Raw genomic sequence first — 42,256 nt, 5'->3', positions numbered from 1 at the left:
GCCATAGCGGCAGGGAAACGCCCGGTCCCATTCCGAACCCGGAAGCTAAGCCTGCCAGCGCCGATGGTACTGCACTCGCGAGGGTGTGGGAGAGTAGGACACCGCCGAACACAACTTCACACAGCCGGAACCCCGAACCCCACGGTTCGGGGTTCCCGCCATTTACACCCCCACACCGCCGCTGCGGTGCGAGAGCCGGCGCCCAACGTCACGTGACATCCCCGCGGTTGCGGTTCGGGGTCGGTGGGCATCGGCGCCGAGTGTGCGACACCGGCCGTACGGGGGAGGCGTCCAGATGGGCAGCCGTTGCTCAGGCACCCCGACTCATCTGGCTCGGCCGCGTCCATGAGCAGCGCCATCGGTTCCCTCGAACTGCTGATCGGCACGATCGGCGCGACCCGGCCATCGTCCACCGGCCCGCGTCCGACCACCTCGTCGTCGTCGCCCATAGCACGTCCCCCGCGCGGCGTGGCGACTCTTCCCACTCAGAATCCCGCCAAAGTTCTGACAACCGTCAACACCGGCGTATTCTCACTGACGTGACTACCCGCACCTCTTTCCCCCGTCTCACCTCGCCGGGCCGGATCGGCCCCATGGAGACCCCCAACCGCATCGTCCTGCCGGCCATGGACATGAACGTCTCCGAGGACGGTGAGATCGAGCAGTCGGAGATCGACCACTACGTCGCCCGCGCCAAGGGCGGCGCCGGGCTCATCATCACCGGCGCGTGCGCGATCGCGTTCCCCGTCGGCGCCGCCTCGCTCAAGGAGCCGGGTCTGTCCGACGACAAGTACATCCCCGGCCTCAAGGCCCTCGCCGACGCCGTGCACGCCGCCGGCTCGAAGCTCTGCGTGCAGTCCACCCACCACGGCAAGGTCGCGCGCGTGGACGTGGCCAACGACCGCCCGGTGATCGCCCCTAACGAGCCGGACTACAGCTACGACATGTCCGCTCTCGCCGACAGCACCCCCGAGGAGCTCGGCAAGATGGGCGCCGCCACCGGCGGCAAGCAGATGGTCTACAAGGAGATGGACTCCGAGGACATCGCCTGGCTCATCAGCACCTGGGCCGACGCGGCCGAGCGCATCGCCAAGGCCGGCGCCGACGCGATCGAGATCCACGTCGCGCACGGCTACATCCTCGGCGTGTTCCTCAACAAGCGCGACAACCAGCGCACCGACTCCTACGGCGGATCGCTGATCAACCGGGCGCGGCTGGCGTGTGAGGTCATCACCGCCGTCAAGGAGCGCGTGGGGGAGACGCTCGCGGTGATCGTGCGCGTCTCCGGCGAGGAGTACGGCCAGGAGGGCGGGCTCGAGCTGGACGAGGCGATCCTGGCCTCGCAGCTGTTCGAGAAGGCCGGCGCCGACGCCATCCACGTCACCGGCTGGGGCCGCAACCCCTTCGACAACTTCACCGACGGACCCCTGCCGGATCGCGTCGGCGCGTACCTGGACAACGCCGCGGCCATAAAGAACGCCGTGTCGGTGCCGGTGATCGCCGTGGGCCGCATGCTGCCCGAGGTGGCGGAGAAGGCGCTCGACGACGACAAGATCGACTTCGCCGCCATGGGCCGCCAGCTGCTCGCCGATCCGAACCTGCCCAACAAGCTGGCCACCGGACGCCGGGCCGAGGTCCGGCCCTGCATCAACTGCTACCTCTGCGTGGCCGAGAACTTCTTCGACGACACCCCCTTCTGTGCCGTGAACCCGGCGCTGGGCAACGAGACGCTCCTGCCGCTCACGCCCGCGCCCACGCGCGAGCACGTCGTGGTGGTGGGCGCCGGACCCGCCGGGCTCGAGTCGGCGCTCGTGCTCACCGAGCGCGGACACCGCGTCACCGTGCTGGACAAGGCAGACCGGCTGGGCGGCACCATGTGGTTCTCCACCCTCACCACCCCCGACAACGAGCCGCTGATCCGGTTCTTCGATCACGAGACCACGCGGCTCGGAATCGACGTGCGGCTAAATACCGAGGCGACGGTCGAGACCATCCGGTCGCTCGGCGCCGACCGGGTGATCGTGGCGACCGGCGCCAAGCGTCCCGCCCCGACCATCCCCGGCGGCGACCTGCCGCACGTGCACACCGGCGACTCGCTACGCAACACCATGCTCGGCACCGCCACCGCCGACGAGGCCGGGTTCTTCCTGCGGCTGGCCGGACGACTCGGCAAGCTGTCGACCATCACCAAGCGGCCGGCGTGGATCCGCAACCTCACCAAGATCGCGCTGCCGATGGGCAAGAACGTCGTGGTGATCGGCGGATCCCTGGTGGGCCTGGAGCTGGCCGAGTTCCTCGCCGAGCGCGGGCGACGCGTGACCCTGCTGCACGAGTCGCAGCAGCTCGGCCTGCCGCTGGCCATGCCGCGCCGCTGGACCGCCGTGCGGCACGCCAAGGAGCACGGGGTGGACATCCAGCGCCGCGTGTCCGTCACCCGCATCACCGAGCAGGGCGTGGAGTGGACCGACGCCAAGGGCAACGCCAGGTTTGCTGCGGCCGACATGGTGATCTACGCCGACGGCACCATGGCCGCCGCGCCGCTGGCCGACGAGCTGCGCGCCGCGGGCATCGACTGCGAGGTCGTGGGCGACGCCGGCGAGGTGGGCTACATCCACGGCGCCATCCACTCGGCGTGGAAGGTCGCGGCGGTCGGCTGATCGATGCCGGGGCGCGGACTGCGCCGCGAGAGAGGTCGGCTCGGGTCGATACCGGTCCGCCAGCGAGGTCGTAAAGGCCGGCCTACGACTACTCGAAGACCAACAGACGCGGATGGCCTCACTGTGGAGCGCACTCGCTAACGGAGAAGCAAGCGGAACTCCGGAGCCCTTCGACTTCGACACGTTCGTCGCAGCAAAGGGGCGATGACCGGCCCTGAACGACCGAAGACCGCCCGGCGAACCGGGCGGTCTTCGTGGTTACGGCGGGTCAGGCCAAAACCGCTTGGCCCCTTTGGCGATCCGCAGGCCTGCTCATCGTGCAACGGTCCTTGAATCCGAGCAGGCACACCGCCGCGGTCGAGGCCAGGACCACGACGACGCCGAGGATGATCGGCCCGGCGGGGAACGGCAGCTCCTGCGACAGGACGAACGCGCCCATGAGCAGGACGAAGGCCCCGAAGCCCTTGCGCAGCGCCCGCTCCGGCACGACGGAGGTGAGCCGGATGCCGACGAAGGAGCCGGCGATGGCGGCGAGGGTGACGGCGGCGACGAGCGGCCAGTCGAGGCTGACCGACGTGAGGTAGCCGCCGAGTCCCGCGAAGGACTTCATCGCGATGACGAGCAGAGACGTGCCCACCGCGGCCGTCATGGGCAGTCCCGCCAGGAGGACGAGGGCCGGCACGACGAGGAAGCCGCCGCCCGCGCCGACGAGGCCGGTCGCGGCGCCCACGACGAGTCCGTCCAGGAGGATCCGCCAGAGCGGGTGGTGGTGTGTCTGGCTCTGCCCGTCACGGTCCTTGCGTCCCTTGATCATCGCGCCCGCGGTGGCGATCATCATGAGCGCGAAGGCGATCATGAGGAGGGTGCCGGGGATGTAGCCACCGGCCAGACCGCCGAGGAACGCGCCGACCATCCCGGCCGCGCCGAAGATCAGGCCCGTGCGCCACTGGACGTTGCCCTTGCGGGCGTGGCCGATGAGGCTGACCAGCGAGGTGGCGCCAACGACGAACAGTGAGGTCGCGATGGCCTCGCGGGGGTCGAGCCCACCGATGTAGGTGAGCAGGGGGACCACGAGGATGGATCCGCCCCCGCCGAGAAGTCCCAGGGACAGGCCGACCAGGACGGCCAGGGCCACGACGACGATCGTGGTGATCTCCATGGAGGGTGCCTTTCTCCGGCGTGGGCGCCGGGGTCGCGGGTGGGGTGGCGGGTCAGGAACGGGTCGGCAGCGAGTTCAGGACGGTGCCGAGCTCGGGCTCGTCGGCGGAACGGTTCCACGGCATCTTGGACAGCGCGGCGGCCATGGCGCACGAGTTGCTCGCGGCGGAGTAGGTCAGCCCCGCACCGATCGCGCCGGCGAGGTAGGCGAACTTCGGGGACATGAGCTTCGAGGCGGTGACGCCGACCAGGACCAGCGAGCCGGCGGCCATGCGGACCTGCCGATCCATCGCCCAGACGCCCTTGCCGCGGACGACCTCGCCGCCGGCGGACTCGTAGCCGGCGATCCCGCCGTCGAGCACGGTCACCGAGTCGCGGTCGACGCCCGCGGCGCTGAGCCGCTCGCATGCCCGGCGGGCGCGGTTGCCGGACTGGCAGATGAGGACGACCTGGCCGGGGAGCCGCGAGGCGAACTCCTCGCCGTGCTCGGCGAGCAGCGGCAGCGGAACGTTGTAGGAGCCGCGGATGTGGACCGAGGCGTACTCGGCGCCGGAACGTACGTCGACCACGGTGGGCGGGGTGTCACTGCTCATCGCGTCGCGGAGGTCGGCGGGAGTCATGGTCGGGTTGCTGGCGGGAGTGGAGGACACGGGTGGTTCAGACCTTTCGGATGAGGTGAGTGGGTGTGGTCAGACGGCGGCGAGGTTGCGCTCGGACCAGGCGCTGTAGCTGCCCTCGAGTTCGACGACCCGGTAGCCAGCTCGCCGCAGGGCGCTGGCCGTCACCGAGTTGCGGACTCCGCTCTGGCAGTAGGTGACGATCGGCCCGTCGGTCGGGAGCCGGTCGAGGTTCCACAGGACGCGGCCGCCGCTGAGCTGCTCGGAGCCCGGGATGTGGCCGTCCGCGTGCTCGGTCTTGTTGCGCACGTCCAGCACCATCGCCGCGTCGAATGTGGCGAGGTCGTCGGGCCCGATCATCTCGGGGGTCGTCATCGGCAGCCCGTCGAAGCTGGTGGTGTAGCCGGTGACGGTGTCGATGCCGACCCGGATCATGTGGTCGCGGTACCGCTCGGCGGTCTCCTCGTCCTCGGCGAGGACGACCAGGGGGGTGTCCTCGCGCTCGGGGTCGTAGACCCACGCGCCGTACGACGCGGCCTTGTCGACGCCCGGGATGTTGAGCGCCCCGGGGACGGTGCCGGCGTGGACCTCGTCCTGGTCGCGGGTGTCGACGACGACGAGGTCGTTCTTCTCGAGCGCCTCGGCCAGTTCTCCGGTGCCGAACCGGCGGAGGGGTGCCAGTGTTCCGAGGATCGCCGGGCCCTCCTTGTTCTGCCGCTTCATGCGGCCGAAGTAGGCGTGCGCGTCAGGTTGTCCGTCGAGCATCTCGTCGATGAAGCCCTGCTCGTCGTCGCGCTCGACGTAGTCGGCCCACCAGGCGAACCGGCGCTCGTAGCCGACGCTGGTCGAGGGGAGCGCGCCGAGGGCCTTGCCGCACGCGCTGCCCGAACCGTGACCCGGGAACACCTGGACGTGGTCCGGCAGCGAGACGAAGGACTCCTTGAGGCTGCGGAAGATCTGTGAGGCGCCCTCGAATCGGGTGTCGACTCCACCGGCGGCCTCGTCGAGCAGGTCCGGTCGGCCGAGGTCGCCGGCGAAGACGAAGTCGCCGGTGAGCATGTAACCGGGGGAGTCGGCGAACGCTCCGTCGGTGACGAGGAACGACAGGTGCTCGGGAGTGTGGCCCGGGGTGTGGACGGCCTCGACGGTGATGTTGCCCAGCGTGAGCTGGTCACCGTGGTGCAGGCGCTCGGCCTCGAAGCCGTACTGCCAGTCGTCGCCGCCCTCGCCGGACACGTAGATGGTCGCCCCGGTCGCCTCCGCCAGCTCGCGGGTGCCGGACAGGTAGTCGGCGTGGATGTGGGTCTCGGTGACGGTGGTGATCGTCATGCCGTGGCGGTCGGCCAGTTCCAGGTACTCGCGGATGTCGCGGCGGGCGTCCACCACCATCGCCTCGTTCTTCGCCTGGCAGCCGATGACGTACCCGGCCTGGGCGAGGTCCTCGTCGTAGATGCGCTCGAGAAGCACGGTGCTCTCCTTGTCGATCGGGGTCCCGGTCTCGGGGTGTTCCCCGAACATATATACCCCGGGGGGTATGCGCAACATGCCCCGGGGGGTATGCGTCGAGCAGGAGGCAGGGGGGTGGCGAGCTACGTGCAGGGACTGGAGCGGGACACCCCAGGGGGTATAGACTGTGGTGACTTCTCGCCGATTACAGGGGGCCCGATGCAACTCGACACAGTCGAACTGACGCCGACACTCAACCGCCTCAAGCGCGCCCAGGGCCAGCTCGCCGCCGTCGTGCGCATGATCGAGGACGGTCGCGATTGCAAGGACGTCGTCACCCAGCTCTCGGCGGTGTCCAAGGCTCTGGATCGGGCGGGGTTCGCGATCATCGCCAGCGGCCTCGAGCAGTGCTTGACGAACCCCGACGAGGCCCTGGACAAGAAGGAGCTGGAGAAGCTGTTCCTCTCCTTGGCCTGACCCGCCGCAGCCCTGCGCACAGGCCGGGGACACCTCAACGCCGTCGAAGAGATATCGAAGGAGTCGGTCATGACCTACACCCGCACCGTTACTGTCGACATGCCCTACGAGCAGGCCATGGAGCGCACGCGCGCCGCTCTGGCGGAGCAGGGCTTCGGCATTCTCACCGAGATCGACGTCAACGCGACGTTCGCCGCCAAGCTGGGTGACGAGGCCGCGGACGCGGTGGGCGCCTACACGATCCTCGGAGCGTGCAATCCCGGCCTGGCCAGCAAGGCGTTGGCCGCCGAACCGGAGCTCGGCGCCCTGCTGCCGTGCAACGTCGTGGTGCGCCGCGGAAAGGACGCCGAGCAGACGACCATCGAGGCCATCGACCCGCAGACCATGGTCCAGCTCAGCGGCAGTCCGCAGGTGCGGGAAGTCGCCGACGATGCCGACGTGCGGCTGCGTGCTGCGCTGTCGGCGATCAGCGACGCCGCTTCCGGGAGCTAGCCGGACAGCGGCGGAACCTCGCCCTGGAGCGTCACGTCAGGTTGACCGGGGTGAGCGCGCCTCCACGACCCAGGTCTTCGCGCCCATCCGGACCTCGCCGTCCGTGACGTGGTCGCCGAGCGCCGCGGCCGCGGCGGCGACCGCGTCCTCGCGGGCCCCGGGGTTCGCCGTCATCGCCATCATGGCCTGAGGGTTCTGCTCGAGGGCCTGGCGCGCGATGTCGTCGAGGTCCTCGACGGGGCCCAGGATCACCTCGTCAGGCCCGGGGCTCACCGAGACGGATTCGAACCCGGCCGACTCCAGCAGGCTGTGCACGTACCCGGGGTCGGCCAGGGCGAACGGCCCCGGCCCGCCGGGAGGCGGTGGCGGTGGCCCGCCGAGCCGGGCGAGCGCTGCGCCCGTGGGGACCGTGATGAAGGGGTTCGCGGCCGGTGCGGCGTAGCAGACGAACGCGAACCGCCCACCGGTCCTCAGCGCGGACGCGATGGCGGAGAACCCCGCCACGGGGCCCTCGAAGAACATCACGCCCATGCGGGAGAACGCCGCGTCGAACGGGCCGGGGAGTGGATCGCTCTCCACGTCGAGCCGGGCGAACTCGACGTTGTCGGCGTCCGCCTCGTCCGCCGCCCTGGCCTGTGCGAACTCGATCATCGGGCGGGACACGTCCACGCCGACCACCGTTCCGCCGGGGCGCACCCGACGCCCGATCTCCAGCGTCGTGGCGCCGGTTCCGCAGCCGATGTCCAGCACGCGGTGACCCGGGGACGGTTCGAGGCGGTCGAGCGCGGCCCGGCCCAGCGGTTCGAGGATCGTGTCGTACATGCGCGCGTTGCGCACCCAGGACCGTCCGACGGGACCGCTCCAGAGTTCGGCCTGCGTTGCACTCATGGTGAGCTCCAATGACTCGGTTCCATCGTAGAACCGGGGGAACGCGACCGGAACCCTCGCGGAGGTCTTCAGATGTGCAGCTCCTCGCCCAGGACCACCGTCCGCTGCGGCGGGAGGTGGAACGCCTCGGTCCTGTTGGCCTGGTTCCTCTCCATCGCGAGGAACAGCCGCGCACGCCAGTGTCGGAACCGGGGGGCCCTCGACGGCCGCAGGGTCAGCACCGAGAGGAAGTACGTCGCCTCGTCGGGGTCGAGGTCCAGATCGTCGAGCCGTTCCGCCGCCCGCCGGAGGTTCCCGGGGATGTCCTGGTCGTCGGCGAACCCCACGAGGATCGTGACGCGGCGCAGCACGCCGAGCGACGAGTCGAGGTCCTCGCACCGGTACTTCCGCTCCGGGCGGACGCGTGGGACGTTGCAGTGTTCCAGCCGGACCACCACGACCACATCGGGGAAGATCCGCAGATCCGTGACGCAACTGACCAGGGCCAGCGGGGTGGTGAGCGGATCGGCGTGCGGGAACACGGCCACCCCGGGGCCGTGGCGCACGGGCGTGTCGCCGAGCGTGTTGAGGAAGTCCTCGAGTGGCCCCTCCCGCTCGCGGCGCGCCGCCGCGACCGTCGAGCTGCCGCGCCGCCAGGTCACCATCACCAGCACCACGGCGGCGGCGAGCAGGACCGGCAGCCAGCCGCCGTCGAGGATCTTGGTGGCATTGGCCGCGAGCAGCAGCATCTCGAGCGTCCCGATGGTCGCCGCGTAGCCCACCACCGCCGGCCAGCCCCAGTGCCACACGGCGACGGCGAACAGCAGGAACAGGACCGACTCCAGGACCAGCGTGCCGGTCACCGCGAATCCGTACGCGCTGGCCAGGGACTCGGAGGAACCGAACATCACGACCAGCGCCAGCACGGTGACGAACAGCAGCCAGTTCAGCGCCGGGACGTAGACCTGCCCCTCCTGGTCGCGTGAGGTGTACCGCACGGTCAGCCGTGGCAGCAGCGAGAGGCGCATCGCCTGGCGGGCGAGGGAGAACGCCCCGGAGATCACGGCCTGCGAGGCGATGATCGTCGCGGCCGTGGCGAGCACGACCAGGGGCACCTGCAGCGCGTCCGGAGCGAGATGGAACATGGGATTGCCGACGGTGTCCGGGCGGGAGATGACGAGCGCCCCCTGGCCGAGGTACACCAGCGCGAGGGCCGGCAGGACCACCCAGAACCAGGCCCGGCGGATGGCCGACGCGGAGAAGTGCCCGAGATCGGCGTAGAGGGCCTCGGCGCCGGTGACCGTGAGCACCACGGCACCGAGCAGCACGAACGCCTGGAACGGGTGGCGGATCAGCAGTTCGAGTGCCCACGTCGGCGACAGGCTCACCAGGATCGTCGGGTGCGCGAGGATCTGGGGGACGCCGAGCACGGCGAGCACCGCGAACCACACCAGCATGACGGGGCCGAACAACCACGAGACCCGGACGGTGCCGACGGGCTGGACGAGGAACAGCAGGGCCAGCATCGCCACCGCCACCGGGACGATGATCCCGGCCAGCCCCGGGTTGACCACTGTCAGGCCCTCCACCGCACTGAGAACGGAGATCGCCGGGGTGATCACGGCGTCGCCGAAGAACAAGGCGGCCCCGAGGATGCCCAGGACGGTGACGACCCAGGTCGTGCGCCGGCCGTCCAGGCGGCGGTGCAGCAACGCGACCAGTGCGAGGATGCCTCCCTGGCCGTCGTTGTCCGCCCGGATCACGAAGACCACGTACTTGACCGTGACGATCGCGGTGAGGGTCCACAGGACCATGGAGATGATCCCGTACACGTTGTCCGGCGTCACCGCCACGGCGTTGTGGCGCATGCTGAACGCGGTGTGCAGCGCGTACAGCGGGCTCGTGCCGATGTCCCCGGACACCACGCCCAGGGCCCCCAGGGTCATGAGTCCCGCGCCGCGGCCGCCCGCGCGACCGGGCGGGGCGCGGCGGGGGGTCGGCGGCCGGACCCGGGCTTCGGGACGCTTCATCGCCCCAGTGTGCTCCCGATGTGCGGGGTGGGCCAGTGCTCGGACGGGGCGATCGGACGAGCCGACCGCGCCGCTCCCGGTGACCAGGGCCACAGGGAAAAATAGACATCTGTCGAGAGTGGGCGGTCAGTACGGGATAGATTTTTTCTCGACTCGCCGGCGCCGTGCCGGCCCCGGGACTCTCTGGAGAACATCGTGACTTCTGCTCGCCGACGACTGGGCGGGGCCGCCGCTGCGGTGTGTATGGGACTGGCGCTCGGTGCGTGCGCGTCCGGCCAGGACGCGGAGGCCGAGGCGCTCGGCTCGACCGGGTCCCTCGCCGAGGGTTCCTCGACCACCTCGCCCGCGGACCCGGGCGGCCCCGGCGGACCGGGGGAGGGACGCGAGGTCCCCGCCTCGTGCGCGGCACTGACGTTGGCGCCCGGCTCCGTCCTCGACGGCACCGGATTGGGCGACTGCGTTTCGCAGGCCCTGGCGAGTTTCGGTTCCGGGACGATGCAGGCGATCGGCGATCCTTACGGCGAGGTCGACTTCACCTACGATCCCGACTACAGCTTCCGCGGCGAGTTCACGGGGCCCGACGGCCCGATCTCGCTGACCTTCGTCGACGGGGTCATGTGGGTCGACACCGGATCCGGCCCCGTCAAGGGCGACACGGAGTCCGCGGACCCCGAGGAACAGATGGCCGGCGTGGCGGCGGCCCTGTATCGCGTCTTCTCCGATCCCGCCCAGACGGCCTCCCTGGTGGCGGCCCAGCCGAATTGGACGGTGCAGCAGGCCCGCGATCAGGTCTCGCTCCCGGACGGCAGCACGGTCGAGTCCTTCAAGATCGTCAGCGACGGGCCGTTCGTGTGGAACGAGATCCCGGTCGCCGAGTACATCCTGTGGTACGGCGACGACTGGGTCCCCGTCGGGTCCCAGGCCTCGATGACCGTCATGGGGCAGAGCGCGATCAACTCGCAGAAGTACTACGACCTCGGCGCGCCTATCACCATCGCCCCGCCGGCGCGGTGAGAGATCCCGACACCCGCGACGCCCGCTAGCGCCACAGCTCGATCAACTGCCGGGTCGCCCGGGTCATGGCCACGTAGCGGTCGACGGCCCCGGTGACGCCGCGGTCGGCGCCGTCCGGGTCGCCGTCACCCCCGCCGAAGGACCCGGGGTCGACGACGACGACGAGATCGAACTCCAGCCCCTTAGCCTCCGACGGGGTCAGCGCGCGGACGCGGTCCGAGTCGGTCGGTAGCGCGAGAGGGGAGCCGTCCGCGTGGATGACGCACGCGACGCCCTCGGGGTGGGCGGCGAGCCAGTCCTCGAGAACCCCCTGCAGGTCCTCGACCCGGCCACGCCCGACGGGCAGCCCGCTCCGGCGCACCGACTCCGGGACGTTGGCGTCGGGGCGGACCGCCCTGATCACCGGGGCGGCGGCCTCCATGATCTCCGCCGGCGTGCGGTAGTTGATGCTCAGATGCACCGTGGCGATCCGGGCGGACGGCAGGCCGATCCGCTCCAGACGCTGCGGCCAGGTCTCGGCGAAGTCCAGACGCGACTGCGCCCGGTCGCCGACCACCGTGAGACTGCCCGACGGGCACCGGCGCAGGATCATCCGCCACTGCGCGTCCGTGAGTTCCTGGGCCTCGTCCACGATGACGTGTCCGAACGGGCCCGTCAGCCGGGCAGCGCCCGCGGCGGGGTCGTCGCGGTCGGTCGACGGGTCGAGCAGCGCCTCCTGCAGATCGGCGTGACGGAGCATCGGGGCGACGCCCTCGGGGTCGTCGTCCGCGGCGATCACCTCGTCGATCACCCGCCGTCTCCGCTCGAGCTCGGCGGCCCGCTCGGCCCGCCGGCGCTGTGACCGGCGCGCGCGGTCGGCGTCGCCCAGCCTGTGGCGGGCCGCGTCCAGCAGGGGCAGGTCGGCGCCGGTCCAGGCGCGCGGGTCGGACCGCTGCAGGAGCCGGAGCTGCTCGGTGGTGAGCCACGGCGCGCACAGCCGCAGGTACGCGGGCACGGTCCACAGGTCCCCCACGAGATCGCCCGCGTCGATCACCGGCCACGCGCGCGACAGCTCGCGGCGGAGTCCGGGATCCGCGGCCAGCTCCGCCCGCAGGGCGCGCCGCGGGGTCTCCGCGTCGTCGTCGGCGCTCGCACCGCCCACCAGGATCTCTACGAGTGTCTGGTGGATCTGCTCCCGCGCCTCGTTGTGCGAGGTGCCGTCCTCCACGGAGGCGAACGCCTCGGCCCAGTCGGACGGCGTCACCCGCAGGTCCGCCCATTCGGTGGGCACCACCAGCGACTGCTCGGGCGGCTGCTCGTAGAAGCGGACGGCGGCCTCGATCGCGTCGACCATCCGCGCGTCGGCCTTGAGGCGCGCCGCCTCGGGATCGGGCTCCTCGGGCAGCATGCCAGCCGTGCCGCCGAGCAGGTCATCGGCCGCGTCGCCGAGCGCGGCCACCGCCAGATCGGCCACCGTCGCCGTCTGCACCCCGTGCTCGCCGAGCGCCGGCAGCACGTCGGCCACGTAGTCGAGGTACGGCCGGTGCGGGCCGACCAGCAGCAGGTTCCCGCGCCGCACCCCGGAACGCGACTGCTCGTGCAACAGGTACGCCGCCCGGTGCAGGGCCACCACCGTCTTGCCGGTGCCCGGGCCGCCGTCCACCACGAGCACGCCCCGGGCGTCCGCGCGGATGACGGCGTCCTGATCGGCCTGGATCGTCGCGAGCACGTCCCGCATCCGACCGGTGCGCGCCCAGGACAGGCTCGAGACGAATGCGGAGGTGTCGTCGGGACTGACGCGCGAGACGAGCTCGTCGTCGTCATCAAGAACCTCGTCCCAGTAATCCACGATGCGCCCGCCCGACCACCGGTACCGGCGTCGATACGCCACGCCCCTCGGGTCGGCGAGCGTCGCGGCGAAGAACGGTTCGGCGGCCGGGGTGCGCCAGTCCACCAGCAGGGCGGTGCCGTCCGGTCCGGTCAGGCCGATCCGCCCCACGTACACCGTCTCGCTCCCGGCGCCGGTCGACCGCGCCCGGGCGGTGGCGTAGTGCCCGATGCACAGGTCGAGGCCGAAGCGGCGCAGGGTGGCGAGCTCGGCGACGAGCCGGCGAATGTCGGTGTCGCGCTCGATCGTCTGCGCGCCCCGGCCGGCCGGATCGCGGCGGCGCGACTCCAGGCGGGCGGTGAGGTCGGCGACCTTGTGCGCGAGACAGTCGGCGACGGCGGCGAAGTGGCGCTCGTCGGCCGCGATGAGCGCCGGAGCGGACTTGTGGGACAGGCGGTCGGGAAGGGCGAAGACGCTGGTGGCAGGGCGTGGCATCGCGCCAGTGTGCGCCCCCGAGGGGGTCTTGCCGCAAGGCCCCCCACCAGCTATAAGTTGAGAGTGGGAAGGGTATCGCAGGGTCGTGGGTCGGCCACCGTGCTCACCGCCTGAGACAATGGCCCCGTGCCCTCTCACCCCGCCGCCGGCCACACCACGACGACCGTCCAGTGGCGCGAGAACGACACCGTCCGCACCGCGGGCTGGCGCTCGGAGAACGGCGCCCCCGCACCCCGGCGCATCGTGGTGATCCACGACGACATCGCCGCGGACAAGGCCCTCAAGATGATCCGATCGGGCACGGCGCTGTTGTGGCGGAGCGACTTCCACAACGCCCGGCAGCTCATGCGGGCGCTCGACCGGCGACTGGGCAGGCGCGCGTCGCGGGCGCCGAGGAGCCCCGACCCCGGCGAGATCTTCCGCGCCAACCGCAGGTCCCGCGCCGAGCGGGCGACCATCCTGGGCGGGATCCTCGTCCCGCTCGACCCCGATTACTCGATCAGCCTGCGGCGCGCGCCCGACGTGCGTGACGCCTGCGAGCACGCCTACGGTCCGCCCGCAGACGGGGCCGGCGAGGCGCCGGGCGGCGGCGGGGCCGGCGAGGCGCCGGGCGGGGAGACGCTGGTCTCGCTACCCGAGCTGCTTGGCGTGATCAGCGCGTACGAGTGGCACCGCAGCGGAATCGAGATCGCCGCCCTGGGCGCGCGCATCCACCCCGCCTACGGCGTGTTCGCCCCCACCCGCGACGAGTACATCGACCTCATCGCCGACGCGCCGTGGCCCGACGGCGTCGACCAGCCGGTCGTGTGGGACATCGGCACCGGCACCGGGGTGCTCGCCGCGGTGCTGGCCGGGCGTGGGGCGCGCGCTGTGGTGGCGTCCGACATCAACCCGCGCGCCGTGGAGTGCGCGCGGGACAACGTGCGGCGACTCGGGCTGGAGGACCGGGTCACCGTGACGCGCGGCGACCTGTGGCCCGGGGGCGACGACGACGAGGTGGGCTACCACACCGGGCGGGCCGACGTCGTGGTGTGCAATCCACCCTGGATCCCCGGCCGGCCGACCTCGGCGCTGGAGCAGGGGATCTACGACCCGGACTCCGACCTGCTCCACCGCTTCCTCGCCGAGCTGCCGGAGCACCTCACGCCGAACGGGCAGGGGTGGCTCATCCTGTCCGACCTCGCCGAACACCTGGGTCTGCGCACCCGCGACGAGCTGCTCGCGCGCATCGCCGACGCGGGACTGACCGTGGTCGGCACGCACGAGACCACCCCGCGGCACTCCCGCGCGGCCGACAGCGCCGACCCGCTCCACGCCGCCCGCGCTAGGGAGCGGACGATCCTGTGGCGTCTGGCCGCGCGGGGGTCCGGCCCGGGCGCCGCAGCGCGCGGGTAGCCCGGAGGACGAACCCGGTCGCCAGCAGCGGCGCGATGACGAACACCGCACCCCACCCCGTGGTGGCGACCGGCACCCAGTCGTCCCACCAGAGCGTCGCGTCGCGGGCGTAGTCGCCGCGCCGGGGGAGCGTCCATCGCTGCGGCGATTCCGCGGGCGACTCGTCCGGTGGGGGTTCGGTGTGCATGCCCGGGGTTCGGCGCCGGGTCCACGGCGGATGGTTCAGTCGGCCGGCGTGGGCGTGGCGTCCCGCGTCATACCCTGGTCGACCTGAGGGTCGTGCGGCGGCTTCTGCCACGGCCAGCGGCCGGAGATCTCCAGCTCCAGCGACCAGCTGAGGAACGTCCGGATCACGACGATCGCCGCCAGCACCGCCACGCTCTCCAGGGTCGGGGCCACCGCGACGGTCTTGATGATGTCGGCGGCCACCAGGATCTCCAGACCCAGCAGGATCGACCTGCCCAGGTAGCGGCGGAACTGGTGATAGACGTCCGGCTGCCGGGTGGTGAGACGCCATGCCGCGATGAGCGTGGTGGTGAGGATGCCGATCACGATCGCCGCTACCCCGAGGGCGTCGATCACCTCGCCCACGGCCTCGATGGTCTCCTGGAACTCCACGCGGTCTCCCTCCGGGGCCCAGCGAGTCCTGTTCCCGCACTCGCGCGTCCGCCCACACATCTGATATCCCGGAAGGGTAGATCAGTCCCGATCCCCAGGAGAGAGATCATGATCCCCACCGGTTCGCTCGAGAATCCGCTGCGCTTCATCTTCGGCCCCGGGCCGGGGGAGGCGGCCTGCATGGCCCTGACCCCGGAGTGCATGGGGTGGCTGCCCTACCTCGCGGCGAGGTTCGGCATCGGGTCCTGACGGGGCCTGTTTTTTGGTGTAGCTATTGCGCTTCGGCGGGAGTTTTCTCGCAGTAGCTACACCAAAGTTCGATGTGGGGCCGCGGGCGGGCATTCCGGCATCACACCACCGCCCGGATGCGCTGCCCCATCGGCCTGCGCTGCGAGAATGGTCCATCCCGCCAGCATAAGCCCGGTCGGAGCGTGCATTCCGCCAGCGCACGGCGAAGGGGCAGCGTATCCGGCGGCACTCGCGCTGGCTCTCTGTCGATAGCGCCCGCCCGGACGAGAGCCGGGGCCCGGGGTTCAGGCCTCCCGGGCCGCCGCCGCGTCCGCCCGCGCCGCCAACGCGTCTGCCTGCCCCGTCGCCGCGTCTGCCCGCGCCGGAGCCGCGTCCGCCCGCGCCGGAGCCTCGTCGGTCGCGGCCGCGAGCGCGCCCTCCCGCACGCCGTGTCGGCCCAGCGGCAGCATGAGCGGCCGGCCGGAGGTGGGGTCGGTGATCACCACGGCGTCCAGGCCGAACACCGCGCGGACCATCTCGGGCGTGAGCACGTCGTCGGAGGCGCCGCAGCAGTGGACGGTGCCGCCGGCGATCGCCACCAGGTGGTCGGCGTAGCGGGCGGCCAGGTTGAGGTCGTGCAGCACCATGACGATCGTGGTGCCGCGGTCCCGGTTGAGGTCCACGAGCAGGTCGAGCACCTCCACCTGGTGCGCCACGTCGAGGAACGTGGTGGGCTCGTCGAGCAGCAGCAGGTCGGTGTTCTGCGCCAGCGCCATGGCGATCCACACGCGCTGCCGCTGACCGCCCGACAGCTCGTCGACCGGTCGGTCGGCCAGTTCGAGGGTGCCGGTCGCCTCGAGTGCCGCGGCCACGGCTTCGTCGTCGTCGCGGGACCACCGCGACATGATCCCCTGGTGCGGGTTCCGCCCGCGCCCCACCAGGTCGGACACCGTGATGCCCTCCGGCGCGATGGGGGACTGGGGCAGCAGTCCCAGCGTGCGGGCGAGTTTCTTGGCGGGCATGCGGTGCACCTGGGCGCCGTCGAGGAGCACCTGCCCGCCGTGGGGCCTGAGCAGCCGCGACATCGAGCGCAGCAGCGTGGACTTGCCGCACGCGTTGGCGCCGACGATCGCGGTGATGCGCCCGGGCGGCACGACCAGGTCCAGTCCGCGGATGACCGCGCGGTCGCCGTAGGACAGGTCCAGCCCGGTGGCCTCGAGGGTGTGGTCGGCGGTCACAGTGAGCCTCCGGTGCGGTTGGTGCGGGCGATGAGATAGATGAGATACGGCGCGCCCAGGACGCCGGTGACGACGCCCACCGGGTAGCGGGCGCCAAAGGCGAACTGGCCCACCAGGTCCGCGGCCAGCACCAGCACCACGCCCACCAGCGCGGCCGGGACGAGCGGCGAGCCGTGCGGGCCCACGAGTCGGGCGGCGATCGGACCGGCGAGGAACGCGACGAACGCGATCGGCCCGGCCGCGGCGGTGGCGAACGCGATGAGGGCGACCGCGGCGATGATGAGCGCGATGCGCGTCCGTTCCGTGCGCACCCCCAGGGCGGAGGCGGTGTCGTCGCCCAGGCGGAGCAGTCCCAGGTCGCGGGAGAGGAGCAGGAGCAGCGGCGCGAACACGAGTGTCGCCACCAGCACGGGCCGGGCCTGGTCCCACGAGGCGCCGTTGAGGCTGCCGGTGAGCCAGCGCATCGCCTCCTGCAGTTCCCACTGCGGGGCGGTCTTGAGGATGTAGTCGGTCACGGCGTTGAGGGTGGCGGCGATCCCGATGCCGATGAGCACGAGCCGCGTGCCGGCCACGCCGCCCCGGTAGGCCAGCGCGTAGATGAGCAGCGCCACGGCGATGCCGGCGACGATCGCGAACGCCGACACCTGCGCACCGCCCAGGCCCAGCACGACGATCGCGAACGCGGCCGCCGCGCTCGCGCCGGAGCTGATGCCGATGATGTCCGGGGAGGCCAGCGGGTTGCGCAGCATGGTCTGGAACGTCACGCCGCCCAGTCCGAAGCACGCACCGGTGAGCACGGCCAGCACCGCGCGCGGCAGACGGAGTCGCCCGACGGTGAAATTAGCCCCGTCGACGTCGTGGCCGAGGATCACGCCCAGCACCTCGGCGGGGGAGTAGAAGGTCTTGCCCACCATGAGTGTCGCGGCGAACAGGCCGAGGGCGGCCAGCGCGAGCAGGGCCATCACCAGCTGGCGGCGCCGCTCCCGCGCGCGGCGGCCGGCGGCCACCACCTCGACGGCGGAAGGGCGGGCGGGGGAGAGTGCGGACGGGCGGGCGGGGGAGAGCGCGGCGCTCACAGCTCACGCACCTTCTGCCGGCGCACGATCGCGATGAGGAACGGCGCGCCGACGAGGGCGGTGATGATCCCGACGTCGATCTCGGAGGGCCTGGCCACGATGCGGCCGAGCACGTCGGAGGCGGTCACGAGCACGGCGCCGGTGAACGCGGAGAACGGCAGCAGCCAGCGGTGGTCCACGCCCACGAGCAGGCGGCAGGCGTGGGGGACGATGAGGCCGACGAAGGCGATGGGCCCGGCCACGGCGGTCGCGGCACCGCACAGCAGGACCGCGCCCAGGGAGGAGATCGCGCGGATGGCCACGACGTGCTCGCCGAGCCCGGCGGCGAGGTCGTCGCCCAGGGCGAGGGAGTTGAGGGGCCGCGCGGTGAGGAAGCAGATGAGGGCGCCCACCAGCAGGAACGGCGCCACCTGCTCGATCGCCTCGGCGCCCGCGCCGCCCACGCCGCCGACCTGCCAGGAGCGCACGCCGCCGGCGATGTCCCCGCGCGGCAACACGACGGCGCTGATGAACGACGACGCCGCCGCGGACGTGGCCGTCCCGGCCAGGGCGAGCTTGAGCGGGGTCGCGCCGCCGCGGCCGAGTGAGCCCACGACGTAGACGAACACCGCCGTGATCGCGGCACCGACGATCGCGGCCCAGATGTAGCCGGTGTAGGTCCACAGGCCGAACCACGCGATGCCCACCACGACGGCCAGCGACGCGCCCATGGTCACGCCCAGGATGCCCGGGTCGGCGAGCGGGTTGCGGGTCACGCCCTGCATCACCGCGCCGGCCACGCCGAGCGCCGCGCCCACGAGGACGGCCAGGACGGTGCGCCACACGCGCTTGGTCACCGCGGCCTCGCCGAGGCCGTCGGTGGAGCCGCCCAGCGCGGCGACGATCTCGTCGAGGGTGACCGCGCGCGAGCCGATGGACACCGAGGCGATGACGACGACGACGAGGACCGCGATCGTCACGACGAGCCACAGCAGACGCACGCGCGCCGGGCGCCGCACGGTCTGGACAGCAGACCGGGCGACGCCCGACGCGGGGGAGGCGACCGTGTCCGACTCGGCGGTCACGGGCCCGGTGCCGTGCGGCTCGGTCACTTGCCGGTGGCCTCCGCCAGCTGCGCGACGTAGTCGTCGAGCACCCAGGAGATGGCGAGCGGCGTGGGGTTGGCGGCGGTGCCGGTGGGGCCGTTGCCGTCGAGGAACACGATCGCGTCGTTCTTCACCGCCGGCATCTGCGACAGCAGGGGATCGGCGCGAAGGGTGTCGACGAGCTCCTGGTCGCCGTAGGTGACGATGAGCTCGACGTCGTCGAACATGTCGAGCTGCTCGGCGGACACGCTGCCGGAGAACTTCCCGCCGGCCGACGCCTCGGCCACGGCCTTCGGGGTGGTCAGGCCCAGGTCCTCGAAGAACGCGGCGCGGGTGTCGGCGGCGGTGTAGAAGTTCACCGTCGACAGGTCGGTCGGGTCGACGTGCGTCATGAACATCGTCGCGGTGCCCTCGAGCTCGGGGTACTGCGCGGTCGCCTCGTCGATCTCGCCCTCGATGCGCGAGACGAGCTCGGCGCCCTCGGCCTCGAGGCCCAGGCCCGTGGCGTTGAAGGTGATGACGTCGCGCCACGAGGTGGCCCACGCCTCCTCGGGGTACGCCACGACCGGGGCGATCTCGGAGAGGGTGTCGTAGTCCTCCTGCGTCAGTCCCGAGTAGGCGGCGAGGATGACGTCCGGGTCGGTGTCGGCCACGGCCTCGAAGTCGATGCCGTCGGTCTCGTCGAACAGCACCGGGGTCTCGCCCCCGAGCTCGTCGAGCTTCTCCTCGACCCACGGCAGCAGGCCGTCGCCGTCGTCGTCGCCGAAGTTCGCCGCGGCCATGCCCACGGGGACGACGCCCAGCGCGAGCGGCACCTCGTGGTTGGCCCACGCGACGGTGGCGACCCGCTCGGGAGCCTCCTCGATGGTGGTCGTCCCGAGCGCGTGCTCGATCACGATCGGGTACTCCGCGGATCCGGCGGCCGGGCTGGTGTCACCGGCGGACGTGCCGTCGGACGACGACCCGCACGCGGTCAGCACCAGGGCGGCGGTGGAGGCGATGACAAAGGAGACAACTCCGCGAGAACGCATCAGGGCGACTCTCTCACTCTCGTAAGGACGGCAGGACTGCTCACTCCGGCCGTCCGCGACTCGCGTGGGCTTTAGGTGAGGCTCACCTAAGACGGTACGACGGCGCTGGTCAGCGACGCAATCGCTTGATCAGGACGCGGGATGTAGCGCTTCGGACACGCCGGGCTCGCGGAACCGGCCCGGCGTGAGCCCGGTGGTCCGGCGGAACGCGGCGCCGAACGCGCTCGCGGAGCTGTAGCCCACCCGGGCGGCGACCTCGTCCACGGACATCCCGCGGCCGAGGAGCAGGGCGGCCTGCTGCGCGCGGAAGGCCGCCTGCCATGCGCCGAAGCTCAGTCCCGTCCCGGCGCGGAAGGCCCGGGTGATGGTCCGCTCGCTCACGCCGAGGCGCGTCGCCCACTCCGACAGCGAGTGCGGGTCACCGGGATTCGCCTCCAGCGCGGCGACGATCGGGCGGAGCAGTTCGGCGTCCGGGCGCTGCACGAGCAGTGCGTACGGCGACGGCTCGAGCAGGTCGAAGACCATCTGCTCTGTGAGCTCGCGCGACCGCTGCTGCAGCGTCCGGTCCACCAGCCGCTCCAGCAGCAGGGTCAGCAGGGGGGTCATCTCCACCGCCACGGGCTTGCCCGGCACCGGCGACTCGGTCCGCGGATCGACGTGCGCGGTGCGGTACCACGTGCCCGCGGGGGCGGCGGCCGAGTGCAGGATCCCGGCGGGGATCCACAGGCCGACCGACGGGGTGATGGTCCACGTCCGGTCGCCGATGGTCGCGGTCGAGGCGCCGGCGCGGTTCCACAGCAGCTCGTGGGTGGGATGCGAGTGCGGCTCCCACTCGGTGTCGTGGTGCACGAGCTCGTCCATGCCGGTGATGACGTGCGGCATCACGGCCGACCCCGCCTCGTACACCGGCAGCGTCCGCGTCTCCACGGGCTACAGGGTAGACCTGTTGCCTGACGGGTCCGCACGCGCCGACGGCCCGACGGCGGGGGAGGGGAGGGTCGCGTACGTGAGCGTGGAGTGGATGGAGCGCCATCAGGTGGCGCTGTACCTCGCGGGGCTCGGGGTCGGCGGGGTCGTCGGACTCCTCGTGCCCGCGGTGGCCGGCCCGGCTGAGCTCGCGATCCAGCCCGTGCTCGCGCTCCTGCTGTACGCGACGTTCCTCGGGATCCCCTTCCGCGAGGTCGGCCGCGGCCTGCGGGACCGGCGGTTCCTCGCGACGATCGGCGCGGTCAACTTCGTGGTGGTCCCGCCCGTCGTCTGGCTGCTCTCGCGCGTGGTGGCGCACGACCGCGTCCTGCTCGTGGGCGTGCTGTTCGTCCTGCTCACGCCGTGCATCGACTACGTCCTGGTGTTCTCCGGCCTGGCCGGTGCCGACACCCGGCGCCTGCTGGCGGCCACGCCGCTGCTCATGCTCGCCCAGATGGCGCTGTTGCCGCTGTACCTGTGGGCCTTCCTCGGGGCCGGGTTCGTCGACGCCGTGGAGCCGGGCCCGTTCGTCGAGGCCTTCCTCCTGCTCATCGTGGTGCCGATGGCGGCGGCCGCGCTCACCCAGCGCGCCGCCTCCCCGGCGGTCTCCGGCGACCCGGCCGCCCGGGCCGCGGGCCCCGGCGCACGCGCCGCCGGCGCGCTCATGCGGGGAGCGGTGGCCGCGATGGTCCCGCTCATGGTGGCCACTCTCGCCCTGGTCGTGGCGTCCCAGATCGCCGCGGTCAGCGAGCGGCTCGGGGCGCTGGCGATGGTCGTCCCGGTGTACGCGGCGTTCGTGGCCGTCATGGTGCCCGTGGGCGTGCTGGCCGGGCGACTGGCCGGGCTCGACGTGCCCGGCAGGCGGGCGGTCGCGTTCAGCGGGGCGACCCGCAACTCGTTGGTGGTCCTCCCGCTCGTGCTGGCGCTGCCGGCGGAATTCGAGATGGCGCCCCTCGTCGTCGTCACCCAGACCCTCGTCGAGCTCGTCGCGATGGTCGTCCTCGTCCGCCTGGTCCCGCGCCTCGTCCCGGCGGTTACGGCTGTCACATGAGCGGCGCTCTGGTCGAGCGTTCGAGTACAGTGCGAGGGTTCCCGTGCGCGGCCCACCGGCGCCGGATTCTGCTCTCTTCTCACACCGCAATCCCAGAGGACGACCGTGACGTCTGAAGTCTCCGCCCACCCCACCGCCGGCGCGCCGGCCGCCGCGCAGGGCTCGCCCGCCCTTCCCGCCGCGACCGTGCGCCTCATCGCCCTGCTCGTCGGCGCCGCGTTCGTGGTGATCCTCAACGAGACCATCATGTCCGTGGCGCTGCCCGAGCTCATGGTGGAGTTCGCGGTCACCGCCGCGACCGCGCAGTGGCTCACCACCGCGTTCATGCTCACCATGGCGGTGGTCATCCCGTTCACCGGGTGGCTGCTCGTCCGACTGCCGCTGCGGTCGGTGTTCGTCATCGCGATGAGCACGTTCACGGCCGGGACACTGTTCGCCTCGCTGGCCGTGGTGTTCCCGATGCTGGTCGCCGGCCGGGTCGTGCAGGCCGTCGGCACCGCGATCATGATCCCGCTCCTCATGACGACCGTGCTCAACGTGGTGCCGGCCGACCGCCGCGGCCGCACCATGGGCGTCATCTCCATCGTGATCGCCGTCGCGCCCGCGATCGGTCCCACGGTGGGCGGCCTCGTGCTCGAGGTCCTGAGCTGGCGGTGGATGTTCTGGTCGGTCCTGCCGATCGGGATCGTGGCGCTCGTGGCCGGAGCGGTCCTCATCCGTAACGTCACCGAACCCCGGCCGATCCCGCTCGACGTCCTCTCCGGCGTTCTCTCGGCCGTCGGCTTCGCCGGACTCATCTTCGGTCTCAGCTCGATCGGCGAGGCCGCCAGCGGCAACGCTCTCATCTCGCCGTGGATCCCCGTCGGGATCGGTGCGGTCGCCCTCGCGGTGTTCGTATGGCGTCAGCTCTCGCTCAAGGACTTCGCACTGCTCGACGTGCGGGCCTTCCGGTTCGCCACCTTCACCGTGAGCCTCGTGCTCATGCTCGTCTCGATGATGTCGCTCTTCGGCACCCTCATCCTGCTCCCGCTGTACATGCAGCAGGTGCTGGGCACCAACACCCTGAACTCCGGACTCGCCCTCCTGCCGGGCGGCCTGATCATGGGTGTCCTCGGCTGGTTCGTCGGCCGCGCCTTCGACCGGATCGGCCCGCGCCCCCTCATCATCCCCGGCTCGATCCTGGCCTCCGCGGGACTGTGGGGGATGTTCACGACCTTCTCCGACGGCAGTTCGTTGGCCCTCGTCGTGACGTGGCACATCGTCCTCAGCGTGGGGCTGGCCTTCCTGTTCTCGCCGCTCATGACCTCCGCGCTCGGGTCGCTGCCGCCGCACCTGTACTCGCACGGTTCCGCACTGCTCAACACCCTGCAGCAGGTCGCGGCGGCCACCGGGACCGCGCTGTTCATCACCGTGATGACGCTCGGCATCGTGTCCGGCGCCGAATCCGGACTGGGGGACGCCGCCGCGCAGATGACCGGCGTGCACAACGCGCTGCTCCTCGGCGCGGTCATCTCGCTGATCCCGGTGATCGGGGTGTTCTTCGTCCGCAACAGCGCGCAGACCGAGGGCCCCGCGACCGCGCCCGCCGCGCACTGACGGACACGGCGCCGGGCCCGCGCCGGTCTGTGACCGGCGTCATATGATGCGTCCATGAAGGTCGATCTCACGGTCCTGGCCATCCCCGCGTTCATCGGGTCGATGGCGGCCGAATACGCCTGGCAGCGGCGCAATCCCGCCCCCGACCAGCGAGCCGGGGACTACGAGTTCGCCGACACCATGGCCAGCCTGTCGATGGGCGTCGGCAGCCTGATCGCCCCGTACCTCACGGAGAGGCTCCTCGCCCCGCTCACCCCGCGGACCGGCCGCTACGCCAAGGCGGTGATGGGCGTCGCCCTGGCCTCGGCCGCCGTGGCCAGCGCCGGAGACCTCATCCGCCGCCACCGCGGGCCGGGCCTGGCGGAGGCGGGGACCGTGGCGTCGTCGTCGTCATCATCATCGTCGTCGTCGGTCCGCTCCCACGGTGACGGCGGGCTACCACCCGAGCGCGACGCGGCCATCCCGCTCGAGCGCGGCGCGGTCATCCCGCCCGCCCTGCGGCGGATCACCGGGGGAGCGGCCGTGTCCGCCGTCGCGTCCACGGTCGTCATGGTCTCCACGCTGTGGAGCGCCCAGACCGCGAGCACGGCGCTGTTCCGCCGCAGTCCCCTCGACCTGGGCTCGGGACCTCTCGCCTACGCGGTCGGCATCCTCGGCTGGGACTTCCTCTACTACTGGAACCACCGCCTCGACCACGAGAGCCGCTGGCTGTGGGCCATGCACGTCGTCCACCACTCCAGCGAGCGGTACAACCTCTCCACCGCGCTGCGTCAGCCGGTGGCCGAAGCGCTCACCATCTACGTGCCCTACGGGCTGCTGTCGCTGCTGGGCGTGCGCCCGGCGATCGTGCAGGACGCCCGCGCGGTCAACCTCATCTACCAGTTCTGGGTGCACACCGAGGCCGTCCGTTCGATCGGCCCGCTGGAGAAGATCTTCAACTCGCCCTCGCACCACCGGGTGCACCACGGCAGCAACCGCCGGTACCTCGACCGCAACCACGGCAGCATCCTCATCATCTGGGACCGGCTGTTCGGCACCTACGAACCCGAGGGCGAGGACGTCGTCTACGGCCTCACCACCAACATCAACACCTTCAACCCGCTGCGCATCGCCACCCACGAGTGGGTCGCCATCGCCCGCGACGTCTTCCGTTCGGAGACCTGGCGCGACCGTGTGGGCTATCTGGTGCGCGGGCCGGGGTGGGCGGGCGCGCGGCAGGCCTGAGCCCCCGGGCGAGCCGGGCGGATCAGCCCCCACCACGGGCCCGACCCGCCTAGGGTGCTGCCATGGAGCGCACGTCACGGCAGGTCACGGGTCCAACGCCGGCGCCGCGGTTCGTGGCGACCCTCCTCGCGCTGGTGCTACTGGTGGGGACGGTGGTTCTTCCCGCCGCCGTCGCTCCGGTCGCCTCCGCCGGCGGACCGACCGCCGCGGCAGACGCCGGTCCGGGCGGACCGGCGATCGCGCCGGACTTCCACTGGGGCGTGGCCACGTCGGGTTTCCAGGTGGAGGGCTCGAATCCCGATTCCAACTGGAAGCGCTATTCGGACGCGACCTCGCCGTCCGGTCAGTCAGATCCCGTCGGCGACGCCGTGGACTTCTGGAACCGCTACCCGGAGGACATCGCGAACGCCGCGGCGATGGGCGTGAACACGTTCCGATTCTCGGTGGAGTGGGCCCGGATCGAACCGGTGCGAGGGGAGTACGACGAGGCGGCGCTCACCCGCTACGACCGGATCATCGAGACCATCCGCGCCCGCGGCATGACGCCGATGATCACCATGGTCCACTTCGTCTACCCGGGATGGCTCGCCGACGAGGGCGGGATGCTCGCCCCGGGAGCCGTGGAATCGTTCGGCCGGTTCGCCGAGCTCGTCACCGACCGTTGGGCGGGCGACGGGACGCTCTGGGTGACGTTCAACGAGCCGCTGGTGTTCTTCAAGCACGAGATGACCATCGGGAGGGTGGGACCGCCCGACTTCTCCCGCTTCCTCGACGCGGTGGAGGCCGCGCACCGGCTCGGCTACGCGGCCGCCCACCGTGCCGACCCGCACGCGATGGTCACGATGAACGAGGCGTACCTGCCGCTGGCCACCGAGTTCACCGACACCCTCGTGGCGGACCGGGTGGCCGACGCGGTGGACTACGTGGGGATCGACTACTACTACGGCGTCGCGCTGAACAACCTCACCGCGGCCCACGCGGCGGTCGACGACTTCGCCGCGGTCCGCCCGCAGCCGGAGGGGATCTACGAGGCGATTCAGCACTACGCGCGCTCGTACCCGGGCAAGCCGATCTACATCGTGGAGAACGGGATGCCGACCCGCGACGGTCACCGCGCGGACGCCATTGAGCGGGGCGACTTCCTGCGCGACACCGTCTTCTGGCTGCAGCGCGCCGTGGCCGACGGCTACCCGGTGATCGGCTACAACCACTGGTCGCTGGTCGACAACTACGAGTGGGGCGACTACTCCGCCCGCTTCGGGCTGTACCGGGTGGACGCGCTGTCCGACCCGGCGCTCACCCGTCACCCGACCTCCGGGGTGGAGGCCTACCGCGAGATCATCGCGGCCGGGGGAGTGGAACCGGGCTACCGTCCGGTGCTCCCGTCTGCGTGGTGCTCGCTGGCGACGATGCCGGACAGCTGCCTGAACCCCGCCCGCGCTGACGGGCCACTGGCGTCGCTCGTCGGGTGAGACTGCGTCTGCGGACGCCCTGACGCAGGCCCGGCAGACCAGCCACTCGCGCGCCGCCGCACACCTCGTCGTCGTCGTCACTTCGTCTCTCTCCCACCGGAACCCACGCCCGGCGTTGACAACGCCACGCGGCGGTGTCACTGTATTAATCACCTAATACAGCAACACGGAAGCGGGGCGATGATGCAGTTCGACACCTCGTCCCCGATCTGGGTGCAGCTCGTCGAGGAGTTCTCGCGGCGCATCGTGACCGGGGACTGGGCGGCGGGCGCGAGGATGCCCGGCGTCCGCGAGTTGGCGGCCGACCTGGGCGTCAACCCCAACACCGCCCAACGCGCCCTCGCCGAACTCGAGCGACTCGACCTGTGCCGCTCCGAACGCGCGACCGGCCGGTTCGTCACCACCGACGAGGACCGGATCGACGAGGTCCGGGCCGACCTCGCCACCGACGCCGCGGACGCCTACGTCCGGCGCGTGCGCGGCCTGGGCATGACACCGGACAGAGCCCGCGCACTACTCGACTCCAGATGGGACAGCCATGACGACCACCCCACTACCGATGCAGACACCGGAGACGCCTGACATGACCGAGCCCACCACACTTGTCGAGGCCTCCGGCCTGACCATGCGGTACGGGCCCGTCACCGCCCTCGACGGCCTCGACCTCACCCTCACCTCCGGGCGGATCGTGGGCTTGCTCGGCGAGAACGGCTGCGGAAAGACCACCCTGCTCAAGATCCTCGCCGGCGTCATGACCGGGTACACCGGCGACGTCCGGATCGCGGGTCACGCACCGGGCCCCGAATCCAAGGCGCTCGTGTCCTTCCTGCCCGACACCAGCTTCCTGCCCGACCGGGCGCGGGTGAGCTACTGCCTCGACCTGTACGCGGACTTCTTCGCCGATTTCCGCCCCGAGAAGGCGCGCGACCTCATCGGGTTCTTCGGACTGAGCGAGGCCATGCGGCTCAAGGAGATGTCCAAGGGCATGCGTGAGAAGGTGCAGATCGCGCTCGCCATGTCGCGCGACGCGAGCGTCTTCCTGCTCGACGAGCCGATCTCCGGCGTCGACCCGGCCGCGCGCCAGCTCATCGTGGACGGCATCGTGCGCACCCTGTCCGAGGACTCCCTGCTGGTCATCGCCACCCACCTCGTCCACGACCTCGAACCCGTCCTCGACGCGGTCGTGATGATGCGCCACGGCCGCGTGCTGCTCTCCGGCGACGCCGACGACCTCCGCGGCGGCCACGGGGCCAGCCTCGACCAGATCTTCAAGGAGACGTACCGATGACCGCGACCACCGCGACCCCCTCACCGTCGACCGCGACCCCGAGGACGGCGACGACGACAACGCTCGTCACCCACGAATGGCTGCGCACGCGAGGCCCTCTCGCCACCCTTTTCGGGTTGATCGCCCTGGTCGGGGTGGTGGGCAGTCTGCTCGGTGCCTCGGGATGGCCGCTGCTGTCGCCGCTCGGAATGGCGCTGGGCTTCCTGGCCGCCGTCGCCGCGGTCCCGGCGACGCAGTTGGTGCTGGCCGCCGACTACTGGCGTTCCGGTTACGGACGGACCGGGTACTTCACGCACTCCCTCCCGATCCGTGGGGCCCGGATCTACCGGGTCAAGCTCGCCTGGGCGATGCTCGCGTCGCTCGCGGCGATCGTGCTCACGGTGATCCTGGCGCTGGTCGCGTGGTGGGCTTTCGCGCGGATCTCCGAGGCGCCCGGGCCGTCGTGGGCCGGGCTGGTCGACCTGTGGGACGCCGTCACCGCGGCCGCGCCCGCGTGGATGATCGTCGCCGGTGTGCTCGTGATGCTCGCCTGGGTGCTGGTGTGGCCGGTGTTCTACTACTTCTCCGTCTCGATCGGCCACGAGCGCCGACTGGCCGGGCTCGGTGCCGGCGGGCCGATCGTCGTGTTCGTGCTGGTGTACATCGCCATGCAGGCGCTGTCGCTGCTGGGGATGGCGGTGCTGCCGTTCGGGGTGCGCATGGGGGATGAGGTGGGCCTGGTGTCGTTCAACCTCGTCGACGAGCTGGCGGCGGGGGCCAACACCGGCGACGTCATGCCGATCGGCTTCATCGGGGCGATGGTCCTGCTGGCCGGCTTCTGCATGTGGCGCACCGCCCGGTCGTGGAACCGGAACGTCTCCCTGGGGTGAGCCCACGTCCGAGATAAGGATTTGTTTGGCGGGCGTCGCGCGGTGGAGTAGTGTTCACATCTCCACCGCGCGGCGCCCCATGGGCGCTCCGCAGACCCCTCCTCCCTCCTCGAAAGACCGCGAGCATGCCGATCGTCCTGCCGTCCCCGGCGCACCCGACCCTGTCCGAACCGACGTACATCGCGCCGCCCGTCTGGAAGCGGGCCCTCGCCTGGGCTGGTGTGGTCGTGGGCGGGTTGATACTGGTCGCGTCCATCGGCACCGCCGGCGGTGGGGCTCTGGCCTCGCTGGCCGGGGTGCTGGTGGGCCTGGCCGCGGCGGGCCCCGGCGGGTGGTGGATCCTGTGCGAACACAAGGACCGCACCCGGGCCGAGGAGGACTACCGTCTCGACCGGGAGGCCGCGCTCGCGGCGCAGTCGATGTCGGGCCAGGTGTCCGCGGACGCGCTCAGCCCCCTCACATGGAGCACCCCGCTCGCCCCCTACGCGCGCCGGTGGCCGCTCGTCGGGTCCGTCTCGGCCGCCGCGCTCGTCGCCGGCGCCGCGCTGATGCCCGCGACGACGCCCACGCCCGTTCCCGCGGCGAGCCCGGCGGCGGCGACAGGCGCCATCGCGACCAGCACGGTCACCTCCACCGTCCGGTCGACGACCACCACCACGGTGACGTTGGCCCCCACCAGCACCTCATCGGCCCCGGCCGCTCCCGTCGCGGCCGAGCCGGAGCCGGCACCCGCCTCCACGGTCGCCCCCGAGCCGACCTACGCCCCGGCGCCCGCCCAGACCTACGCGCCGGCCCCGGTGGCGGAGCCGGCTCCGCAGTCCGCGTCGTACGCGAACTGCTCGGAGGCGCGGGCGGCGGGCGCCGCTCCGATCTACCGGGGCGAGCCCGGGTACGCCTCGAAGCTCGACCGCGACAACGACGGCGTCGCCTGCGAGTGACGCCCTCCCGCCTTCGCGACCGCTGCCGCGGACCGCGCCGCGGCAGCGGTCAGTCGCCGGCGTCCGCGAGCAGACCGTAGAGCCGCTTGCGCAGCGCGACCAGTTCCTCGGTCGCGGCGGCCCCGACGGCGGCGTCCCCGGTCTGCACGACCGCGCGCACGGCCATCGCCGCGTCGCCGAACGCCTTCCACAGCTCGGTGCTCCCACCGAGGCCCGCCGCGGCCTCCTCGGTCGCGTCCTCCCACGGTGCGGGGCGGCCGCTGAGGGAGTCCACCTCGGCCCGTCCGGCGTCGGTGAGCCGGTAGTGCTTCGGCCCGGCGTCCGCCGCGGGTTCGATGAGGCCCTCGTCCTCCAGTAACGCCAGCGCCGGGTACACCGCGCCCGAGCTGGGCCGCCAGGTCCCGCCGCTGCGCTCGGCCAGCTCGCGGATGATGCCGTAGCCGTTCCGCGGCTCCTCGGCGATCAGCAGGAGCGCTCCGTGTCGAACGTCTCCTCGTCGTCGTCGTTGATGGGGCCCGCGCCGACCGCCGCGGCCCGGATCGGACGTCCCGAACGGTCCACCCGCTCCGAACGGCCCGCCCGGACCGAACGGCCCGCCGGGTCCGAACGGCCCGCCGGGACCGAAGGGTCCGCCCGGGCCGAAGGGGCCGCCGCCGTGCCCGTGACCGTGGCGATGGTCGCGCTGATGGCCGCGGTGTCCGTGCGGCCGACCGCCGCGACGGGGATGCCCGCCGCGGCCCCGTGTCCCCGGGTGGCCGAACGCCTCCGGGGTGTGACCGATGTCGTCGTCAGTCATCGCCGTCTCCTCTGCTCGTCGGGCCCGCGGTGCGAGCCCCTTGGCAACGAGTATCTACGTCATGCCATAGATAGTCAACGACATATCGTTAACTGTCGATGGGCGTGCGGGATGGCCGGCGCGCGGATCGGTGCGAGAGGATGGGGGCCGGCGCCGGGAACACACAGGTTGACCCGTGCGTTGAACAGTGACGAGTGATTCGTCGGTGACCCGGCGGGGACTCTCGATAAACGACCTTCCCCGACAACTTCCGAAGGGACCTCGATGCGCAGCAGCAGCAATCCGGTCTTCAGTTCCCTGTCCACGGACAGCGCCCGCGGCGCCACCCAGTTCGGTGCCGCCGGACGCGGCGCGTTCCAGCAGGGCCAGTACGGCCAGGCGGGCTACGGAGCCCAGCCCGGTTACGGTGCGCCCCAGGCGCATTCGCAGTTCGCCGCCGACACGCGGCCCATGACCATCGACGACGTGGTCTCGAAGACCGGCATCACCCTCGGGGTGATCGGCGTCGTGGGCCTCATCGCCTACTTCCTGTCCGTCGACATGGGACTGGCCATGCCGCTCCTGCTCGTCGGCGGCATCGGCGGGTTCATCACCGTGCTCGTGGCCACCTTCGGCCGCAAGATGGACTCCGCGCCCGTCACCCTGATCTACGCCGCGTTCGAGGGCCTGTTCATCGGCGCCGTCTCGCACATCTTCACCTTCGACATCGCCGGCGCGGACGCCGCCGCCGTGATCGGTCAGGCGGTACTCGGCACGTTCGGTGTCTTCGGCGGCATGCTGTTCGTCTACAAGACCGGTGCCGTGCGCGTCACGCCGAAGTTCACCCGCTTCATGACCGCCGCCCTCATCGGCGTGCTCGTCCTGATGGTGGGCAACCTCTTCGGCGCGCTGCTGTTCGGCTTCAACCCGCTGCGTGACGGCGGCATGATCGCCATCGTCTTCTCGCTGGTCTGCATCGGCCTCGCTGCGTTCAGCTTCCTGCTCGACTTCGACAACGCCGACCGCCTCGTGCGCGCCGGTGCGCCGGCCAAGATGGCGTGGGGCGTCGCCCTGGGCCTGGCCGTCACCCTGGTCTGGCTCTACGTCGAGATCCTGCGCCTGATGAGTTACTTCCGCGAGTGACCGACACGAGTCGCCGCCCGGCCTGACTTACCGGGCCGGCTCCGGAAGACCGACGGCCCCGGCTCCCCTCGAAGGGAGCCGGGGCCGTCGGCGTCTGCGGGGCCGGGATCAGTTCTGCAGGGCGGGCTTGATGTACTCCCAGCCGTCGTCGAAGTACCGCATGAAGGTCGCCCAGTTGTGCAGGCCGGTGGTGCCGTAGTCCGCGCGGTGCGTCACCCCGGCGTCGGTCAACGCCCGGGAGAACTTCCTGGTGGCCTCGTTCACGCCGCGCTCGAGCACGATGCCGAACCACATGGCGTGCTGCTCGCTGCCGTACTCGCCCGGGTCCTCCGGCCCGATGTCGCCGTTGCCGGCCGACATGTACACGGCCGTGTTCCGCAGCTTCTCCGGGTGCGAGATCGTGTCGTGGTAACGCCACCGCTCGCTGCCGCGCGGTCCCCACATGTTGTCGAGGTCCCCGCCCCGGGTTACGACGCTCAGGCGTACCGTCTGGTAGCCGAGCGGATCCAGCGTCGAGTAGTTGCCGCTGAGGGCGATCACGGCGTCATAGATGTCCGGATGCTGGGCCGCCAGGTGCATCGCGGCCTGGGCGCCCATGGAGTTGCCGGCGATCGCCGACCTACCGTTGGTGTCCAGCTCGGCGGCGACGATCGCGGGCAGCTCCTCCGTCAGGAACGTCTCCCACTTGTGGTTACCCAGGACTGGGTCCTCCTTCTCCCAGTCCGAATAGAAGGAGGCGAAGGCGCCGGCCGGGTTGACGATGTGGACGTTCTCGTCCGCCATCACCTCGTGGATGTCCGCGACGTGATTCCAGCCCGTGCTGTACTCGGGCGCCCCGACGCCGTCGAGCATGTACATCACCGGAGCGGCACCCTCGCCGCGGGAGCGCACCACCTCGACGGTGACCACGCGCTGCATCGCTGCGGACTGGACCGACCAGTACTCGTACACGTCGCCCGGGCCGTCATAGCGCGAGATCCCGAGGAACTCCGTCTCGGTGATGGACGGGTCGACCTCCGACGGAACGCCGACCTCCTCCACGGACATCGGGACGATCGGGACATCCGACGATCCCACGGAACCGAGCAGCGCGGCGGTCGAGCCGACGGGGAGCTGCTCGAGGCTCCCGGAGACCGCGTCGAACGCGACCTCGCCCACGGAAGACGACGAGCCGGACCGACCGTCCTCCGCGGTGGCGGGCGCGACCGAGACGGCGACCAGGGCGAGGGCGAGCGCGCCAGCACCCGCGGCGCGACGGAACGACGATGAAAGGGTGGGCATGAGACTCCGATGTGACGACTGGTAACTGAGGAAAGAGTAATGCCCGCGTACGACAGTGGGCGATCCGCCCTGGACAGACGTCCATCGCGTGAAGTGGGCCAGTGGCGCCAAAACATTCGTGTGCCGGCGGGGCACGGGCCGCACGGGCCGCACTGGCCGCATGAGCCGCTCGGGCCGCACGGGCCGCTCGGGCCGCACGGGCCGCTCGGGCCGCACGGGCCGCACTGGCCGGCGCCGCCCCGCATTGCGCTGCGTAGCCGAGCAGCGGGACAGCGCATCCAAGCAGCCCGGCAGCGCAGCCGAACTGCCCGCCAGCGCAGGCCGGTGCCGACTCGTGTCGCGCCCCGTTTCCGAGCAGCGGGGCAGCGTATCTGCCCCTGGGTGCGCTGCGCGTGTGACCCGCGCTGGCGAGATGCACAGATCCGACCCGGTTGTGCTGGCGCCAGGGACCACCGCGCCAGCACAAGCCCGCGAGGCAGCGTGAGTCACGGCAGTCGCGCTGCGGGAGTGCTCGGTTTCACCGACGCCGCCGGGCGAGACGCGATGCCGCCGCGCAGACTGCCAGCGGAGGTGGCCCACTGCGGTCGCTGCGGCCGGGGCGGTGACCGGATGCGGGGCGGGGCCACGGCGCCTGCCGGAGCGGACCCGGCCCCCTGGCCAACGAGAAGAGCGTCCCGGCCACGCCTCTCGAGGAGGTCGTGGCCGGGACGCTCGTGCTTGCCCCGTCAGGGGCGTGGGATCAGCTGAGGCGCTCGAGCACCATCGCCATGCCCTGGCCGCCGCCGACGCACATGGTCTCGATGCCGAACTGCTTGTCCTTGGCCTGGAGGTTGTTGATGAGCGACGCGGTGATGCGGGCGCCCGTCATACCGAAGGGGTGTCCAAGCGCGATCGCGCCACCGTTGACGTTGAGCTTGTCCTCGTCGATACCGAGCTCACGGGCCGAGCCGATGACCTGGACCGCGAACGCCTCGTTGATCTCGAACAGGTCGATGTCCGAGATCGACTTGCCGGCGTAACGCAGGGCGTTCTTGACCGCCTGGACGGGGCCGAGGCCCATGATCTCGGGCGACAGGCCGGACACGCCGGTGGAGACGATGCGGGCCAGCGGGGTGAGGCCGAGCTCCTTGGCCTTGGTGTCGCTCATGATCACCAGGGCGGCGGCGCCGTCGTTGAGCGGGCAGCAGTTGCCGGCCGCGATGGTGCCGTCCGGACGGAACACCGGCTTGAGCTGCGAGATCTTCTCGTAGGTCGTGCCGGGGCGGGGGCCGTCGTCCTTGGTCACCACGGTGCCGTCGGGCATGGTGACCGGGGTGATCTCGTTGGCGTAGTGGCCGCTCTCGACGGCCGCCACGGCGAGGTTCTGGGAGCGCACGCCCCAGCGGTCCTGCTCCTCGCGGGTGATGCCGGTGATCTGGGCGACGTTCTCGGCGGTCTGACCCATGGGGATGTAGACGTCGGGAAGCAGCCCCTTCTCACGCGGGTCGGTCCACGTGTCGGCGCCACCCTCGGCGCGCTTGGCCGTGATGTCCATGGCCTCGAAGAACGCGGGGTTCTTGGTGTCCGGGATGTGGTCGGAGGTGCCCGCCGCGAAGTTGGACACGGTCTCCACGCCGGCCGAGATGAAGACGTCGCCCTCGCCGGCCTTGATGGCGTGCAGCGCCATACGGGTCGTCTGCAGCGAGGAGGAGCAGTAGCGGTTCACGGTGGTGCCCGGGACGGTGTCCAGGCCCGCGAGGACGGAGACGACGCGGGCCATGTTGAAGCCCTGCTGGCCACCGGGCAGGCCGTTGCCCAGCATGAGGTCGTCCACCTGGGTGGGGTCGAGCGCGGGGACCTTGTCCAGGGCGGCCTTGACCATCTGGGCGGTGAGGTCGTCGGAGCGGATGCCCACGAGGGATCCCTTGTTGGCGCGCCCGATCGGGGAACGGGCGTACGAGACGATCACGGCTTCCGGCATGGAAGGCTCCTTTGTTTCTGGTGGGTGCTCTGTATGCAGATGAGGGTCAGCTGGGGTCGGGGCGGTCGTCCGGGCGGGGGTCGTCCCGGGTCGGTCGTGCCAACCGGAGGATCCGGCTCCGGCGGCGGAGGGTGTCCGCGGCTTCGCGGGCGTCCCCCGTGCTCTCCGGATCACCGTCCACGTCTCCATTATGCAGGAACGCGTTCTCATCCTCGCCCGCGCGGTCCCCGCCCTCGTGGGTGCGCACGAAGTCGGTGAGGCGCTTGGTGAGGCGGGCGACCACGGACTCACGGTGCTCGCCGGACTCCGCGGGCGCGGCGGGGTCGCTGGGTCCGACGGCCTCGGCGGCGTCCTCCGCCGCCTCGAGCGACTCGGCGGCCTCGGCGGCGTCGTGCGGCGCCTGCTCCCGGGGAGCCTCGTCCCACACGCCCAGAGCCACGCACACCGCGGGCAGCAGCAGGCCGGCGGCGAGTTCGTACCCGGCGGAGTTGGGGTGGAACCGGTCGGGGGAGAACAGGCTCTCACCGCGGCGGTGGAACTCCGGCGCCAGCGTCTCGGCCAGCGACACGGGGACCCCGCCGGCCCTGCGCACCTGGACCGTCTGCGCGGCGGCCAGTCGGCGGCTCAGTGTGGCCATGACCGAGCGCAGCGGCTGGGGCACCGGCTTGATGATGCCCAGGTCCGGACACGTACCCACCACGACGTGGGAGCCGCCCTCGCGCAGGGCCTGCACGGCGTCACCGACGCGGCGGGCCGAGGGGCCGATGGCGTTGCGGGAGGTGATGTCGTTGCCGCCGATGAGGATGACGGAGATGTCCGGTCTGCCGTGGGCGACCTGCATGGCCTCGATCTGCCCGGCCAGGCCCTTGGACGTGGCGCCGACGATCGCCTTGATGCTCAGCCGCACGTTCCAGCCGGACTCCTCGGCCAGGCCCCTCGCCAGCAGGACCCCGGGGAGCTCGTCGGGGGAGTCGGCCCCCAGGCCCGCCGCGAGCGAGTCGCCGAAGACCATCATGTGCACGTCGTACGCGAGGCCGGGACGCCACGGGTCCGGGGACGCCGCGCCCGGCCGGTACAGCCCGTCCCCGTCGTAGGGCCGCGCGGTCGGCTTGGGGATGACGCGGCGCGCGATCTTCGCCTGCTGCGCCAGCACCTCGTACGCGCCGCGATAGGCGCCGACCGTCCCCACCGTGGCCAGAGCGAGGCTCACCAGGAGTCTGCTGCGGGCGGGATCGTCGGCGTCGCTCATCGGGCGTGTCGTCTCCCTTCCGTGCGGTGGCGGGCGGCGGGTGTGCAGGCCAACGTGCGGGCGTGCTCGGCCAACTCGACGATAGCCCGGCGGCTGTCCGCCGGGCCTCCGGACAGGTCGACGGGGTACTCGACGATCGAGATGTCGGTGTGGACGATCCGCCGCGGCTGCGGGGAGTCGTCGCGGCGCTGGGCGGGGTACACCAGGTACGCACGGTCCACGCCGAGCGCCGTGCAGGCGGCCAGCAGGCGGTAGTGCTCGGCCGCCCGTGCCCGTCGGTCCGTGGGGTAGGTCGGGACGAAGGTGGTGAGCGGCTCGCCGTCGACCTCGTACACCAACCCGGTGCGCACGGAGATGTGGTCACCGTCGCCGGCGGGGGCGCGGTGCCGACCGGACGGGGCGTCGCCGTCGGCCTCGGTGCCGGAGTCCAGGTTGACGACGGGGTTGTGCAGGAGCCGGCCGCCCCGCCCGTCGAGGGCGGCGGTCAGTTCCGCCTCCACGTAGCGTTCGAACAGCGCCGGCATCTCGGTGACGAACGCGGCCGACGCGGCGTGACCGTCCTCGACCTCGACGGAGATGCGCCGCACGATGCGGTCCGCGAGCGCGAGGGCGTCCTGGAACCGGGCGTTGAGCCGGCTCGGCGTCCACGAAGGCACGGGCGCCCTCTGGCCGATGAGCGAGGCGTCGGACAGGCGCGCGTCGACCATCGCGAGCCGGCGGCGGGTCGCGTCCGGTAGCTCCGGCAGGAACTGCAGGCGGTGCGCGGCCGTGCGCAGGATGCGGTTCTCGGCGATGTCCGGCGTGAACTCCGAGTAGGTGACCTCCAGCGGGATGGTCATCCCCGGGTGTCGGCGGATCTGATCGCCCAGCCGGATCCGGCCGCGGACGGTGGTCAGCGCCTCGTCGACCCGCCGGTACCCGCGCAGCAGTCCCGCGGACAGGGCCTGGTGCGCCAACCGGGCCATCGACTCGGCGACGGAGGACCACAGCTCGTCGTCGTCCCGCGCCTGGACGGCCGAGGACAGGAACGCGTCGTCGGCCGCGTGGTCGAGCAGGAAGAACAACTGGGTGAGACCGAGGCTGGCGGCCGGCAGCACCCGCACGGACAGGCCCTCGACCCGCACCGAGCCCACCGCGCCGCTGGGGATGAGCCGCCACGTGTCGCGGCCGGCGGGCAGGACCTCCACCAGGCCGGTCTGCGACAGGTGCTGTGCGCCCTCCCAGCTCAGGGTGACGAGCCGGCCGCGGCGGTCGAACTCGTCGAACTCCAGGGCCATCAGCTGTGAGGACCCCGGACCCGTCGAGGTCGTGGTCACGCCCGCCCGATCTTGCGGCGCAGTGCCGCCAGGCCGAAGCGTTCGTGGACCTCGGCGCGGGTGAGCCGGCCGTAGTAGTGCTCCTCGAGCAGGGGCAACAGGTCGAATCGCCAGATCGCCTCGAGTCCGCCGGGCTCGGTGGCCTGGTCCTTCATGAAGTACGACGGGCCGATCCGCAGGTCGCGGTCGGAGTCGTCGATCTCCGAGTTGAGGGCCTCGAGCAGCTCCGCCGGTTCGGAACCGGCCCCTCGCGCCTCGAGGTGCCGGCGGAGGACACCCGCGACCGGCGGGGTGTCGGGGTGCAGTTCCATGAACGCGAAGCGGCGGCGGATGGCGGCGTCGACCATGGCGATCGAGCGGTCGGCGGTGTTCATGGTCCCGATGATGAACAGATTGCGCGGCAGCCGGAACGACGTGTCGGGGGAGTACTGCGGCAGGACGGTGCGGTCGCGGTACTCGAGCAGGAAGTACATCTCGCCGAACACGCGCGCGAGGTCGGCGCGGTTCATCTCGTCGATGATGAGGAAGCTCGGGTGCTCGCGGCCGGACTCGGAGGTGGCCCGGGCGGCCTGCCTGCGCAGCGGGCCCGCCTGCAGCGCGAAGCCGGGCTGACCGGACTCGGTGAGGGTCGGCCGGTAGCCCTCGAAGAAGTCCTCGTAGGCGTAACTGGGATGGAACTGCACCAGCTGGACGCGGCTCGGGTCGTCGGGGCCGGCGAGGAACCGGGCGAGCTCCTGGGCGAGGTACGTCTTGCCGGTGCCGGGCGGGCCGTAGAAGACGATCTGCTGACGCTGCTGCAGCGTGTCGACGATCTCCTGGAGCTCCTCGCGCGGCATGTGGAGGCCGTCGGCCAGCTCGTCGGTGACCTCGGGCAGGGTGGGCACAGCGCCAGCGGCCGGGGCCTCGGCGACCTGCGACTCCGCGGAGTGACGGCCGGGGTGCATGGCAGACAGCAGCGCGTCGAGACCGTCGGTGAGGTCCACGACCGTGCCGGGCTCGCCGATCAGCTCGGACAGGGGACTGGGCAGCGACTCCAGGTCGAGGGTCACCGCGCTCCACAGGACGGACCGTTCGAGCTGCTGCCCGCCGTCGTCCACGTAACCGAGGTCGTCCGTGAGCGTGCCGAGGTGCAGTTTCGCGTCGGCGACGGTGGCCACCACGTCCTGCGGGCTCATCCGGGACAGGAACGTGTGCAGCTCCGCGGTGAGCTGGAACCGGGCCTGGTAGTCCAGGTGCGGGTAGCCCTGTTCGACGGCCTGGGAGACCTCGAGCCGACTGGCGTGCGCGGGGATGCGCGGCAGGTGCGAGGCGGGCAGGGCGATGCGGTTCTGCGCGACCCACTGGCCCGACTGGCCGACGCCGCCGCGGCCGGGGCGCACGAGCCAGGCGCGGCGCGAGTGGTCGTCGCGGTGCCGCTGCCACTGGTTGGCCACGGATCCGCGGTACCAGTCGACGGGCTGCCCGAGCTGCGCGGACAGGACCTCGGAGATGCGGTGCAGGTCCTGGTCGATGTCCAGCTCGTCGATCCCGGAGGGGCCGCCGATGAGGTCGGCGAACGCGTCGCGGATGCGGGTCTTGTGCTCGTGCTTGACGATCGGCTGGAAGTAGCCGGGCCACACCAGGTACTGGAGGCTGTAGCGGATGGCCCGCCAGTCCCCGGGCGTCGAGCGGGCGGCCCGCTGGAACTCCCACGGGTCGGACAGGGCGGCGTCGCGGACCGAGGCGTCGAGCTCGGCCCAGTGGACGATGAACGAGCACAGCCAGCGCAGGTGCTCGCGCATCTGCACGTTGAAGCCCAACCCGCCGGTGAGCGGGCCCTTCTCGGTGAGCACCTCGTCGAGGTCGGCGGGGATCTGCGGGGCCTCGTCCATCCAGGACAGGACGTCACGGACACGCCCCCGCTTGAGGCGCGCCGTGACGGTGGAGAGCGGGAGCTGCTGGATGTAGAGCAGCTCCGCGGCCAGCAGGATCACCGGCCGCGGAGCGCCCTCGAGCTGGTCGTGCAGCGCCTGCATCACTGGGGAGCGGGTCGAACCGGGGGCCGCGGACCCGCCGGTGGGCAGCCCGGAGCCCGGCCCGCCGCCGGTGCCGCCCGCGTCGTCCGCGGGGTCGGCGTCCAGGCGGCGGGCGAGCTCCTCCGCGACCTCCGGGGTCCAGGTGTAGAGGTCGTCCTCGAACGGCGACTGGCCGGTCCGGAGTGCCGGACCCAGGACCCTCGCTGCGGCCGCCTCGATCGTCGGGGCAGGGCCGTGGGGCCTGTCCTGGGAACCGTCTGACACGTGGAACTCCTGCTACGCCGGCGCTGATTCGGGCACGTCTGGGCGACCCGACATTCGTGAAGAACCTACCACCGGGGTCGCCACGGAGCAGGTCAGCTCTGGTACGGCTCCGCGGTCACGATGGTCACCTTGACGGTCTTGCCGTTGGGCGCGGTGTACTCGCGGGTCTCACCGTTCTTCGCGCCCAGGACGGCCTTGCCCAGGGGCGAGTCGGGCGAGTAGATCTCGAGGTCGTCCTTGCCGGAGCCCTCGCCGCGGGTACCGATGAGGAAGGTCTCCTTGGTGTCCTCGTTGCCGTTGTAGTAGGCGCGGACGACGGAGCCGATGAGCGCGACGCCGGACTCGGTGGGCGTCTCGCCGACCTGGGCGTTGGCCAGCAGGTCGTCGATCGTGCGGATCCGCGCCTCCTCCTGGCCCTGCTGCTCGCGCGCGGCGTGGTAGCCGGCGTTCTCCTTGAGGTCGCCCTCCTCGCGCCGCTCGTTGATCTCGGCGGCGATGACCGGACGGTTGGCGATCAGCGCCTCCTTCTCGGCCATGAGGCGGTCGTACGAGTCCTGGGTCAGCCAGTGGACCTGGGTGTCGTTCGCCATGAGCGCACTCCAATCTGTTCGCGTGCGTGAACTAAGAAAAACACGGCCCCGCGCGAAGGGAGCCGTGCTGAAGCGTCGATATTAACACACCGACCGCCCCGCGAGTGGGCGGCGGAGCGTCACGCCCGGGCGTTCTACCTGCGCAGGTAGTCGGGCACGTCGTCGCCGCAGCCGTAGACGTCCGCGATGAACGCGCGGCCGCTGGTGAACACCGACGCGGTGATCTCGACGGTGGTGTTCTCCGACGGCGGGACGTACACCTCGCGCCGGCCGAGCTCGCCCTTCGACTCCTCCTGCGCGCGGATGATGCAGTAGGCGGGCGTGCCCGGCTCCTCGCGCGTGACCGTGAACGTGAGGTCCACCCGGCCGTCGTCCACGACCTCCACCCCGGTCGCCTCGCCCGCGATGTCGGGGGTGGCGTTGAGGCGGTACATGGTGACGACGCCGGCGACGATCAGCGCGCCCACCAGGAGGACGAGGAGGACGGCGACGACCTTTCCGGCCATGCCGGAGCCCCGATCGACGTCGGCGTAGCGGTCCGCGGGGCGCTGCGACGGGACGTCCGACCTCGGCTCACTCATGCCGACAGGGTATCGGGACGGGTGGCGCGGGACGGTCGGGGGTCCGCGCGGGGTCCGGCCCGGGGGCGCGACGCGGGTCGCCGCCCATAGAATGGTGCGGTCATCCACTCACGCGAGAAGAACGGCAGGTGTGTCGAATGGCCGGTCTGCGGCTGATGGCGGTCCACGCCCACCCCGACGACGAGTCGTCCAAGGGGTCGGCGACCATGGCCAGATATGTCGCGGAGGGCGTCCACGTGCTGGTGGAGACGTGCACCGGGGGAGAACGGGGCGACATCCTCAACCCCGCGATGGACCGCCCGGACATCACCGCGGACCTGCCCGCGGTGCGGGTGCGCGAGATGGCGCGCGCCGCCGACATCCTGGGCGTGGACCACCACTGGCTGGGCTATGTGGACTCGGGGTTGCCGGAGGGCGACCCCAAGCCGCCCCTGCCGGAGGGGTGCTTCGCCCTGGCCGACGACGACGAGGTCACCGAGGCCCTGGTCCGCAGGATCCGCGAGTTCCGGCCCCACGTGATGATCACCTACGACGAGAACGGTGGGTATCCCCACCCGGATCACCTCAAGGTGCACTCCGCGTCGATGGCCGCCTACGAGGCCGCCGCGGACCCGAGCCGGTACCCGGACGCGGGTGAGCCGTGGGCCATCGCGAAGGTCTACTACACGCACGGCTTCCCCCGGCGCCGTCTGGAACTGCTCGACGAGGAGCTGTTCGCCCGCGACGGCGTCCGCCACTTCTCCGAGTTCCTGTCCCGCTGGGGCGACCGCCCGGACGTCATGGAGCGGGTCACCACGCGCGTGGAGTGCGCGGACTACTTCGAACAGCGCAACTCGGCTCTGCTCGCGCACGCCACCCAGATCGACCCCAACGGCTGGTTCTTCGCCGCTCCGGTGGAGATGCAGCAGCGGGTGTGGCCGACCGAGGAGTTCGAACTCGCGGCCAGCCGGGTGGGATTCCCTCAGCTCGCTGAGGGAGAATACGAGACAGACCTCTTCGCGGGGGTCGACCCGTCGGTCGAGCTCCCCGTCGGACCGAGCACGAGTGAGGACCAGCGATGATCACCCTGGGGCCGGACGTCCAGATCCTGGCGTACGAGTCGGCGATGGTGTTCGCGCAGAACCAGTCGCCGGGCACCCCCGGGTACAACGACAACCCCGTCGGCCCCGAGTTCGGCAAGGCCTCCCCGCTGGGCATCCCGCTGGTGCTGATCCTGCTCATCGCCACCGTGCTGCTGGTGCGCAACATGAACAAGCACATCAAGAACCTGCCGGAGAGCTTCGACGCGGAGAACCCGACGCCCGACCAGCTCGCCGACGAGGGCACCGACCGCTCCGGCGTGATCGGTGCCCCCGATGGTGACGAGGTGGGCGACCCGCGCTGACGCCCGCAGGCATCAGGCGGGCCGGACGCCGGTTCAGCGGCCCAGGAGATCGCCCATCGGGACGAAGTCGCTGAACTCGTCGTCGTCGTCCCGTCGTCCCCGCTTGTCGTCGGCGCGCGTCGGCGCCACCGCGCCGGCGGTGACCCCCGCGAACCGCAGCATGTAGTCGCCCAGCTCGGTTCCCACCCGGGTCGCCCGGGACCGCAGGGAGTTCTCGTCCGCGGCGGTGGACACGGCCCCGAAGTCCTCGGCGGCGGCGAACACGGTCGTCGGCACGACGTCGGCCTTGAGATAGGCGAACATCGGCCGCAGCGCGTAGTCGATCGCCAGCGAGTGCCGCGCCGTCCCGCCCGTCGCGCCCAGCGCCACCGGCACCCCGGCGAGCGTCCCGGGCTCGATCACGTCGAACAGTGACTTGAACAGGCCGGAGAACGACTGGTTGTAGATCGGCGTCACCGCGATCAGCCCGTCCGCGCGGCCGATCGCGTCGATCGCCGCGCTCAGCTTCTCACCGGGGAACCGGGTGAAGGTGGCGTCCACGACCTCGTGGGCCAGCTCGCGCG

37 protein-coding genes, 1 rRNA gene and 2 pseudogenes (1 of these 40 only partly in view) are annotated in these 42,256 nt (G+C 71.6%); 19 read left to right on the top strand and 21 right to left on the bottom strand.

The features are described 5' to 3' along the window. The 3 genes and pseudogenes from rrf to RWK90_RS03445 all read left to right on the top strand — a co-directional run. Positions 1 to 110: ribosomal RNA gene (rrf, locus tag RWK90_RS03455) — 5S ribosomal RNA — on the top strand; the annotation flags it as partial. 429 nt (positions 111 to 539) lie between these two features. Next, positions 540 to 2,657, top strand: coding sequence for an NAD(P)/FAD-dependent oxidoreductase (locus RWK90_RS03450; protein ID WP_314034680.1), 2,118 nt, complete (start codon positions 540 to 542; stop codon positions 2,655 to 2,657). Positions 2,658 to 2,688: 31 nt separating this feature from the next. Beyond that, positions 2,689 to 2,865 (top strand): annotated as a pseudogene (locus RWK90_RS03445) (type II toxin-antitoxin system ParD family antitoxin); the annotation flags it as partial. Between the two features lie 60 nt (positions 2,866 to 2,925). Here RWK90_RS03445 and RWK90_RS03440 read toward each other — a convergent pair. The 3 genes from RWK90_RS03440 to RWK90_RS03430 form a co-directional block, all read right to left on the bottom strand. Next, positions 2,926 to 3,816, bottom strand: coding sequence for a sulfite exporter TauE/SafE family protein (locus RWK90_RS03440; RefSeq protein WP_314034678.1), 891 nt, complete (start codon positions 3,814 to 3,816; stop codon positions 2,926 to 2,928). Positions 3,817 to 3,868: 52 nt separating this feature from the next. Then, a complete protein-coding gene (locus RWK90_RS03435) occupies positions 3,869 to 4,435 on the bottom strand; it encodes a rhodanese-like domain-containing protein (RefSeq protein WP_396230261.1) in 567 nt (188 codons plus the stop codon). Between the two features lie 69 nt (positions 4,436 to 4,504). Continuing rightward, positions 4,505 to 5,899, bottom strand: a complete 1,395-nt coding sequence (locus RWK90_RS03430) for an MBL fold metallo-hydrolase (protein WP_314034780.1) — start codon at positions 5,897 to 5,899, stop codon at positions 4,505 to 4,507. A 198-nt stretch (positions 5,900 to 6,097) separates the two neighbouring features. Here RWK90_RS03430 and RWK90_RS03425 point away from each other — a divergent pair, with 198 nt between their 5' ends. After that, positions 6,098 to 6,355 carry a metal-sensitive transcriptional regulator gene (locus RWK90_RS03425; protein ID WP_314034674.1) on the top strand — a complete coding sequence of 86 codons (258 nt, stop codon included), beginning with the start codon at positions 6,098 to 6,100 and terminating at the stop codon, positions 6,353 to 6,355. A 69-nt stretch (positions 6,356 to 6,424) separates the two neighbouring features. Next, positions 6,425 to 6,847, top strand: coding sequence for a DUF302 domain-containing protein (locus tag RWK90_RS03420; RefSeq protein WP_314034672.1), 423 nt, complete (start codon positions 6,425 to 6,427; stop codon positions 6,845 to 6,847). A gap of 36 nt (positions 6,848 to 6,883) precedes the next feature. Here RWK90_RS03420 and RWK90_RS03415 read toward each other — a convergent pair whose 3' ends face one another. Continuing rightward, entirely contained in the window at positions 6,884 to 7,735 is an 852-nt protein-coding gene (locus RWK90_RS03415; protein ID WP_314034670.1) for a class I SAM-dependent methyltransferase, read from the bottom strand. Between the two features lie 68 nt (positions 7,736 to 7,803). Next, positions 7,804 to 9,744 (bottom strand): KUP/HAK/KT family potassium transporter, encoded by a 1,941-nt coding sequence (locus RWK90_RS03410; RefSeq protein WP_314034668.1) that lies wholly within the window; start codon positions 9,742 to 9,744, stop codon positions 7,804 to 7,806. A 195-nt stretch (positions 9,745 to 9,939) separates the two neighbouring features. Between RWK90_RS03410 and RWK90_RS03405 the strand changes: the two genes are divergently transcribed. Continuing rightward, on the top strand, positions 9,940 to 10,758 hold the full coding sequence (locus RWK90_RS03405) for a hypothetical protein (protein WP_314034666.1): 819 nt from the start codon (positions 9,940 to 9,942) through the stop codon (positions 10,756 to 10,758). A gap of 25 nt (positions 10,759 to 10,783) precedes the next feature. Here the strand turns inward: RWK90_RS03405 and helR are convergent, their stop codons facing one another. After that, positions 10,784 to 13,060, bottom strand: a complete 2,277-nt coding sequence (helR, locus tag RWK90_RS03400; RefSeq protein ID WP_314034664.1) for an RNA polymerase recycling motor ATPase HelR — start codon at positions 13,058 to 13,060, stop codon at positions 10,784 to 10,786. 126 nt (positions 13,061 to 13,186) lie between these two features. Here helR and RWK90_RS03395 point away from each other — a divergent pair, with 126 nt between their 5' ends. Further along, positions 13,187 to 14,455, top strand: coding sequence for a class I SAM-dependent methyltransferase (locus tag RWK90_RS03395; RefSeq protein WP_314034662.1), 1,269 nt, complete (start codon positions 13,187 to 13,189; stop codon positions 14,453 to 14,455). Between the two features lie 222 nt (positions 14,456 to 14,677). On the opposite strand, the gene RWK90_RS03390 is transcribed toward RWK90_RS03395, so the two are convergent. Next, positions 14,678 to 15,073, bottom strand: coding sequence for a DUF1622 domain-containing protein (locus tag RWK90_RS03390; protein ID WP_314034660.1), 396 nt, complete (start codon positions 15,071 to 15,073; stop codon positions 14,678 to 14,680). Between the two features lie 108 nt (positions 15,074 to 15,181). Between RWK90_RS03390 and RWK90_RS03385 the strand changes: the two genes are divergently transcribed. Continuing rightward, a complete protein-coding gene (locus RWK90_RS03385) occupies positions 15,182 to 15,322 on the top strand; it encodes a hypothetical protein (protein ID WP_007633571.1) in 141 nt (46 codons plus the stop codon). Between the two features lie 422 nt (positions 15,323 to 15,744). On the opposite strand, the pseudogene RWK90_RS03380 reads toward RWK90_RS03385, so the two are convergent. The 5 genes and pseudogenes from RWK90_RS03380 to RWK90_RS03360 all read right to left on the bottom strand — a co-directional run. After that, a pseudogene (locus RWK90_RS03380) lies at positions 15,745 to 16,539 on the bottom strand (ABC transporter ATP-binding protein); the annotation flags it as partial. Continuing rightward, positions 16,536 to 17,549, bottom strand: coding sequence for an iron chelate uptake ABC transporter family permease subunit (locus tag RWK90_RS03375; RefSeq protein WP_314034778.1), 1,014 nt, complete (start codon positions 17,547 to 17,549; stop codon positions 16,536 to 16,538). The gene RWK90_RS03375 and the pseudogene RWK90_RS03380, both read right to left, overlap by 4 nt. Before the next feature lie 62 nt (positions 17,550 to 17,611). After that, positions 17,612 to 18,589 (bottom strand): FecCD family ABC transporter permease, encoded by a 978-nt coding sequence (locus tag RWK90_RS03370; RefSeq protein ID WP_396230260.1) that lies wholly within the window; start codon positions 18,587 to 18,589, stop codon positions 17,612 to 17,614. A gap of 113 nt (positions 18,590 to 18,702) precedes the next feature. Beyond that, the gene (locus RWK90_RS03365) at positions 18,703 to 19,731 is read right to left on the bottom strand and encodes an iron-siderophore ABC transporter substrate-binding protein (RefSeq protein WP_314034656.1); all 1,029 of its coding nucleotides are present in this window, start codon (positions 19,729 to 19,731) and stop codon (positions 18,703 to 18,705) included. 129 nt (positions 19,732 to 19,860) lie between these two features. Then, positions 19,861 to 20,658, bottom strand: coding sequence for an AraC family transcriptional regulator (locus RWK90_RS03360; protein ID WP_314034654.1), 798 nt, complete (start codon positions 20,656 to 20,658; stop codon positions 19,861 to 19,863). Between the two features lie 94 nt (positions 20,659 to 20,752). On the opposite strand from RWK90_RS03360, the gene RWK90_RS03355 reads away from it, so the two are divergent. The 8 genes from RWK90_RS03355 to RWK90_RS03320 all read left to right on the top strand — a co-directional run bounded on the left by RWK90_RS03355 (position 20,753) and on the right by RWK90_RS03320 (position 29,135). After that, positions 20,753 to 21,748 (top strand): bile acid:sodium symporter, encoded by a 996-nt coding sequence (locus tag RWK90_RS03355; RefSeq protein ID WP_314034652.1) that lies wholly within the window; start codon positions 20,753 to 20,755, stop codon positions 21,746 to 21,748. 105 nt (positions 21,749 to 21,853) lie between these two features. Next, positions 21,854 to 23,344 carry an MDR family MFS transporter gene (locus tag RWK90_RS03350; RefSeq protein WP_314034650.1) on the top strand — a complete coding sequence of 497 codons (1,491 nt, stop codon included), beginning with the start codon at positions 21,854 to 21,856 and terminating at the stop codon, positions 23,342 to 23,344. Between the two features lie 54 nt (positions 23,345 to 23,398). Continuing rightward, the gene (locus tag RWK90_RS03345) at positions 23,399 to 24,568 is read left to right on the top strand and encodes a sterol desaturase family protein (protein WP_314034648.1); all 1,170 of its coding nucleotides are present in this window, start codon (positions 23,399 to 23,401) and stop codon (positions 24,566 to 24,568) included. A gap of 62 nt (positions 24,569 to 24,630) precedes the next feature. Beyond that, complete coding sequence (locus tag RWK90_RS03340; RefSeq protein ID WP_314034643.1) at positions 24,631 to 26,040, top strand: family 1 glycosylhydrolase; 1,410 nt, start codon at positions 24,631 to 24,633, stop codon at positions 26,038 to 26,040. 180 nt (positions 26,041 to 26,220) lie between these two features. Further along, on the top strand, positions 26,221 to 26,622 hold the full coding sequence (locus RWK90_RS03335; RefSeq protein WP_314034641.1) for a GntR family transcriptional regulator: 402 nt from the start codon (positions 26,221 to 26,223) through the stop codon (positions 26,620 to 26,622). Position 26,623: 1 nt separating this feature from the next. After that, on the top strand, positions 26,624 to 27,328 hold the full coding sequence (locus tag RWK90_RS03330; RefSeq protein ID WP_314034639.1) for an ABC transporter ATP-binding protein: 705 nt from the start codon (positions 26,624 to 26,626) through the stop codon (positions 27,326 to 27,328). Continuing rightward, entirely contained in the window at positions 27,325 to 28,197 is an 873-nt protein-coding gene (locus RWK90_RS03325) for a hypothetical protein (RefSeq protein ID WP_314034637.1), read from the top strand. Before RWK90_RS03330 ends, RWK90_RS03325 begins: the two co-directional genes overlap by 4 nt. A 125-nt stretch (positions 28,198 to 28,322) precedes the next feature. Then, positions 28,323 to 29,135 carry an excalibur calcium-binding domain-containing protein gene (locus RWK90_RS03320; protein WP_314034635.1) on the top strand — a complete coding sequence of 271 codons (813 nt, stop codon included), beginning with the start codon at positions 28,323 to 28,325 and terminating at the stop codon, positions 29,133 to 29,135. 49 nt (positions 29,136 to 29,184) lie between these two features. Here the strand turns inward: RWK90_RS03320 and RWK90_RS03315 are convergent, their stop codons facing one another. Next, entirely contained in the window at positions 29,185 to 29,931 is a 747-nt protein-coding gene (locus RWK90_RS03315) for a PadR family transcriptional regulator (protein WP_314034633.1), read from the bottom strand. A 264-nt stretch (positions 29,932 to 30,195) separates the two neighbouring features. Here RWK90_RS03315 and RWK90_RS03310 point away from each other — a divergent pair, with 264 nt between their 5' ends. Then, a complete protein-coding gene (locus tag RWK90_RS03310) occupies positions 30,196 to 31,053 on the top strand; it encodes a Bax inhibitor-1/YccA family protein (protein ID WP_314034631.1) in 858 nt (285 codons plus the stop codon). Positions 31,054 to 31,161: 108 nt separating this feature from the next. On the opposite strand, the gene RWK90_RS03305 is transcribed toward RWK90_RS03310, so the two are convergent. The 7 genes from RWK90_RS03305 to RWK90_RS03275 form a co-directional block, all read right to left on the bottom strand. After that, complete coding sequence (locus RWK90_RS03305) at positions 31,162 to 32,334, bottom strand: alpha/beta hydrolase family protein (RefSeq protein ID WP_314034629.1); 1,173 nt, start codon at positions 32,332 to 32,334, stop codon at positions 31,162 to 31,164. A gap of 739 nt (positions 32,335 to 33,073) precedes the next feature. After that, complete coding sequence (locus RWK90_RS03300; protein ID WP_314034627.1) at positions 33,074 to 34,294, bottom strand: acetyl-CoA C-acetyltransferase; 1,221 nt, start codon at positions 34,292 to 34,294, stop codon at positions 33,074 to 33,076. Positions 34,295 to 34,340: 46 nt separating this feature from the next. Next, a complete protein-coding gene (locus RWK90_RS03295; protein WP_314034626.1) occupies positions 34,341 to 35,543 on the bottom strand; it encodes an SGNH/GDSL hydrolase family protein in 1,203 nt (400 codons plus the stop codon). Beyond that, entirely contained in the window at positions 35,540 to 36,859 is a 1,320-nt protein-coding gene (locus RWK90_RS03290) for a 5-methylcytosine restriction system specificity protein McrC (protein WP_314034624.1), read from the bottom strand. The genes RWK90_RS03295 and RWK90_RS03290 overlap by 4 nt, the downstream gene beginning before the upstream one ends. After that, positions 36,856 to 39,138: an AAA family ATPase gene (locus RWK90_RS03285; protein ID WP_314034622.1), complete on the bottom strand. Its 2,283-nt coding sequence runs from the start codon at positions 39,136 to 39,138 to the stop codon at positions 36,856 to 36,858. Before RWK90_RS03285 ends, RWK90_RS03290 begins: the two co-directional genes overlap by 4 nt. Before the next feature lie 92 nt (positions 39,139 to 39,230). Then, on the bottom strand, positions 39,231 to 39,728 hold the full coding sequence (greA, locus tag RWK90_RS03280) for a transcription elongation factor GreA (RefSeq protein ID WP_314034620.1): 498 nt from the start codon (positions 39,726 to 39,728) through the stop codon (positions 39,231 to 39,233). 134 nt (positions 39,729 to 39,862) lie between these two features. Then, the gene (locus tag RWK90_RS03275) at positions 39,863 to 40,309 is read right to left on the bottom strand and encodes a DUF4307 domain-containing protein (protein WP_314034618.1); all 447 of its coding nucleotides are present in this window, start codon (positions 40,307 to 40,309) and stop codon (positions 39,863 to 39,865) included. Positions 40,310 to 40,446: 137 nt separating this feature from the next. Here RWK90_RS03275 and mca point away from each other — a divergent pair, with 137 nt between their 5' ends. Together mca and RWK90_RS03265 are read left to right on the top strand one after the other, a co-directional pair. Next, positions 40,447 to 41,370 (top strand): mycothiol conjugate amidase Mca, encoded by a 924-nt coding sequence (gene mca / locus RWK90_RS03270; RefSeq protein WP_314034616.1) that lies wholly within the window; start codon positions 40,447 to 40,449, stop codon positions 41,368 to 41,370. Beyond that, positions 41,367 to 41,693, top strand: a complete 327-nt coding sequence (locus RWK90_RS03265; protein WP_314034614.1) for a hypothetical protein — start codon at positions 41,367 to 41,369, stop codon at positions 41,691 to 41,693. The genes mca and RWK90_RS03265 overlap by 4 nt, the downstream gene beginning before the upstream one ends. 33 nt (positions 41,694 to 41,726) lie before the next feature. Here the strand turns inward: RWK90_RS03265 and RWK90_RS03260 are convergent, their stop codons facing one another. Beyond that, positions 41,727 to 42,256 carry the 3' portion of a CE1759 family FMN reductase gene (locus tag RWK90_RS03260; RefSeq protein WP_314034612.1) on the bottom strand. 181 nt of this gene lie beyond the right edge of the window, so 530 of the gene's 711 nt are visible here — the last part of the coding sequence; the start codon falls outside the window, past its right edge — the gene reads right to left on this strand; its stop codon occupies positions 41,727 to 41,729.

Origin of the sequence: Dietzia sp. CH92 (assembly GCF_032248695.1) — a bacterium.
Classification (GTDB): domain Bacteria; phylum Actinomycetota; class Actinomycetes; order Mycobacteriales; family Mycobacteriaceae; genus Dietzia.
This window is presented reverse-complemented; position numbering and strand designations above follow the sequence as displayed.

Coding starts and splice junctions, on each gene's coding strand:
- RWK90_RS03440 (WP_314034678.1), bottom strand. CDS start 3,816: ATGGAGATCACCACGATCGTCGTCGTGGCCCTGGCCGTCCTGGTCGGC.
- RWK90_RS03435 (WP_396230261.1), bottom strand. CDS start 4,435: ATGACTCCCGCCGACCTCCGCGACGCGATGAGCAGTGACACCCCGCCC.
- RWK90_RS03425 (WP_314034674.1), top strand. CDS start 6,098: ATGCAACTCGACACAGTCGAACTGACGCCGACACTCAACCGCCTCAAG.
- RWK90_RS03420 (WP_314034672.1), top strand. CDS start 6,425: ATGACCTACACCCGCACCGTTACTGTCGACATGCCCTACGAGCAGGCC.
- RWK90_RS03415 (WP_314034670.1), bottom strand. CDS start 7,735: ATGAGTGCAACGCAGGCCGAACTCTGGAGCGGTCCCGTCGGACGGTCC.
- RWK90_RS03410 (WP_314034668.1), bottom strand. CDS start 9,744: ATGAAGCGTCCCGAAGCCCGGGTCCGGCCGCCGACCCCCCGCCGCGCC.
- helR (WP_314034664.1), bottom strand. CDS start 13,060: ATGCCACGCCCTGCCACCAGCGTCTTCGCCCTTCCCGACCGCCTGTCC.
- RWK90_RS03385 (WP_007633571.1), top strand. CDS start 15,182: ATGATCCCCACCGGTTCGCTCGAGAATCCGCTGCGCTTCATCTTCGGC.
- RWK90_RS03365 (WP_314034656.1), bottom strand. CDS start 19,731: ATGCGTTCTCGCGGAGTTGTCTCCTTTGTCATCGCCTCCACCGCCGCC.
- RWK90_RS03355 (WP_314034652.1), top strand. CDS start 20,753: ATGGAGCGCCATCAGGTGGCGCTGTACCTCGCGGGGCTCGGGGTCGGC.
- RWK90_RS03345 (WP_314034648.1), top strand. CDS start 23,399: ATGAAGGTCGATCTCACGGTCCTGGCCATCCCCGCGTTCATCGGGTCG.
- RWK90_RS03340 (WP_314034643.1), top strand. CDS start 24,631: ATGGAGCGCACGTCACGGCAGGTCACGGGTCCAACGCCGGCGCCGCGG.
- RWK90_RS03335 (WP_314034641.1), top strand. CDS start 26,221: ATGATGCAGTTCGACACCTCGTCCCCGATCTGGGTGCAGCTCGTCGAG.
- RWK90_RS03330 (WP_314034639.1), top strand. CDS start 26,624: ATGACCGAGCCCACCACACTTGTCGAGGCCTCCGGCCTGACCATGCGG.
- RWK90_RS03325 (WP_314034637.1), top strand. CDS start 27,325: ATGACCGCGACCACCGCGACCCCCTCACCGTCGACCGCGACCCCGAGG.
- RWK90_RS03320 (WP_314034635.1), top strand. CDS start 28,323: ATGCCGATCGTCCTGCCGTCCCCGGCGCACCCGACCCTGTCCGAACCG.
- RWK90_RS03315 (WP_314034633.1), bottom strand. CDS start 29,931: ATGACTGACGACGACATCGGTCACACCCCGGAGGCGTTCGGCCACCCG.
- RWK90_RS03310 (WP_314034631.1), top strand. CDS start 30,196: ATGCGCAGCAGCAGCAATCCGGTCTTCAGTTCCCTGTCCACGGACAGC.
- RWK90_RS03305 (WP_314034629.1), bottom strand. CDS start 32,334: ATGCCCACCCTTTCATCGTCGTTCCGTCGCGCCGCGGGTGCTGGCGCG.
- RWK90_RS03300 (WP_314034627.1), bottom strand. CDS start 34,294: ATGCCGGAAGCCGTGATCGTCTCGTACGCCCGTTCCCCGATCGGGCGC.
- RWK90_RS03295 (WP_314034626.1), bottom strand. CDS start 35,543: ATGAGCGACGCCGACGATCCCGCCCGCAGCAGACTCCTGGTGAGCCTC.
- greA (WP_314034620.1), bottom strand. CDS start 39,728: ATGGCGAACGACACCCAGGTCCACTGGCTGACCCAGGACTCGTACGAC.
- RWK90_RS03275 (WP_314034618.1), bottom strand. CDS start 40,309: ATGAGTGAGCCGAGGTCGGACGTCCCGTCGCAGCGCCCCGCGGACCGC.
- mca (WP_314034616.1), top strand. CDS start 40,447: ATGGCCGGTCTGCGGCTGATGGCGGTCCACGCCCACCCCGACGACGAG.
- RWK90_RS03265 (WP_314034614.1), top strand. CDS start 41,367: ATGATCACCCTGGGGCCGGACGTCCAGATCCTGGCGTACGAGTCGGCG.